Annotated in this window: 45 protein-coding genes and 1 pseudogene; 20 read left to right on the top strand and 26 right to left on the bottom strand. The window is 64.7% G+C overall.

The window, feature by feature from the left end; genetic code table 11:
* Positions 1-214, top strand: a 214-nt coding sequence (locus ACFO3A_RS14805; protein WP_377727953.1) for a hypothetical protein, incomplete at its 5' end; no start/stop codon positions are given.
* 197 nt (positions 215-411) lie between these two features.
* Here the strand turns inward: ACFO3A_RS14805 and gshB are convergent.
* From gshB to ACFO3A_RS14775, 6 genes are all read right to left on the bottom strand, one after another.
* Positions 412-1,368: a glutathione synthase gene (gene gshB / locus ACFO3A_RS14800; RefSeq protein WP_377727951.1), complete on the bottom strand. Its 957-nt coding sequence runs from the start codon at positions 1,366-1,368 to the stop codon at positions 412-414.
* Between the two features lie 17 nt (positions 1,369-1,385).
* Entirely contained in the window at positions 1,386-2,567 is a 1,182-nt protein-coding gene (locus ACFO3A_RS14795) for a benzoate/H(+) symporter BenE family transporter (protein ID WP_377727949.1), read from the bottom strand.
* 156 nt (positions 2,568-2,723) lie between these two features.
* Positions 2,724-4,019 (bottom strand): glutamate--cysteine ligase, encoded by a 1,296-nt coding sequence (gene gshA / locus ACFO3A_RS14790; protein ID WP_377727947.1) that lies wholly within the window; start codon positions 4,017-4,019, stop codon positions 2,724-2,726.
* A 92-nt stretch (positions 4,020-4,111) separates the two neighbouring features.
* Entirely contained in the window at positions 4,112-5,578 is a 1,467-nt protein-coding gene (locus ACFO3A_RS14785; protein ID WP_377727945.1) for a TrkH family potassium uptake protein, read from the bottom strand.
* A 29-nt stretch (positions 5,579-5,607) separates the two neighbouring features.
* Complete coding sequence (trkA, locus tag ACFO3A_RS14780; protein WP_377727943.1) at positions 5,608-7,077, bottom strand: Trk system potassium transporter TrkA; 1,470 nt, start codon at positions 7,075-7,077, stop codon at positions 5,608-5,610.
* 1 nt (position 7,078) lies between these two features.
* Positions 7,079-8,374, bottom strand: coding sequence for a glutamate-5-semialdehyde dehydrogenase (locus tag ACFO3A_RS14775; RefSeq protein ID WP_377727940.1), 1,296 nt, complete (start codon positions 8,372-8,374; stop codon positions 7,079-7,081).
* A 98-nt stretch (positions 8,375-8,472) separates the two neighbouring features.
* Between ACFO3A_RS14775 and ACFO3A_RS14770 the strand changes: the two genes are divergently transcribed.
* The gene (locus ACFO3A_RS14770) at positions 8,473-8,772 is read left to right on the top strand and encodes a hypothetical protein (protein ID WP_377727938.1); all 300 of its coding nucleotides are present in this window, start codon (positions 8,473-8,475) and stop codon (positions 8,770-8,772) included.
* Between the two features lie 99 nt (positions 8,773-8,871).
* On the opposite strand, the gene ACFO3A_RS14765 is transcribed toward ACFO3A_RS14770, so the two are convergent.
* Positions 8,872-9,792 (bottom strand): LysR substrate-binding domain-containing protein, encoded by a 921-nt coding sequence (locus tag ACFO3A_RS14765; protein WP_377727935.1) that lies wholly within the window; start codon positions 9,790-9,792, stop codon positions 8,872-8,874.
* Between the two features lie 71 nt (positions 9,793-9,863).
* Here ACFO3A_RS14765 and ACFO3A_RS14760 point away from each other — a divergent pair, with 71 nt between their 5' ends.
* Entirely contained in the window at positions 9,864-10,520 is a 657-nt protein-coding gene (locus ACFO3A_RS14760; protein WP_377727933.1) for a LysE family translocator, read from the top strand.
* On the opposite strand, the pseudogene ACFO3A_RS14755 reads toward ACFO3A_RS14760, so the two are convergent.
* The 5 genes and pseudogenes from ACFO3A_RS14755 to ACFO3A_RS14735 form a co-directional block, all read right to left on the bottom strand.
* Positions 10,504-10,596 (bottom strand): annotated as a pseudogene (locus ACFO3A_RS14755) (aminomethyltransferase beta-barrel domain-containing protein); the annotation flags it as partial. The gene ACFO3A_RS14760 and the pseudogene ACFO3A_RS14755 sit on opposite strands and share 17 nt — an antisense overlap.
* 134 nt (positions 10,597-10,730) lie before the next feature.
* Positions 10,731-11,087 (bottom strand): NirD/YgiW/YdeI family stress tolerance protein, encoded by a 357-nt coding sequence (locus ACFO3A_RS14750; protein ID WP_377727931.1) that lies wholly within the window; start codon positions 11,085-11,087, stop codon positions 10,731-10,733.
* The gene (locus ACFO3A_RS14745) at positions 11,084-11,329 is read right to left on the bottom strand and encodes a DUF1010 domain-containing protein (protein ID WP_377727928.1); all 246 of its coding nucleotides are present in this window, start codon (positions 11,327-11,329) and stop codon (positions 11,084-11,086) included. The genes ACFO3A_RS14750 and ACFO3A_RS14745 overlap by 4 nt, the downstream gene beginning before the upstream one ends.
* A gap of 235 nt (positions 11,330-11,564) precedes the next feature.
* A complete protein-coding gene (gene mnmA / locus ACFO3A_RS14740) occupies positions 11,565-12,677 on the bottom strand; it encodes a tRNA 2-thiouridine(34) synthase MnmA (RefSeq protein ID WP_377727925.1) in 1,113 nt (370 codons plus the stop codon).
* Positions 12,674-13,918, bottom strand: coding sequence for a mechanosensitive ion channel family protein (locus ACFO3A_RS14735; RefSeq protein WP_377727923.1), 1,245 nt, complete (start codon positions 13,916-13,918; stop codon positions 12,674-12,676). Before ACFO3A_RS14735 ends, mnmA begins: the two co-directional genes overlap by 4 nt.
* A gap of 134 nt (positions 13,919-14,052) precedes the next feature.
* Here ACFO3A_RS14735 and leuS point away from each other — a divergent pair, with 134 nt between their 5' ends.
* Genes leuS through holA form a run of 3 tightly spaced genes read left to right on the top strand, consistent with a single transcriptional unit; the run spans position 14,053 to position 18,377 of the window.
* Complete coding sequence (gene leuS / locus ACFO3A_RS14730; protein WP_377727921.1) at positions 14,053-16,758, top strand: leucine--tRNA ligase; 2,706 nt, start codon at positions 14,053-14,055, stop codon at positions 16,756-16,758.
* A gap of 3 nt (positions 16,759-16,761) precedes the next feature.
* Complete coding sequence (locus ACFO3A_RS14725; RefSeq protein WP_377727919.1) at positions 16,762-17,292, top strand: LPS-assembly lipoprotein LptE; 531 nt, start codon at positions 16,762-16,764, stop codon at positions 17,290-17,292.
* Between the two features lie 29 nt (positions 17,293-17,321).
* Positions 17,322-18,377, top strand: coding sequence for a DNA polymerase III subunit delta (gene holA / locus ACFO3A_RS14720; RefSeq protein WP_377727917.1), 1,056 nt, complete (start codon positions 17,322-17,324; stop codon positions 18,375-18,377).
* Between the two features lie 107 nt (positions 18,378-18,484).
* Here the strand turns inward: holA and ACFO3A_RS14715 are convergent, their stop codons facing one another.
* Entirely contained in the window at positions 18,485-19,405 is a 921-nt protein-coding gene (locus ACFO3A_RS14715) for a phosphoribosylaminoimidazolesuccinocarboxamide synthase (protein ID WP_377727915.1), read from the bottom strand.
* Positions 19,406-19,640: 235 nt separating this feature from the next.
* On the opposite strand from ACFO3A_RS14715, the gene ACFO3A_RS14710 reads away from it, so the two are divergent.
* Together ACFO3A_RS14710 and hprK are read left to right on the top strand one after the other, a co-directional pair.
* On the top strand, positions 19,641-20,108 hold the full coding sequence (locus ACFO3A_RS14710; RefSeq protein WP_377727912.1) for a PTS sugar transporter subunit IIA: 468 nt from the start codon (positions 19,641-19,643) through the stop codon (positions 20,106-20,108).
* 15 nt (positions 20,109-20,123) lie between these two features.
* Positions 20,124-21,086, top strand: a complete 963-nt coding sequence (hprK, locus tag ACFO3A_RS14705) for an HPr(Ser) kinase/phosphatase (RefSeq protein WP_377727910.1) — start codon at positions 20,124-20,126, stop codon at positions 21,084-21,086.
* 4 nt (positions 21,087-21,090) lie between these two features.
* Here hprK and fur read toward each other — a convergent pair whose 3' ends face one another.
* Positions 21,091-21,510 carry a ferric iron uptake transcriptional regulator gene (gene fur / locus ACFO3A_RS14700; RefSeq protein WP_377727908.1) on the bottom strand — a complete coding sequence of 140 codons (420 nt, stop codon included), beginning with the start codon at positions 21,508-21,510 and terminating at the stop codon, positions 21,091-21,093.
* A 135-nt stretch (positions 21,511-21,645) separates the two neighbouring features.
* Here fur and ACFO3A_RS14695 point away from each other — a divergent pair, with 135 nt between their 5' ends.
* On the top strand, positions 21,646-22,191 hold the full coding sequence (locus tag ACFO3A_RS14695) for an outer membrane protein assembly factor BamE (RefSeq protein WP_377727905.1): 546 nt from the start codon (positions 21,646-21,648) through the stop codon (positions 22,189-22,191).
* An 18-nt stretch (positions 22,192-22,209) separates the two neighbouring features.
* On the top strand, positions 22,210-23,022 hold the full coding sequence (gene dapB, locus ACFO3A_RS14690; RefSeq protein ID WP_377727902.1) for a 4-hydroxy-tetrahydrodipicolinate reductase: 813 nt from the start codon (positions 22,210-22,212) through the stop codon (positions 23,020-23,022).
* Between the two features lie 325 nt (positions 23,023-23,347).
* Here dapB and ACFO3A_RS14685 read toward each other — a convergent pair whose 3' ends face one another.
* The 4 genes from ACFO3A_RS14685 to ACFO3A_RS14670 all read right to left on the bottom strand — a co-directional run bounded on the left by ACFO3A_RS14685 (position 23,348) and on the right by ACFO3A_RS14670 (position 26,587).
* A complete protein-coding gene (locus ACFO3A_RS14685) occupies positions 23,348-24,031 on the bottom strand; it encodes a hypothetical protein (RefSeq protein ID WP_377727900.1) in 684 nt (227 codons plus the stop codon).
* 473 nt (positions 24,032-24,504) lie between these two features.
* Entirely contained in the window at positions 24,505-24,927 is a 423-nt protein-coding gene (locus ACFO3A_RS14680; protein WP_377727897.1) for a hypothetical protein, read from the bottom strand.
* 125 nt (positions 24,928-25,052) lie between these two features.
* Entirely contained in the window at positions 25,053-25,625 is a 573-nt protein-coding gene (ssb, locus tag ACFO3A_RS14675) for a single-stranded DNA-binding protein (protein WP_377727895.1), read from the bottom strand.
* Between the two features lie 209 nt (positions 25,626-25,834).
* Positions 25,835-26,587, bottom strand: coding sequence for a nucleotidyltransferase family protein (locus ACFO3A_RS14670; RefSeq protein WP_377727892.1), 753 nt, complete (start codon positions 26,585-26,587; stop codon positions 25,835-25,837).
* Between the two features lie 147 nt (positions 26,588-26,734).
* Between ACFO3A_RS14670 and tkt the strand changes: the two genes are divergently transcribed.
* From tkt to ACFO3A_RS14650, 4 genes are all read left to right on the top strand, one after another.
* Positions 26,735-28,756, top strand: a complete 2,022-nt coding sequence (gene tkt, locus ACFO3A_RS14665) for a transketolase (RefSeq protein WP_377727890.1) — start codon at positions 26,735-26,737, stop codon at positions 28,754-28,756.
* Between the two features lie 58 nt (positions 28,757-28,814).
* Positions 28,815-29,816, top strand: coding sequence for a type I glyceraldehyde-3-phosphate dehydrogenase (gap, locus tag ACFO3A_RS14660; RefSeq protein WP_377727888.1), 1,002 nt, complete (start codon positions 28,815-28,817; stop codon positions 29,814-29,816).
* 245 nt (positions 29,817-30,061) lie between these two features.
* Positions 30,062-30,622 (top strand): hypothetical protein, encoded by a 561-nt coding sequence (locus ACFO3A_RS14655; RefSeq protein WP_377727883.1) that lies wholly within the window; start codon positions 30,062-30,064, stop codon positions 30,620-30,622.
* A 580-nt stretch (positions 30,623-31,202) separates the two neighbouring features.
* Positions 31,203-32,603: an aspartate ammonia-lyase gene (locus ACFO3A_RS14650; protein WP_377727879.1), complete on the top strand. Its 1,401-nt coding sequence runs from the start codon at positions 31,203-31,205 to the stop codon at positions 32,601-32,603.
* A 109-nt stretch (positions 32,604-32,712) separates the two neighbouring features.
* Here ACFO3A_RS14650 and ACFO3A_RS14645 read toward each other — a convergent pair whose 3' ends face one another.
* Positions 32,713-33,069 carry an HPF/RaiA family ribosome-associated protein gene (locus ACFO3A_RS14645; protein ID WP_377727877.1) on the bottom strand — a complete coding sequence of 119 codons (357 nt, stop codon included), beginning with the start codon at positions 33,067-33,069 and terminating at the stop codon, positions 32,713-32,715.
* Positions 33,070-33,266: 197 nt separating this feature from the next.
* Here ACFO3A_RS14645 and ACFO3A_RS14640 point away from each other — a divergent pair, with 197 nt between their 5' ends.
* Both ACFO3A_RS14640 and ACFO3A_RS14635 read left to right on the top strand, forming a co-directional pair.
* Positions 33,267-34,139, top strand: coding sequence for a gamma-glutamyl-gamma-aminobutyrate hydrolase family protein (locus tag ACFO3A_RS14640; protein WP_377727874.1), 873 nt, complete (start codon positions 33,267-33,269; stop codon positions 34,137-34,139).
* A 116-nt stretch (positions 34,140-34,255) separates the two neighbouring features.
* Positions 34,256-35,659 carry a sensor histidine kinase gene (locus ACFO3A_RS14635; protein ID WP_377727956.1) on the top strand — a complete coding sequence of 468 codons (1,404 nt, stop codon included), beginning with the start codon at positions 34,256-34,258 and terminating at the stop codon, positions 35,657-35,659.
* 105 nt (positions 35,660-35,764) lie between these two features.
* Here ACFO3A_RS14635 and rsmA read toward each other — a convergent pair whose 3' ends face one another.
* From rsmA to ACFO3A_RS14620, 3 genes are read right to left on the bottom strand one after another with little or no spacing between them, the layout of a single operon-like run.
* Positions 35,765-36,550 carry a 16S rRNA (adenine(1518)-N(6)/adenine(1519)-N(6))-dimethyltransferase RsmA gene (rsmA, locus tag ACFO3A_RS14630; RefSeq protein WP_377727872.1) on the bottom strand — a complete coding sequence of 262 codons (786 nt, stop codon included), beginning with the start codon at positions 36,548-36,550 and terminating at the stop codon, positions 35,765-35,767.
* Entirely contained in the window at positions 36,547-37,950 is a 1,404-nt protein-coding gene (locus tag ACFO3A_RS14625) for a peptidylprolyl isomerase (protein WP_377727869.1), read from the bottom strand. The genes rsmA and ACFO3A_RS14625 overlap by 4 nt, the downstream gene beginning before the upstream one ends.
* A gap of 27 nt (positions 37,951-37,977) precedes the next feature.
* Positions 37,978-40,350: an LPS-assembly protein LptD gene (locus ACFO3A_RS14620; protein ID WP_377727867.1), complete on the bottom strand. Its 2,373-nt coding sequence runs from the start codon at positions 40,348-40,350 to the stop codon at positions 37,978-37,980.
* A gap of 121 nt (positions 40,351-40,471) precedes the next feature.
* On the opposite strand from ACFO3A_RS14620, the gene ACFO3A_RS14615 reads away from it, so the two are divergent.
* Both ACFO3A_RS14615 and ACFO3A_RS14610 read left to right on the top strand, forming a co-directional pair.
* A complete protein-coding gene (locus ACFO3A_RS14615) occupies positions 40,472-41,584 on the top strand; it encodes an aminoglycoside phosphotransferase family protein (RefSeq protein WP_377727865.1) in 1,113 nt (370 codons plus the stop codon).
* 92 nt (positions 41,585-41,676) lie between these two features.
* Positions 41,677-42,414 carry a 16S rRNA (uracil(1498)-N(3))-methyltransferase gene (locus ACFO3A_RS14610; RefSeq protein ID WP_377727862.1) on the top strand — a complete coding sequence of 246 codons (738 nt, stop codon included), beginning with the start codon at positions 41,677-41,679 and terminating at the stop codon, positions 42,412-42,414.
* A gap of 6 nt (positions 42,415-42,420) precedes the next feature.
* On the opposite strand, the gene ACFO3A_RS14605 is transcribed toward ACFO3A_RS14610, so the two are convergent.
* The 3 genes from ACFO3A_RS14605 to ACFO3A_RS14595 all read right to left on the bottom strand — a co-directional run bounded on the left by ACFO3A_RS14605 (position 42,421) and on the right by ACFO3A_RS14595 (position 44,459).
* A complete protein-coding gene (locus ACFO3A_RS14605; RefSeq protein WP_377727860.1) occupies positions 42,421-42,768 on the bottom strand; it encodes a hypothetical protein in 348 nt (115 codons plus the stop codon).
* A gap of 120 nt (positions 42,769-42,888) precedes the next feature.
* Positions 42,889-43,626 carry an SPOR domain-containing protein gene (locus tag ACFO3A_RS14600; protein ID WP_377727857.1) on the bottom strand — a complete coding sequence of 246 codons (738 nt, stop codon included), beginning with the start codon at positions 43,624-43,626 and terminating at the stop codon, positions 42,889-42,891.
* A gap of 20 nt (positions 43,627-43,646) precedes the next feature.
* Complete coding sequence (locus ACFO3A_RS14595) at positions 43,647-44,459, bottom strand: biotin--[acetyl-CoA-carboxylase] ligase (RefSeq protein ID WP_377727854.1); 813 nt, start codon at positions 44,457-44,459, stop codon at positions 43,647-43,649.
* Between the two features lie 148 nt (positions 44,460-44,607).
* Between ACFO3A_RS14595 and ACFO3A_RS14590 the strand changes: the two genes are divergently transcribed.
* Together ACFO3A_RS14590 and ACFO3A_RS14585 are read left to right on the top strand one after the other, a co-directional pair.
* Complete coding sequence (locus ACFO3A_RS14590) at positions 44,608-47,520, top strand: DNA topoisomerase III (RefSeq protein ID WP_377727852.1); 2,913 nt, start codon at positions 44,608-44,610, stop codon at positions 47,518-47,520.
* Positions 47,513-48,280 (top strand): tyrosine-protein phosphatase, encoded by a 768-nt coding sequence (locus ACFO3A_RS14585; RefSeq protein WP_377727850.1) that lies wholly within the window; start codon positions 47,513-47,515, stop codon positions 48,278-48,280. The genes ACFO3A_RS14590 and ACFO3A_RS14585 overlap by 8 nt, the downstream gene beginning before the upstream one ends.
* 22 nt (positions 48,281-48,302) lie before the next feature.
* On the opposite strand, the gene ACFO3A_RS14580 is transcribed toward ACFO3A_RS14585, so the two are convergent.
* On the bottom strand, positions 48,303-48,613 hold a 311-nt coding region (locus ACFO3A_RS14580; RefSeq protein ID WP_377727846.1), incomplete at its 5' end, for an MCP four helix bundle domain-containing protein.

Raw genomic sequence — 48,613 nt, 5'->3', positions numbered from 1 at the left:
AAACGGAATTGAAGTGAACTTCACTTCATATTCACATGAGCATTCAATGGCAAACTTCTATCCACCACCAAATACCCACGCTTATCGGCTGTATCTTGTTAAAGATCACAAACAGAAGTCTTTCAACTTCCAAGCACCGCTGCAATCAGCGAAGCCTTGTATTCTAGCACAGCGTTTTGCTGCTTGTCCGAAAAAACTTAAAAAGATTTTTTAGACCCTTCGCAAACTTCTCCAACACATCGGCCGGTTCGTTTAGCGAAGCCTCGCATTCTACACAGAATTTTGAGTAGCTGGCAAGTGGTGAAGAATTTTTTCTTCCCGGCTGCCGAAGCTTTCGATCCGATCTGCCGGCCACCGCCGTTGCGAGGGAGCGGACTATAGCACCGTTTTTACGGGTTTCCCCGAAGACGCTCAAACTTTGCAGGCCAGCTCCAGCGCATCGATGAACAGGGCGGCAACGTCACAGCCGGTTTGCTGCTGGATTTCCTGGAAGCAGGTGGGGCTGGTGACGTTGATCTCGGTGATGTGTTCACCGATCACGTCCAGGCCGATGAGCAGCAGGCCACGGGGCGCCAGTTGTGCGCCGATGGCTTCGGCCATGGCCTGGTTGGAGGGACTGAGCGGCTGGGCAACGCCTTTGCCGCCAGCGGCGAGGTTGCCCCGCACTTCGTTGCCTTGCGGAATGCGGGCCAGGCAAAAGGGCACGGGCTTGCCGCCGATGATGAGGACACGCTTGTCGCCAGCGCTGATTTCCGGCAGGAATTTTTGCACCATGACGCTGGTGCGTCCGCCCTGGTTGAGGGTTTCGATGATGGAGCCGAGGTTCAGCCCGTCGGCCTTGACCCGGAAGATGCCCATGCCGCCCATGCCGTCCAGGGGCTTCAGGATGATGTCCTGGTGCTGGGCATGGAAGGCACGGATGGCCTGGGCATCCCGAGTGACCAGGGTGGGGCCGAGGAATTGGGGGAACTCCATGACGGCCAGTTTTTCCGGGTGTTCCCGCAAGGCTGCCGGGCTGTTGAAGACTTTGGCGCCTTCCCGCTCGGCCTGGGAGAGCAGGTGGGTGGCGTAGAAGAACTCGCTGTCGAACGGCGGGTCTTTGCGCATCAGGCTGGCGTCGAAGCTGGCGACGCTGCGGGTTTCCGTGTGCAGCACGTCGAACCAGTCGGCACTGCCCGGAGCGGCATCGGTGATGCGGATCTGCCGCACCTGGGCCTGCGCCTGTCCGCCTGCCTGCCATTGCAGGTGCTGCGGCTCGCAGGCGTAGAGGGTGTGCCCCCGGCGCTGGGCCTCGCGCATCATGGCGAAGGTGGTGTCTTTCTTGGTGTTGAAGGCTTCGAGTGGATCGGCGATGAAAAGCAGTTGCATGGCAGTAGAAGAAAAAGTTAAGTCGTGGGGCGCACGGGCAGCTTCTGCACCAGCAGCACGGCGGCACCAGCCACCACGCCCCAGAAGGCCGAGCCTACGCCAGCCAGCGTGACCCCACTGAGGGTAACGAGAAAGGTGACGATGGCCGCTTCCCGGCGGCGCTCATCGGCCAGCGCCACGCTCAGGCCACCGGCGATGCTGCCCAGCAGGGCGAAACCGGCCACGGCCAGCACCAGCGCCTGGGGAAAGGCCAGCAGCAGGCCGGTGACGACGGCGGCGTACAACCCCAATACCAGATACGCCACGCCACACACCACGGCGGCGGTGTAGCGCCGGGCGGGGTCGGGATGCGCCTCGGGGCCGGTACACAGGGCGGCGGTGATGGCGGCAAAGTTGATGGCGTAGCCGCCGAAAGGGGCCAGCACGGCACTGGCCGCCCCGGTCAGGCCGACGATGCCGGACACGGGGACGGCGTAGCCCGCTGACCGCATGACGATCACCCCCGGCAGGTTTTGCGACGCCATGGTGACGACGAACAGAGGAATGCCCAGGCTGACGAAGGCTTGCCAGGTAAAGACCGGCGTCGTCCACTGCGGCACGGCCAGCGCCCACTGCACCTGTTCCCAGTGCATCCGGCCTTGCAGGGCGGCGGCCAGGATGCCGACCAGCAGCGTCCACAGCACCACGTAGCGCGGTTGGTAATGCTTGCCCAGGATGTAGGCGGCCAGCATGGGCAGCACGATGGCCGGGCCGCTGGCGGCGGCGGCAAAGGCGTCCATGCCGAATTTCGCCAGCACCCCGGCCAGCAGGGCCGAGGCCAGCGCCACGGGGATGCGGGCCATCAGGCGCTCGAAAATGCCGGTGGCGCCGCACAGGAAAATCAGCACGGCACTGCCGATGAAGGCACCGATGGCCTGCTCCATGCCGAACTGGCCTGCCGCACCGCCTGCGGCCAATACGGCGGCGCCGGGGGTCGACCACGCCACCATGACCGGCTGGCGCAACCACAGCGAGGGGACGATGCAGCACAACCCCACGCCCAGGCACAGCGCCCAGACCCAGGAGGTGATTTGCGCACTGCTGGCGCCGAAGGATTGCGCGGCCTGAAACACCAGGGCGATGGAGCTGGTGAAGCCCACCAGCACCGCCACCAAGCCCGCCACTACGGTAGAGAGACTGATATCGCGCCAAAACTGCACGGCTGCCGGCCCTTTCCTGCGCTGCATCCCCACCGGGGCAGAAATTAAAACAAGAGCTGCTAGCACTGATGAATAAACGATTTCAACACTAAAAGTATCTGAAATCGTTTGTTTTCAGGCGGTAGCAGCTATCCAAATAAAGAAACACGCCTCGGATTATTCGTACACCTCGGCGTCCGGGTCGGTCGCTTCCAGTTCGTAGCTGGCGGCCAGCATGGCCAGGCGGCCGATCACGCCATACATATAGAAGCGGTTCGGTGCGCTGGCGCCGGGGTGCAGGCCGGGCTGGGGCATTTGCGCACTGTGGGCAAAGGCCAGCGGCACGTAGCTGGAGCCGGGGGCGTTGAGATTTTCATCCACGCCGCGCTCGGGGTGCATGCGGTAGAAGCCGCCGACCACGTAACGGTCCATGGTGTAGACGACCGGTTCGGCCACGGCATCGTGCATCCGTTCGGAGGTCTGCACGCCTTCCTGCACGATCACGTCGTGTACCGAGACGCCATCGCGCACGAAGCCCAGCTTCTCGCCCGCCGTGGCCAGCAGGCCGGGCAGTTCCTTGGCGTCGCGCACGGTCATGATGCCCTGGCCGTAGGTGCCGTTGTCGGCCTTGACCATGACGAAGGGCTTTTCCTTGATGCCGTATTCCTTGTATTTGCGCCGGATTTTGGCCAGCAGCGCATCGACCTGGGTGGTCAGGTTCTCCATCCCGCTGCCCTGGCCGAAGTCCAGCCCCTCGGCCTTGGCGAACAGCGGGTGGATCAGCCAGTGGTCGATGCCCAGCATCTTGCCGAAGCGCTTGGCCACTTCCTCGTAGCTTTGGAAGTGGCGCGATTTGCGCCGCACGCTCCAGCTGGCGTGCAGGGGCGGCAGCAGGTATTGCTCGTAGATTTCTTCCAGGATGCCCGGCACCCCGGCGGACAGGTCGTTGTTCAGCAGGATGGTGCAGGGGTCGAAGTGCTTGACGCCCAGGCGGCGCTTGGTGCGCACCACGGGCTCCAGCACCACGCTCTGGCCGGTCGGCAGGTTGATTTCCACCGGCTTTTTCACCTCGGGGCTGATCGAGCCGAAGCGCACGTTCAGTCCGGACATCTTGAAAATGCGCTGCAGCTGCGCCAGGCTGGCCAGGTAGGAGGGCGAACGGTTGTTGTTCTCGGGGATGATGAGCAGGTTGCGGGCCTCGGGGCAGATTTTCTCGATCGAGGCCATCGTCGCCTGCACCGCCAGGGGCAGCATCGGCTCGGTCAGGTTGTTCCAGCCGCTGGGAAACAGGTTGGTGTCCACCGGCGCCAGCTTGAAGCCCGAGTTGCGCAGATCGATGGAGGCGTAGAACGGCGGCGTATGCTCCATCCACTCCAGGCGGAACCAGCGTTCGATCGCCGGGGTGGAGTCGATGATGCGTTGCTCAAGCTCGTTGATGGGGCCGGTCAAGGCCGTAATAAAGTGCGGAACCATGAATGCCCTCTATAGACAATGGAGGCCGATTGTAGGGAGTGCTGACAAACCTGGGCCAGTTTTTGTTCCCCGGTGCCCGGCGGCAGCCCGCATCAGCGGCGCCAGAAAGCGGGCGTGAGCAAGGCCATGAAACTCAGAATCTCCAGCCGGCCCAACAACATACCCAGGGTGCAGACCCAGATCTGAAAATCGCTGAGTACGGCGTAATTGGACGCCGGCCCCAGCGCCCCCAGCCCCGGCCCGGTGCAATGCACGCTGGCGATCACGGCGGAGAAGGCCGTCACCGGGTCGAGGTCGGTCAGCAGCAGCACCATGCTCAGGGTGATGATGGTGGCCCCGTAGACCAGCATGAAGGCCAGCACGGAAAAAATCATCGGGCTGTCGATCACCTTGCCGCCCACCACCACGGGCTGCACGGCACGGGGATGCACCAGGCGCGTCATCTCGCGGCGGGCCTGCTGGAACAGGATCAGCATCCGCATCATCTTGATGCCGCCGCCGGTGGAACCGGCACTGGTCGCCACGCCGGACAGGAACAGCATCAGCACCGGGGCAAACACCGGCCACGTCAGGTAATCGGTGGTGGCAAAGCCGGTGGTCGTCGCCACCGACACGACATGGAACACCCCGTAGCGCAGCGCATCCAGCGGCCCGTACACGCCCTTGGCCCACAGCAGCAGCGCCACCAGCAGGCCGCCGCCCAGCAGCACGCCGATGGTGGCCCGCATCTCCGGGTCATGCCAGAAGCTGCGCCAGTTGCCTTTGCGCAGGGCGATGAAATACAGGGCAAAGTTGCAGCTGGCCAGCAGCATGAAGATAAGGGCAATGAACTCCAGCAGCGGTGACTGGAAGTAGCCAAAGCTGGCGTCGTGCGGGGACAGGCCGCCCAGGCTCACCGTGGTGAACATGTGCATCACCGCATCCAGCGGTGCCATGCCGCCCAGCCAGAAGGCCAGGGCGCAGACGATGGAAAACAGGCTGTATACCCCCCACAGGCCCTTGGCCGTGCCTGCCATGCGCGGGGTGAGCTTGGTGTCCTTGATCGGCCCGGCGGCCTCGGCGCGGAACAGCTGGCTGCCCCCCACGCCCAGCAGCGGCAGCAGCGCCACGGCCAGGATCAGGATGCCCATGCCGCCCATCCACTGCAAAAAGGTGCGCCAGATGTTCAGCGAAACGGGCAGATCGTCCAGCCCCGACAGCACCGTGGCCCCGGTGGTGGTCAGGCCCGACACCGCTTCAAAGTAGGCGTGGGTGAAGGAAATCGGCTGGCCCAGCGCCAGCATCACGCCCCAGATCGGCAGCGCCCCGCACAGGGGCAGGCTGACCCAGGCAAAGGTGACCAGAATCACCCCGTGGCGCGGCTGCAAATCCTGTTTGTACGGAAACAGCCCCCACCACAGTCCCAGCCCGGCCAGGGCCGTCAGCCCCATGGCCAGCGGCCAGACGACGGTCATCCCGTCGCGCTGGTAGTGCGAGATTGCCCAGGGCAGCGCCATGGACAGGGCGAACAGCAGCAGCAGCGTGCCCAGCACGCGCAGAACGGGTAAGACGTCACGCATAGCGGCTTGAAACCTGTGTGAACCAGTGCCTAGAAAAACGTCGCGCCGACGCGAAACAGCCGCTCCACATCGGCCACCAGCCGCTTGTGCGGCAGGAAGAACACCACGTGGTCGTTGCTTTGCAGCACGGTATTGCTGCGCGGGAAGATGACCTGCGGCTCGGCCTGCGCCGCTGCCGCATCCGGTGCCGGCGTGCCCAGGGATTCATCGGGCAGGCCACGCACGATCAGGCCGATATGCACATCTTCCGGCAGGCGCAGGTCGCCCACTTCGCGCCCCACCACGCGGGAGGTTTTGCGGTCGCCGCGCACCACGATCTCCAGCGCCTCGGCCACGCCCCGGCGCAGGCTGTGTACGGCCTGCACGTCGCCCTTGCGCACGTGGGCCAGCAGCTCGCCCAGCATGGCCTGCGAAGGGGTCAGGGCAATGTCGATCTGCGTGCCGTGCATCAGGTCGGCGTAGCTGCGCTGGTTGATGAGCGACAGCACGCGCCGCGCCCCCAGGCGCTTGGCCAGCAGGCTGGCCATGATGTTGTTCTCGTCGTCGTCGGTCAGGGCCAGGAAGAAATCGACGTCCTCGATATGCTCCTCCATCAGCAGGTCTTCGTCGGCAGAACTGCCGTGCAGCACCAGCACTTCCTCGGGCAGTTGCGCGGCCAGGGCCTGGCAGCGTGCGGCGTTGGCCTCCAGCAGCTTGATGTTGAAGCGCCCGGGTTCGCCGGCCAGTTCCTGCGCCAGACGCTGGCCGACGCGGCTGCCCCCGGCAATCATGATGCGCCGCACCACACGCGGCGGCATCCCCGGTGCGCTGTAGAACAGTTGCAGGATTTCCTTCAGATGCTCGCGCCCGGCGATGACGAAAATCTCGTCCCCCGGCTCGATGCGCGTGCCCCCGTCGCAGCGCACGAAACGGTCGGGGCCGTCGGCAAAGCGCCGGTAAATCGCCACCACGCGCAAGGGCAGCGCCGGCGTGTGCGTCCGCAGCCCCTCGATGGTCAGCCCCGTGGCCTGCGCCCCCAGCCGCGCCCGCACCGAGGCCAGGCAGGCCCGCCCCCCGGCAAAGCTGCGCACCTGCAGCGAGGCCGGGAACTCGATCAGCTTGCTGATGTAGCGGGTCAGCGACGCTTCCGGGCAGATGATGGCGTCCACCGCAAAGCCCTCCGGCCCCATCAGCGGCTGCTCCACCTCGAAGCCCGAGGAGCGCACCCGCGCAATGCGCGTCGGGATGTTGTAGAGCATGTGCGCGATCTTGCAGCACACCAGATTGGTTTCGTCCTGGGCCGCACAGGCGATGAGCAGGTCGGTATCCCGCGCCCCGGCCTCGCCCAGCACCTTGGCGTCGATGCCGTCGCCTTCCACGCAGCGCAGGTCGAAGCGGTCTTGCAGCTCGCGCAGGCGCTGGCCGTTGGTGTCGATGACGGTGATGTCGTTGCGCTCGGACACCAGGCTCTCGGCCACGCTGTAGCCAACCCGGCCTGCGCCCAGAATGATGATTTTCATATCAGCGGCGCACTTGCCCCTCGCCCAGCACCACGTATTTGAGCGAGGTCAGCCCCTCGATGCCCACCGGCCCACGGGCGTGGAATTTGTCGGTGCTGATGCCGATCTCCGCGCCCAGACCGTACTCGAAGCCATCGGCAAAGCGCGTGCTGGCATTGACCATGACGCTGGACGAATCCACCTCGCGCAGAAACCGCTGCGCGTGCAAGTGGTCGCGCGTCAGGATGGCCTCGGTATGGCCGCTGGAATAGCGGTTGATATGCGCAATCGCCGCCTCCAGCCCGTCCACCACCTTGATGCTGATGATGGGAGCCAGGTACTCGGCGCTCCAGTCGTCTTCGGTGGCATCGGCCAAAGTGGCGCCCGGCACCGATGCCAGCAGCGCCTTGCTGGCGGGGCAGACGCGCATTTCCACGCCCTTGGCGGCAAACACGGCGCCGATGCGCGGCAGGAAATCCGCCGCCACGCCACGGGCCACCAGCAGGCTTTCGCTGGCGTTGCAGGGGCTGTATTTCTGCGTTTTGGCGTTGTCCGTCACGGTCACGGCCATGTCCAGATCGCAGGGATCGTCCACGTAGGTGTGGCAATTGCCGTCCAGGTGCTTGATGACGGGCACCTTGGCCTCAGCGCTGATGCGCTCGATCAGCCCCTTGCCGCCGCGCGGAATGATCACGTCCACGAACTGCGGCATGGTGATCAGCGCCCCGACGGCAGCGCGGTCGGTAGTCGGCACCAGCTGCACGCCGTGCGCGGGCAGGCCCGCTTCCTCCAGCGCCTGCACCACCAGCGCGGCCAGCGCCTGGTTGGAGGCCAGGGCCTCGGAACCGCCGCGCAGGATGCAGGCATTGCCGCTTTTGATCGACAGGCTGGCCGCCTCGATGGTCACGTTCGGGCGGCTTTCGTAAATCATGCCGAACACGCCGATGGGCACGCGCATCTGCCCCACGCGGATGCCGCTGGGCTGCTGCTTCATGCCCATGATCTCGCCAATGATGTCGGGCATGACGGCCAGCTGCTCGCAGCCCTGGGCGCAGGTTTCCAGCACTTGCGGCGTCAGGCGCAGGCGATCGACCATGGGGGCGGCCAGACCCGCCGCCTGGGCGCGTTCGATGTCCTGCGCGTTGTGTACGGCCAGTGCATCGACATTGCTGCGCAGCAAGCGGGCCAGACTGCGCAGCGCCTGGTTTTTCTGCGCGGCGCTGGCCTGCGCCATCTGCGCTGCCGCCGTTTTGGCCTGGGCGCCCAGGCGCAGCATGAGTTCGGGGGTGGAATCCGGGGAATGGGTGGCGGTAGTCATGTGCGGATTTTCACCGAGAACGCCCCATCAGCGTCGTCACAACCAACGCACACGGCCTACACTGCCGGGAATCCCCCTCAACCACCAGGAGAAGCACCATGACCACCGGCCACGCCCTGATGCAATTGCAAGCCCTGCACGACAACCTGCTGCGCTACGAGGAATGCGCCGTCAGCGCCAGCGCACTGAGCGAGCAGGCCCGCGCCTCCACCGATCTGCTGTCCAGCCTGCCGCCGCGCTACGGCGAGGTACTGCTGCAACTGCTGGATCGCCTGGAAGCCAGCACCCTGGCCGCCGAGGAAAGCTGCACCTTCAACCAGCAGGAGCTGCGCGACAACCTGTACGGCTGGGTGGACAAGGCCCGGGAACAGCTGGACAGCGCCGACCAGCGTTCCTAAAAACATAGCTTTTACCGCACGTATTCATTAAATTTCAAGATAAAAAATATCTGAAATCATTGAAAAACAAGCGGTACAAGCTATCTTTTCAACATCCAATCACGCCACATAACGAATCTCCGGGTAATCCGTCCGGGGCAAACGGTCACGCAAAAAGGCCAGCAGCCGCTCGATCAAGGGCAGCTTGCCCGCCTCGTCCGGCCACACCAGGTAATAGCCGTCGCCGGTGCCCACGGCGGTTTTCCAGGGCAGCACCAGTTGCCCGGCGGCCAGCGCGTCCTGGCACAGCGCCAGATCGCCCACCGCAATGCCGTGCCCGGCCATGGCCGCGGTATTGCCCTGCTCCAGCGTGTCGAACACCTGGCCGTGACGCAAATCCAGCGCTTGCGGGTGGCCGGACTTTTCCAGCCAGCGCCGCCAGTCGCGCCGGTCGGGCGAGGGGTGCAGCAGCGCCTGCCCGATCAGCGATGGCGGTTGCGGGCCAGCGCCGTCCACCAGCGCGGGCGCACAAATCGGAATCAGCCACTCGTCGAACAGCAGGGCGCTGCGCGTGCCCGCGCCAAAGTGCCCTGTGCCCAGCAAGATGGCGCAGTCGTACGGCTCGGTGGCGAAATCGACGGCGTCGATGTCCATCCAGATGCTGCTGGCCTGCACCTCGAACCCCGGTGCGGTATCTCTGAAAGCGTGCAGGCCGCCCAGCAGCCAGCGCATGGTCAGGGTGGACGGGGCCTTGAGCCGCAAGGTATTGCGCTGGCCGTGAAACAGGGCACAGGCCGCCTCGATGCGCTGAAAACCCTGGCGCAACTGCACGGCCAGCATCTCGCCCTGCGGCGTCAGCGCCAGCCGGGGGCCGGTGCGCAGGAACAGCTTGCAGCCAAAGTGCGTCTCTAGCGTTTTCAGGTGTTTGCTGATCGTGCTTTGCGTCACGTGCAGCGCCTGCCCGGCCAGCGTGACCGACCCCATGCGGGCCACGCACTCGAACGCCCGCAGCGCATACAGCGGCGGCAATGTGGGAACCATGCGTTTCACTCCTCGAAGGCCACAGTTTTTTCCATTATTCAAAGCGGGGGCAGGCTTGCAGAATCCGGCCCATGAACTACCCGCTGCTGCTCGCCTACACGCTGTCCATTGTCTTGCTGATCGCCACCCCCGGCCCGGTGGTGGCGCTGGTGCTGAACACCGCCGCCAGCGCCGGACGGCGGCAGGCTTTTTGCACGATTTTGGGCACCAATGGCGCTTCGCTGCTGCTCATCGGCCTGTCCAGCCTGGTCATTTCCGGCCTGTTGCTGGTGCGCGATGGCTGGCTCGTCGGCCTGAGCCTGCTCGGCAGCCTGGTGCTGCTGTGGTACGCGGCCACTGCACTGCGCAGCGCCTGGGGTAGCGCGGCAACCGTGGATACCCCCCATGCCACGCCCCTGCCCCGTGCCCGGTCGGGCAACGCTGCCGCCATCGTGCAGGGGCTGCTGGTGGGCCTGTCCAACCCCAAGGACATCGTGTTCTTTGTCGCCTTCTTCCCGCAATTCATCGCCATCACCACCCGGCCATCCACCAGTCTGGCCGTGCTGACGGCCCTGTGGGTGGCGGCAGATTTTCTGATTCTGCTGGGCTACGCCACGCTGCTGCGCACGGCGTTTTTCCAGCGACACCGGCACTGGGTGGCGCGGCTTTCGGCCCTGTTCCTGCTGGCGGTGGCCGTGGGCGGGTTGGGGTACGCCGTCCACGGCCTGCTGTTTACGCCATCGCCGTGATGATGCCACCGCCCATGCAGACCTCGCCGTCATACAGCACAGCTGTCTGGCCGGGCGTCACCGCCCACTGCGGCTGCGCCGTGCAGTACCTGGGTGAAGTACCCCGCCTGCACTTGGACGGACAGCAGGCCAAGGCACCTTAACGCCAGAGTTCAGCGGCGGCCCATCAGGGCCGTCCGCTGCAACGGATCGTTGGGCGACGCACCAAGACTAGTTAAGGACATCCACAGCCTTTACATCGATCTCGGGGCTTTCCATGAAGTCCTTTTCAACTTCGCCTCTGATGCGAACTCGGGTTTTTTCGTTGATGGCGGGGCCAAGAAAAATATCGCTGTCTATCTCTACCCGTATCTGGTCTTTTCCGTCGGAGAAAATGTACTTTTCAGTGGTGAGTTGCTTGACGATGTGGCCGCTAATATCCACCGGGGAGTCGTCTTTGGCGGATAGAGCAGCCGCCACGGATTGAATGGGTGCTTGAGCGCCAGGCCCTGTGTACTGTGCTGCGGCATTGATTGAAGAAAGCACCAGCACAGGAAAAGCCAACAATGCAGTTTTCGAAGCTTTCATGAATATCTCCTATTGAGGTTGAAAATGGCAACTATTGAAGCACGCGGCGGCACCCAACGGCCAAGGTAAGCGGCTGGCCGAAGGCCAGTCCGCTTGACCACAGAGTTAGACCCGCAGGCCAAAAGGGAGCGCCCAGCCTTGGAGACGGACGCGACCCACGAAAAAGCGCTGCACCACCGAGGCGGCGTAGCAAATGAAAAATAATAGCTGTCTGTGCATACTATACAAGGGCTAAAAACCAAAAAAGCTTAAAATTTGCGCAATGCAACCAGGCGAAACCCAGCAGAGCGCCCAAACCCACAATCCCAACCGCTTGAAAACCTGAATGCAGTTTGAAAAAGCATGGTTTGAATATAGCGGGTTTTAAAAAAGACTAACGCCTGAATTAAGCCGCATGGCGAAGCAACGTCGGCTTGAATGAATTGTTAGGTGCTAAATTTGGTGCCCGCCAACATACTGGTTTGCGTTTAATGGAGACTACTCCACCCCGGTAATAATCCCGCCCCCCAAACACACGTCCCCGTCATACAACACCGCACTTTGCCCCGGTGTGGCGGCCCATTGGGGCTGGGCGCGGCAGTCCAGGGTAAAGGTGCTGCCATCAGCCTGCACCAGCTCGGTGGCCGCATCCGGCTGGCGGTAGCGGGTTTTGCTGCCGTAGGCGCCCGGCGCCGGGGCGTGGCCGGCCACCCAGCTGACCTGATCGGCCTGCACCTGGGTGGACAGTAGCCAGGGATGGTCATGACCTTGCACCACGACCAGGGTGTTTTTCGCTACGTCCTTGCGGGCGACAAACCACGGCGCATGGTCGCCTGCGCCCCGGGCGGCACCTTTTTCCTTCACGCCGCCGATGCCCAGGCCGGAGCGCTGGCCCAGGGTGTAGAACGACAGGCCGACGTGCTGGCCCAGCTTGCGGCCCCGGTCATCGACGATGGGGCCGGGTTCCTTGCTGATGTAGCGGTTGAGAAATTCGCGGAAGGGTCGCTCGCCGATAAAGCAGATGCCGGTGGAATCCTTTTTCTTGGCGTTGGGCAGGGCTAGTTCCTGGGCGATGCGGCGCACCTCGGTCTTGCACAGGTGGCCGATGGGGAACAGTGCCTTGGAGAGCTGCGCCTGGTTCAGCCGGTGCAGGAAGTAGCTTTGGTCCTTGCTCGCGTCCACGCCCTTCAGTAGCTCGAACAGGCCGGTGGCGGCGTTCTGGCGCACGCGGGCGTAGTGGCCGGTGGCGATTTTTTCGGCGCCCAGGCGCATGGCGTGGTCGAGGAAGGCCTTGAACTTGATCTCGGCATTGCACAGCACGTCCGGGTTGGGCGTGCGGCCTGCCTGGTATTCGCGCAGGAACTCGGCAAACACGCGGTCTTTGTAGTCGGCCGCGAAATTCACATGCTCGATCTCGATGCCCAGCACGTCGGCCACGCTGGCGGCATCCAGGAAGTCCTGGCGGCTGGAGCAGAACTCCGAGTCGTCATCGTCTTCCCAGTTTTTCATGAAGATGCCCACCACCTCATGGCCCTGCTGCTTCAGGACATGGGCGGTAACGGCGGAATCCACGCCGCCGGACAGGCCGACGACTACACGTTGTTTTTTCATGGGGCGCAATTATCGGTTTTTGCCGCCATCGCCGGCTGGCCGTGGCCTTCTTCCCCGCTGAGCGCATCCACGATCTGCCGATTGCTGTAATCCGACGAGCGCTGGTACAGCGCCAGACCGAACTGCGGCAGCATGGCGATCAGATGGTCGATGACTTCGCCCTGCGTGGCCTCGTAGTCCACCCAGGCGGTGGCCACGGTAAAGGCATACACCTGCAGCGGGATGCCCAGGGCGGTCGGCTCCTGCACGCGCACCATCAGAATCATGCCGGGGGCGGTGTTGATGCCGGGGTGCGCCTGCAGATACGCCAGGGCATAGGCGCGGAAGGCCGCCAGATTGGTGTGGCCGGGCGGCGCGGCCTGAAAAAATTTTTCCATCAGCGGCCATTGCGCCAGGCGGCTGCGCTGGGCGGGCGTGAGGGGGGCCACCGTGGCCGCATCGATGGGCAGCGCCCGCATGATGCGCCGCCCGCCACCGGCGAACATGCTGCGCCAGTTCTTGAAACTTTCACTCATCAGCTTCCAGGTGGGAATGCTGGTGATGGTCTTGTCCCAGTTCTGCACCTTGACGGTGTTCAGGTTGATTTCGACCACCGCGCCGTCGGCGTTTTCCTTGGGCATCTCGATCCAGTCGCCCACGCGCAGCATATCGTTGCTGGCCAGTTGCACCCCGGCGACGAAGGACAGAATGGTGTCCTTGAACACCAGCATCAGCACCGCCGACATCGCGCCCAGGCCCGACAGCAGCAGCAGCGGGGAGCGGTCGAGCAGCGTGGCCGCGATCAGCAGCAGCGCGACGATGGCCACCACCAGCTTGCCCAGCTGCACATAGCTCTTGATGGTGCGCGTTTGCGAGGCGCGGGGGCCGTCGTACGCCTCGTAGGCATCGTTGAGTGCATCGAGCAGCGCCGCCACGGCCCGCGCGACGTGGTAGACGGTGAAGGCCGCCGCCAGGTTGTGCAGCGTGTTGGCCGCCGGTGCGGCCAGATGGGGCACGCCGTACACGCCTTGCTGCATGACGATGGAGGGCACGGCCTTGGCAACGCGGCGCAGCACGTCGTCGTGCAAAACGATGTGCAGCCAGCCGCGCCCCCACTGCTCGCGCCCGTGGCGCACCACGCGCAGCAACACCACGCGGGCGATCACGCCGGCCACCGTGGCCAGCACGGCCAACACCACCAGACCCACGGCGGCCTTGGCCCAGGGCTGTAAATCTGCAAAAGCTGCGCTGAAGAACTCCACGCATCCTCCTTTTTCTGGAAAAACGTTCTCAATCCGCCCCCAGGAGTGGGGGCACCTAAAATGCCAGGGTTTGGCAGCGTCCGGCTGCTGTTTTCTTTACCGCGCCCCACGCCCTCTTCCCTGACTCCCTGACCATGCAAGACAAATACAACCACCTCGAAGTCGAATCCGCCGCGCAGACGCACTGGCAAATGCACGATGCCTACCGTGTCACGGAAGACAAAGACCGGAAAAAGTTCTACGCCTGCTCCATGCTGCCCTACCCCAGCGGCAAGCTGCACATGGGGCACGTGCGCAACTACACCATCAACGACATGCTCACGCGCCAGTTGCGCATGCAGGGCTGGAACGTGCTGATGCCCATGGGCTGGGATGCCTTTGGCCTGCCCGCCGAAAACGCGGCGCTGAAGAACAAGGTGCCGCCCGCCCGGTGGACGTACGACAACATTGCCTACATGAAGAAGCAGATGCAGGCGATGGGCCTGGCCATCGACTGGAGCCGCGAGGTGGCCACCTGCGACCCCGAGTATTACAAATGGAACCAGTGGCTGTTTCTGAAAATGCTGGAAAAAGGCATTGCCTACCGCAAAACCCAGGTGGTGAACTGGGACCCGGTCGACCAGACCGTGCTGGCCAACGAGCAGGTGATCGACGGGCGCGGCTGGCGCACCGGCGCCCTGGTGGAAAAGCGCGAAATCCCCGGCTACTACCTGAAGATCACCGACTACGCGCAGGAGCTGCTCGACCACGTGCAGGTCGGCGGCGACAAGGCCACGCTGACCGGCTGGCCCGACAAGGTGCGGCTGATGCAGGAGAACTGGATCGGCAAGTCCAGCGGCGTGCGCTTTGCCTTCACGCACGACATCCAGGACAGCAGCGGCCAGCTGATTCAAGACGGCAGGATGTACGTCTTCACCACCCGCGCCGACACCATCATGGGCGTGACCTTCTGCGCCGTCGCGCCCGAACACCCGCTGGCCCAGCACGCAGCGGCCGGCAATGAAAAACTTGCCGCCTTCATCGAGGAATGCAAAAAGGGCGGCACGACCGAGGCCGAACTGGCGCTGAAAGAAAAAGAGGGCATGGCCACCGGCCTGTTCGTCACCCACCCGCTGACGGGCCAGCAAGTCGAAGTATGGGTCGGCAACTACGTGCTGATGAGCTACGGCGACGGCGCCGTGATGGGCGTGCCCGCCCACGACGAACGCGACTTTGCCTTTGCGCTGAAATACCGGTTGCCCATTGCGCAGGTGGTGGCCGTGGAAGGCGAAACCTTCAGCACCGCCGCCTGGGCCGAGTGGTACGGCGACAAGCAGAAATGCGTGTGCGTGAACTCCGGCGTGCTGGACGGCCTGAACCACGCGCAGGCCGTCGACAAGGTCGCCGCCCTGCTGGCCGACAAAGGCCTGGGCGAGAAAAAAACCACCTGGCGCCTGCGCGACTGGGGCGTGAGCCGCCAGCGCTACTGGGGCACACCGATTCCCATCATCCACTGCGCCGATTGCGGCCCGCAGCCCGTGCCCGAGCAGGATTTGCCCGTGGTGCTGCCGCCCGATCTGGTGCCGGACGGCAGCGGCAACCCGCTGGTCAAGTCCGAAGTCTTCCACGCTGGCGTGACCTGCCCCTGCTGCGGCAAGCCCGCGCGGCGCGAGACGGACACCATGGACACCTTCGTCGATTCGTCCTGGTACTTCATGCGCTATTGCGACGCGCACAACCACGATGCCATGGTGGGAGCAGGTTCGGACTACTGGATGCCGATGGATCAGTACATCGGCGGCATCGAACACGCCATCCTGCACCTGCTGTACGCCCGTTTCTGGACCAAGGTCATGCGTGACCTGGGGCTGGTGAAGGTGGACGAGCCGTTCACCAAGCTGCTGACGCAGGGCATGGTGCTGAACCACATCTACAGCCGCAAGAGCGCCAAGGGCGCCAAGGACTACTTCTGGCCGCACGACGTGGAACATGTGCTGGACGACAGCGGCAAGGTCGTCGGCGCCAAGCTGAAAAACGCTGCCGAGAGCAGCGACGGCCTGCTGCCGGTGGGCACCGCCATCGACTACGAGGGCGTGGGCACCATGTCCAAATCGAAGAACAACGGCGTCGATCCCCAGCACCTGATCGAGAAATACGGTGCCGACACCGCGCGGCTGTACACCATGTTCACCGCCCCGCCCGAGCTGACGCTGGAGTGGAACGACGCCGCCGTCGAAGGCAGCTACCGCTTTCTGCGCCGCGTCTACAACTTCGGCCACAAGCTGCTGGGCATCAACTACGTGCCCGCCATTGCCCTGGCGCTGTCTGCCGACAGCCTGGACGACATCACCTTCGATGCGCCCGCCAAGGCGCTGCGCCTGGAAGTCCACACCGTGCTGAAGCAGGTGGATTACGACTACCAGCGGATGCAATACAACACCGTCGTCTCCGGCGCGATGAAGATGCTCAACGCGCTAGAAGGCTTCAAGGGCCTGGACAGCGCCGAAGGCCAGATTGCCGCCATCGAAAGCTTCGGCATCCTGCTGCGCGTGCTGTACCCGGCCACGCCGCACCTGACCCATGTGCTGTGGCAGGAACTGGGCTACGCCAAAAAGCAAGGCGACCTGCTGGACGCCGCCTGGCCCCAGGTCGACCCCAAGGCACTGGAGCAGGACGAGCTGGAGCTGGTGCTGCAAGTCAACGGCAAGCTGCGCGGCAGCGTGCGCGTGCCCGCCAGCGCCGACAAGGCCGAAATCGAACGCCTGGCCCTGGCCAGCGCCGATGCGCAAAAGCACATGCAGGGCGCCGCGCCGAAAAAAGTGGTGGTCGTGCCAGGCCGCCTGATCAACATCGTGGTGTAGGCCATGCAAGCATCCAAACGCCGCCTCCTGACGCTGCTGGCCAGCGCCCCCTTGCTGGGCCTGACCGGCTGCGGCTTTGCCCTGCGCGGGCGGGCGCAGTACGCCTTCGGCTCGCTCTACCTGCAGGCGCCCGAAGGCTCCGAACTGGGCCGGGCGCTGCTGCGCCAGCTCGCCGCCTCCAGCCACGACCTGCAACTGCTGCTGCCCCCGCAGGCCAGCCAGGATGCCGACGTCACCCTGCGCCTGCTGGGCGAACGCCAGCAGCGCGTGGTGCTGGCCAAAACCGTGGCCGGGCAGGTGCGCGAGCTGCAACTGCGCCTGTACGTGCGCTTCAGCCTGATCGGCAAGGATGGCCGGGTCTGGATCGAAGACAGCGAGATCGAACAGACCCGCGACATGAGCTACAGCGAAACCCTGACCCTGGCCAAGGACGAGGAAGAAGCCAGCCTGGTGCGCGACATGCGCCAGGACATCGCCCAGCAGTTGCTGCGCCGCCTGGCGCTGGTGCAGCCCCCGCCGCCAGCGGCCCAATGACCGCCCAGTAACCATCGTATGACCTGCGTATGCAACTGGCGCTGAACCAACTGGCGGGCCATCTGGCCAAGGGCCTGCGCCCGCTCTACACCCTGCACGGCGACGAGCCGCTGCAATTGCAGGAAGCCGCCGACGCCATCCGCAGCGCCGCCCGCGCTGCCGGGTATGCCGAGCGCAGCGTGTTCACCGTGCAGGGCGCCCACTTCGACTGGAGCAGCGTGCTGGCCGCCGGCAGTGCCCTGAGCCTGTTTGCCGACCGGCAGATCATCGAACTGCGCATCCCCAGCGGCAAACCCGGCGGCAAGGACGGCAGCGCCGCCCTGGCGCAACTGGCCCAGCAGGCCGGGCAGGCACAGGACGTGCTGACCCTCGTCCACCTGCCGCGCCTGGACGCCGCCAGCAAGAAAACCGCCTGGTTCACCGCGCTGGACACGCACGGCGTCCACATCCCCGTCCACCCGATCGAGCGCGAACAGCTGCCCGGCTGGATTGCCCAGCGCCTCAAGGCCCAGGGCCAGCACGTCGCCAGCGGCGAGGCCGGGCAGCGCAGCCTGGCGTTTTTTGCCGATCAGGTCGAAGGCAACCTGCTGGCCGCGCACCAGGAGGTGCAAAAGCTCGGCCTGCTCTACCCCGCCGGGGAATTGACGCAGGAACACATCGCGCAGGCCGTCGCCAACGTGGCCCGCTACGACGTGTTCAAACTCTCCGAAGCCGTGCTGGGCGGCGACCTGGAGCGCACCACGCGCATGCTGGACGGCCTGCAGGCCGAGGGCGTGGCCGAAGTGCTGGTGCATTGGACGCTGGCCGAAGACATCCGCAACCTGCAACGCGCCCGCACGGCGCTGGACGCGGGCGAACCGCTGCCGCTGGTGCTGCGCCAACTGCGCGTCTGGGGCAAGAAGGAACAGCTCTTCGCCCAGCTGCTGCCCCGGCTGCGCCCGGCCACCCTGGCCAAGCTGCTGCTGGCGGCGCACCAGGTGGACGGCATCGTCAAGGGCCTGCGCCTGCCCGGCTGGCCGCAGGACGGCTGGCAGGCGCTGCACCGGCTGGCCTTCGAACTGGCCCAGGCGGCGCGGGCGCGATAAACAAAAAAAGGAGCTTCTTCCGCTTTATTCACCTGGATTTCAGCATTAAAAATACCTGAAATCCTTTGGTAATCAGCGGAAGCAGCTCCTTTTTCTAACTTTTGCTTTTACGCAGTGAGCCGTTGCAGCGCTTCGCGGTACTTGGCCGCCGTTTTCTCGATCACGTCCTGCGACAGGCGCGGCGCCGGGGCCTTCTTGTCCCACAGCTTGCCGTTCACCTTGGCCTGCTCCAGCCAGTCGCGCACGAACTGCTTGTCGTAGCTGGGCGGGTTCTCGCCGGCGGCCAGCGCGGCTTCGTAGCCCTCCACCGGCCAGTAGCGCGAGCTGTCGGGGGTCAGCACCTCGTCCATCAGCACCAGGGTGCCGTCTTCGGTCAGGCCGAACTCGAACTTGGTGTCGGCAATGATCATGCCCTTGGCCAGGGCGATTTCGGCGGCCTCCTGGTAGATGCGGATGGCCGTGTCACGAATTTGCGCCGCCAGTTTCTCGCCCACCATCTCCACCGTGCGCTCGTACGTGATGTTCTCGTCGTGGTCGCCCATTTCGGCCTTGGCGGCCGGGGTGTAGATGGGCTGGGGCAGCTTGGCCGCATTCGTCAGCCCGGCAGGCAGGGGCACGCCGCAGACGGACTGCGATTCCTGGTACTCCTTCCAGCCGCTGCCGGCCAGATAGCCGCGCACCACCGCCTCGATCAGCACGGGTTTCAGGCGCTTGACCAGCATGGCGCGGCCCTGCACCTGGGGCACTTCGGCCGGCGTGACGACGCTCTCGGGCGCTTCGCCGGTAAGGTGGTTGGGGCAGATATGGCCCAGCTTGTCGAACCAGAACAGCGCCATCTGCGTGAGCAGCTCGCCCTTGCCGGGAATCGGCTCGCCCATGATGACGTCGAAGGCCGACAGGCGATCGCTGGCCACCATGAGAATGCGGTCGTCCCCCACGGCGTAGTTGTCACGCACCTTGCCACGCGCCAGCAGCGGCAGGGAGGTGATGTTCGAGGTGTGCAAGGCAGGGGTGCTAGGCGTAGTCATAATGCGCAAACGTTGAAAACAAAAAATGGCCGGACAGCCAACCGTTCATTCTAATTGCCCCTCCGCCGCACCACCGGCGCAGCGTAGAAACCACAGTCTCTGGGCATATGTTGGGGGAAATCCCTCTTGCAGTTGCAATCAGCCGCAAATAGGTACATCCTTAACACTTGGGCCATCGCTTCGGTGAAGTGGCCCAACATTTTTTTGTCGCGTGCAGCACCCAATGACGTAATCCATGAATCGCCTTGCCTCCATCCTGCCATCCGCCCAAGTCCTTGTCGGCGTGGATGCCACCAGCAAAAAACGCGCTTTTGAAGAAGCTGGACTGTTGTTTGAAGGCTTGCACGGCCTGTCGCGTGCCTTGATTACCGATAGCCTGTTCGCCCGCGAACGCCTGGGCTCGACCGGCCTGGGCCACGGCGTGGCCATCCCGCATGGCCGCATCAAGGGCTTGAAAGCCCCCATGGCCGCCGTCTTCCAGCTGGCCGGCCCGATCGGCTTCGACGCGCCGGACGAGCAACCCGTCAGCCTGCTGATCTTCCTGCTCGTGCCCGAAGCGGCCACGCAGCAGCACCTGGAAGTGCTGTCGGAAATCGCCGAACTGCTCAGCAACAGCCAATTGCGCGAAGCGCTGAAAACCACGCAAAACGCCACCGAGCTGCACCAGATCATCGCCAACTGGCAGGCAACGACCAGCGCCTGAGGCGCCTTTTCAGCCATGCGCCATAAAGCGATCAATGCCGACAAGCTGTTCGACGCCTTCCGCCAGTCGCTGGGCTGGCGCTGGGCCGCCGGCCACGGCAATCCGGAGCGGCGCTTCGACGAAATGGCCGTGCGCTCGGCCCGTTCCGGCGCCGATCTGGTCGGCTACCTGAACTACATCCACCCCTATCGCCTGCAGGTACTGGGCGAGCGTGAAATCGCTTACCTGACCAACGCCACCGACGCCGATTGCGAACGCCGCGTGCAGCGCATCACCAGTCTGGAACCGCCCGTGCTGGTGCTGGCCGACGGGCAGACCGCACCGGCGCAACTCATCGCCATGTGCGAACGGGCGCACATTCCGCTGTTCGCCACCCAGGAGGCCGCCGCCTTCGTCATCGACGTGCTGCGGGCCTACCTGTCCAAACACTTTGCCGACCGCACCACGGTGCATGGCGTGTTCATGGACATTCTGGGCATGGGGGTACTCATCACCGGCGAATCCGGCCTGGGCAAAAGCGAGCTGGGACTGGAGCTGATCACCCGGGGCCACGGTCTGGTGGCCGACGACGCGGTGGATCTGTACCGCATCAACCAGGCCACGATCGAGGGCAAATGCCCCGAACTGCTGCGCAACCTGCTGGAAGTGCGCGGCATCGGCCTGCTGGACATCCGCGCCATCTTTGGCGAAACCGCCGTGCGCCGCAAGATGCGCCTGAAACTCATCGTCCACCTGGTGCGCAAGGAAACCATGGAGCGCGACTACGAACGCCTGCCGCAGGAGCCACTCACGCAGGACGTGCTGGGCGTGGCCGTGCGCAAGGTGGTCGTGCCCGTGGTGGCCGGGCGCAACATGTCGGTGCTGGTCGAAGCCGCCGTGCGCAACTCCATCCTGCAGCTGCGCGGCATCGACACCTACGAAGAGTTCGTCGAACGCCACCGCCGCGCCATGGAGCGCGACATGGGCGGCAACGCCTGATTCTTTACTTTTTCTTGCGGCAGTCGGCGCACACGCCGTACAGCGACATGGAGTGGTCCTGAATCGCCCAGCCCAGGCGATCGGCCACCTGGAGCTGGCGCTTCTCGATCTCGGGGTCGTAAAACTCCTCGACCTTGCCGCAGTGCGTGCAGACCAGGTGGTCGTGGTGCTGGCCTTCGTTCAGCTCGTACACCGCCTTGCCGCTTTCAAAATTGCTGCGCAGCAAAATGCCCGCCTGCTCGAACTGCGTCAGCACCCGGTACACCGTGGCCAGACCGATGTCGGAGCGGTCGTCCAACAGCACCCGGAAGACATCCTCGGCAGTCATGTGGCGCTGCTTGCCCGTCTGGAAAATTTCCAGGATTTTCAAACGGGGCAAAGTGGCCTTCAGACCGGTGCTTTTCAAGTTTTCAATATTGTTCATCGCGTAACCGTAAACGAAAGACAACAGACCCGGCAACCTGTGCCGCGCTGTAAAACCAGAGGGGGTAACGCCGCAGCCGCCCAGCCAGGGCGGCTGCCACTACAATCTGCGCATCATATCCGGCCCTCATTACCTATGTCCGCTCAAGCCCGTTGTCGCGCCGCTCTGGCCCTGATTCTGCCCTTTGCCCTGGCTGCCTGCGGCAACATGGGCGACGCCTCCCGTTCCGCCATGCACAAGATCACCCCGTACAAGGTGGATGTGGTGCAGGGCAATTTCGTCTCCAAGGAGCAGGTGCAGGCACTGCAGCCGGGCATGAGCCGCCAGCAGGTGCGCGAGATCCTGGGCTCGCCGCTGCTGACCAGCGTCTTTCACGCCGACCGTTGGGAATACGTTTTCACCATGAAGCGCAAGGGCGTGCCGGAGCAGACGCGCAAGCTGGCCGTCTTCTTCCACGGCGATGCCTTCGACCGCGCAGAAGGCGATGAAATGCCTTCAGAAGAAGAATTCATTGCCTCCCTGAGCAAGCCCAAAGGCAAGCTCAAAATCCCGCAGCTCGAAGCCACACCCGAGCAGCTGGCCAAATACCCCGCCCGCCACGACACCCAGGACGCGGCCGGCAGCACGGTCACATCGGCCCCTGCCGTCCAGCGCAGCTACCCGCCGCTTGAGCGCGACTGATTGTTTTCCCGACCGACCATGAGCAGCACTTCTCCCCTTCGCATCGCCGTTGCCGGCGCCAGTGGCCGCATGGGCCACATGTTGATCGAGGCCATCCAGGCCAGCGCCGACTGTCGGCTGACCGCCGCCCTTGACCAGCCCGCCAGCCCCAGCCTGGGCCAGGACGCCGCCGCCTTCCTGGGCCAGACCAGCGGCGTGGCCATCGAAGCCGACCTGCGCAGCGCCCTGTCCAAGGCCGATTTTTTGATCGATTTCACCCGCCCCGAAGGCACGCTGGCCCACTTGCAGGTGTGCGCCGAACTGGGCGTGAAAGCCGTGATCGGCACCACCGGCTTCGACGACGCGGGCAAGGCGGCCATTGCCGCAGCGGCGCAAAAAACCGCCGTCGTCTTTGCCCCGAACATGAGCGTGGGCGTGAACGTCACGCTGAAATTGCTGGAACTGGCCGCGCAGGCCCTGCCCGGCTACGACATCGAAATCGTCGAGGCGCACCACAAACACAAGGTGGATGCCCCCTCGGGCACGGCCTTGAAGATGGGCGAGGTCATTGCCGCCGCACAAAACACCGCCCTGGCGGATCGCGCGGTGTACGAGCGCTACGGCCACACCGGCGCCCGCACGCCCGGCAGCATCGGCTTTGCCACCATTCGCGGCGGCGACATCGTGGGCGACCACACCGTGCTGTTTGCCGGCACGGGCGAGCGCATCGAGATCAGCCACAAATCCTCCAGCCGCGCCGGTTACGCCGAGGGCAGCGTGCAGGCGGTGCGCTTTCTGGCGCAGCAAGCCACGGGGCTGTTCGATATGTTTGACGTGCTCAGGCTGCGCTAAACGCTCCCATCCATAAAAAAATCCCGCCTGGGCAACCAAGGCGGGATTTTTGTTGTGGGCTGGTGCGGCTTAGAACGGTTATGCCCACTAAAAAATGTTGTGATCTCAACCACGTTACCGGCAAGCGCGACACCAAGGCTGAACAGAAAAGGTTGTGAATGTCCTATTTGAGGTAACTCCGAACCTCACGCACAAGTCGTAAGCCCGCCTGGGAGACTGGAAACGGCTCCTGAATTTAGCGAATACCACCCACAAGCGTTCACGTCGACGTCCACCCATGGCCATGTTGGACAAAGTATAGGTAGCAAACTTTTCTGCAGACTTGTCATCGACTGCGCTTGCCCAATGAGGGAAGTCCTCCGTTCACGCCCCAACCAGAAAGGCCTCCCCAGTTCATAGTCTTGAGCCCACCGCGGAATACGCCGCTGTATTTTGAGTACAGCACTCGTTGCCTAGGCTCCCGAGGCTGGTGCCTCATGCCGCTGATGTATGGCAATGGCTGCCCAAGCTTAAGCGTAATTACCGGCGGGCGGTTGTTCTGCGCCTTCTGCTTGACGACAGGCACAGGCTTTTTGTAGACCTGCTTTGGCTCCAAGGTGAAGGCAACGAAAAAGTTCTTTCCCTCTTCAAACAAGGTGAATGGCGCTTTGAAGAGTCTGTCTTTCCTCTGTCCTAGCAACTGCATGGGGTCAGCCACCTCCACGCCTCGAAGGCCATCCAAGGGCAGGTAGACCTTCTGCTCAGGCGTCAACGATACGTCGTCGAAGTCAATTCCGATGGAGTCTGGAGGGCTCCCTGACCACTGGAGCAGCAACTCCGTCAGCAGGTCCACGGCACGCGCCCGAGCGTCTGGATTGATGTAGGCATCAAGCTCCTTGCGATTACTCAGCAAAAATACCGACGCATCGGAGGGTGTGACAAGCCTTTGTGGATAGGCGCTGAGCAGTGCAGCCAGCGCGTTGGGCGCACTGAAAAGGGCCTCCAGACGAGCGCTTTGCTTTTCATTCAAAACGAGTTGATGCTTGACTCTAATGGCCTCAAGCGGTTCAGGTCGTTTACTCACGGGAGGGCAGATTTGCCCGGCTTCTTGCTGATTGGTTTTTGATGTCTATTTGAATTGGCTGGAGAGACCGTTAGGTTATTTGCGGCCACGTGCCTCTCCGAGCGTTTTCCTTCATCTCTGCAAACACGTGATTCAGGCTTAGGAGCTAATCTCGCTTTGGGCGACTTGGATTTACGATGGGGCAGGTTTTTCGACTTCTTTACCCCTTTGTCATCCGCCCTAAAAACACGAATTTTCCCCGGACCAATCGACATAACTGTCCTCCAAAATTTCAGTCTACATATCAGCTCATAGTATCGCTATACCGCTGCAACTTCTCGACCGCCCGCTCGGCGTCCTCCAGGCTGAGCTTGCCCGAAATCAGGCGAGGCAGCAGGTGATCACGAACCCGAGATGTAGGAGAGGAAGTCTGCCATGTATCAAAGCCGAGATGCGTAAATCTGAGCGTCCAATGGCTGGCGCTCTGCTGAATTCTGGCTTCGGCGAACACCTATGCGACGGATGTCGATGACATTCGTCTTAGCCTCAACCGACTCATCTTCAAGGTCTTCGGACCGATAGCGTGCAGCAGTGACAAGGCGGTCTAATTTTTGAGTAGTTAGAAATTGTCCCGTCGAAAGTCTTTCAAGCAGGTCTACGCACGCCTCTTGCAACTCACGATACAGAATCGTCAAGCAACTACAAACAAAGTGAATCGAGTTCGCTGCACGTCCTTTGTTGCGAAATTTCCCAAGGTAAAGCGTGACCTCATGAACCGGAAGTCCACCAACTTTCAGGAACAGGGAGTGTCTTTCACTGTTTCGAAACTCAATTCTCTGAGCAACAAATTTTTCGTCTATCAACAAATTTCTTTTTTGTATGGTTTAGTTCTCAGGACGCTACTACAAAAATAAAATGTGAGCAAATAAAAACCCGCCACTCAAAGTAGAGGACGGGTCTAAATCAACATAATTTACCTAGGTAGGAACTAGAACGGAATATCGTCGTCACCAAAGTCGTCAAAGCCCGCCGTGGGGCGCTGCGCTGCCGGTTGTGCGGGCGGCGGCGGGGCGATCGGGGCGGCAGCGGGGGCCGGGCGCGGGGCAGGTTGCTGTTGCTGGGACTGCTGGTATTGCGGCGCGGACTGTTGGCGCTGCGGGGCAGCGTAGTTGCTGTTGCCGTAGCCTTCGTTGCTGCCGTAGCCGCCGTCGTTTTGCTGCTGGCTGCGGCCACCGAGCATTTGCAGGGTGTCGGCGCGGATTTCGGTGGCGTAGCGCTCCTGGCCGGTTTGCTGGTCCATCCATTTGCGGGTGCGGATCGCGCCTTCGACGTAGACCTGCGAGCCTTTGCGCAGGTACTGCCCGGCGATTTCAGCGAGTCGGCCATTGAAGACGACGCGGTGCCATTCGGTGGCTTCGCGGTTTTCGCCAGTGTTCTTGTCGCGCCATTTGTCGGTGGTGGCGATGGTGACGTTGGCGACTTGATCGCCGCTGGGGAAGGTGCGCACTTCGGGGTCGCGCCCGAGGTTGCCGACCAGGATGACTTTATTGACGGATGCCATGATGAGCTTTTCCTTTTGCAGCCCAGGTGTTCAAGGGGAGGAGCCTGGGCCAAATCGTTGAAACGGCCCCTCCGGCAGGCCGCAGGTGCGCAGCATAACGCAAGGCGCTTATTTTAAATATATGAGCTGTTTCCGATTCATATATAACGATTTCAGATGATTTTAATATTGAAATCGTTACTTTATCAGCGGAAACAGCTATGGTTTATCTAGCATTGGCGTGTAGGCGATCCATGGCGGTATTGCCAGGCGTGACCAAGCTCTGCCAGCCGTTCGGGCGTACCCACGTCCGTCCAGCGCCCGGCGTACAGGCTGGCGCCGACGCGCCCGGCGTCCATGGCGCGGCGCAGCAGGGGGCCGAGGGGCGCAGATTCGCCGGCGGGATTGCCCGGCGCCATCGGGCACCAGGGCGGCGCAAACAGTTCGGCTTTCAATAGCGCGATGGTGCTGTAGGTGTAGCGCGGCGCGGTGCTGTCTTCGGGCAGGTTCAGGGCGCGGCCAGCGTGCAGGCCGAAGTCGCCCTGCGGGTGGTGCGCCGGGTTGGGCACCAGCCATACATGGGCCAGATCGCTGCTGGCGGCAAAGGCGGCGTGGGCCGCGGCGCTGAAAACGAAGTCCGGTACAAACACGTCGCCCGCTGCCAGCCAGAACACCGGCGGCAGTTGCGGCAGGGCGCGGGCAATGCCGCCCGCCGTCTCCAGCGCGTGGCCGAAGTCCTGCTGCTCGTGCGAGTAGCGCAGGCGCAGCGGGGTGCCGTGCCAGGCCGCATTCAGGTGTTGCGGAATCTGCTCGCCCAGCCAGGCGGTATTCACCAGCACCTGCTGCACGCCGTCGCGCAGCAGGGCGGCAATGTGCCAGTCGAGCAGGGGGCGGCCCTGCACGGGCAGCAGCGGCTTGGGGGTGTGGTCGGTCAGCGGGCGCATCCGCTCGCCGCGTCCGGCGGCCAGCAGCATGGCCGCCATGTCAGTGTGTGCAGAGTGTGGAGCAGGCATAGCCCGCCACTGTAGTACCTCGGCCTGCCGGGACTAATGTAACCACGTGGAAACCCGAACGATCGGGGCCGTTAAAATCCGAGGTTTTTCCATTCACCCACTCGGAGCTTCTCTCCCATGGCAAACACCCAGACGATGGCCAACGCAATCCGCGCCCTGGCCATGGACGCTGTTCAACAAGCCAAGTCCGGCCATCCCGGCGCCCCCATGGGCATGGCCGACATGGCCGTGGCGCTGTGGGGCCAGCATCTGCAGCACAACCCGGCCAACCCGCACTGGGCCAACCGCGACCGCTTCGTGCTGTCCAACGGCCACGGCTCGATGCTGATCTACGCGCTCTTGCACCTGACGGGCTACGCCCTGCCGATCGAGGAGCTGAAAAACTTCCGCCAGCTGGGCAGCAAGACCGCCGGCCACCCCGAAGTGGGACATACCCCCGGCGTGGAAACCACCACCGGCCCGCTGGGCCAGGGCATCACCAACGCCGTGGGCATGGCGCTGGCCGAGAAGCTGCTGGCGGCCGAATTCAACCGCGACGGCCATGAAATCGTCGATCACCACACCTACGTTTTCCTGGGCGACGGCTGCCTGATGGAAGGCGTGAGCCACGAAGCCTGCGCCCTGGCCGGTGCCTGGAAACTGAACAAGCTGATCGCCCTGTGGGACGACAACGGCATCAGCATCGACGGGCAGGTCACCCCCTGGTTCGGCGACGACACCCCCGCCCGTTTTGCTGCCTATGGCTGGAACGTGATCCGCGCCGTGGACGGCCACGATGCCGAGGCCGTCAGCGCCGCCCTCACCCTGGCGAAAAAGAGCCTGGACAAGCCCACGCTGATCTGCTGCAAGACCAGCATCGGCTTTGGCTCGCCCAACCGCGCGGGCACGGCCAAGGCGCACGGCGAGCCGCTGGGTGCCGAAGAAATCGCCCTGACCCGCGCCGCCCTGGGCTGGAACCACGGCCCATTTGAAATCCCCGCCGACGTGTACGCCGCCTGGGATGCCAAGGCCGCCGGTGCCAAGGCCGAAGCCGCCTGGAACGAGCGCTTTGCCGCCTACGCCGCCGCCTACCCCGCGCAGGCCGCCGCCTTCACCCGCCGCATGCAGGGCGAACTGCCCGCCAACTTTGCCGAAATCGCCGCGCAAATCGCCTCGCAGGCGCACGACGAAGCCGCCACCGTGGCCACGCGCAAGGCCAGCCAATTGGCGCTGGAAGGCTTGACCGCCGCCCTGCCCGAACTGCTGGGCGGCAGCGCCGACCTGACCGGTTCCAACCTCACCAACACCAAAAGCACCCCCGCCCTGCGCGTGGATGCCAGCGGCAACGTGGTCAAGACCGAAGACGGCCGGATCGGCCGCCACATCAACTACGGCGTGCGCGAGTTCGGCATGGCCGCCATCATGAACGGCATCGCCCTGCACGGCGGCTACATCCCCTACGGCGGCACCTTCATGACGTTCAGCGACTACAGCCGCAACGCCATCCGCATGGCCGCGCTGATGCGCCAGCGCGTGGTGCATGTGCTGACGCACGACTCCATCGGCCTGGGCGAAGACGGCCCCACGCACCAGCCCATCGAACACGCCGCCAGCCTGCGCCTGATTCCCGGCCTGGACGTGTGGCGCCCCGCCGACACCGCCGAAACCGCCGTGGCCTGGACGCTGGCCCTGGCCCAGGCCGACCGCCCCACCGCACTGCTGCTGTCGCGCCAGAACCTGCCCTATCTGGCCAAGAGCGAAGCGGCGCTCGACCAGATCGCCAACGGCGCCTACGTGCTGAGCGAAGCGCAAGGCGGCGCGGCGCAGGCCGTGATCATCGCCACCGGCTCGGAAGTGCAGCTGGCGCTACAGGCGCAGCAGCTGCTGGCAGCCGAGAATATCCCCGTGCGCGTGGTTTCCATGCCCAGCACCAGCGTCTTCGACCGCCAGAGCGACGAAGTGCAGGCCGCCGTGCTGCCCGACGACGTGCCGCGCATCGCCGTGGAAATGGGCAGCAGCGATGGCTGGTGGAAGTACGGCGTCAGCGCCGTGGTCGGCATCGACCGCTTTGGCGACTCGGCCCCCGCGCCGGTGCTGTTCGAGCATTTCGGCTTCACCGCCGCCAACGTGGCCGCCACCGTCAAGCAGGTGCTGGCGTAACGGCTGCCCCCGGTTTCGTTTTTTTCTTTCGCCATTTATCCAGAAAGTAGAGGCAACTATGGCTATCAAGATTGGTATCAACGGTTTTGGCCGCATTGGCCGCATGGTGTTCCGCGCGTGCGTGCAGAACTTCTCGGACATCGAAGTGGTCGGCATCAACGACCTGCTGGAACCGGACTACCTGGCCTACATGCTCAAGTACGACAGCGTGCATGGCCGCTTCAAGGGCGACGTGGCGGTGCAGGACGGCAACCTGATCGTCAATGGCAAGACCATCCGCCTGACGCAGGAGCGCGACCCCGCCAACCTGAAGTGGAACGAAGTCGGCGCCGACGTGGTGATCGAAGCCACCGGCCTGTTCCTGGACGATGCCAGCGCCCGCAAGCACATCGCTGCCGGCGCCAAGAAGGTGCTGATGTCCGCCCCGTCCAAGGACAGCACCCCCATGTTCGTCTTCGGCGTGAACCACGCCACCTACGCCGGCCAGGACATCGTCTCCAACGCCAGCTGCACCACCAACTGCCTGGCCCCCGTGGCCAAGGTGCTGAACGACAAATGGGGCATCAAGCGCGGCCTGATGACCACCGTCCATGCCGCCACCGCCACGCAGAAAACCGTGGACGGCCCCAGCAACAAAGACTGGCGCGGTGGCCGTGGCATTCTGGAAAACATCATCCCCAGCAGCACCGGCGCGGCCAAGGCGGTGGGCGTGGTCATCCCCGAGCTGAACAAAAAGCTCACCGGCATGAGCTTCCGCGTGCCCACGTCGGACGTGTCCGTGGTCGACCTGACCGTGGAGCTGGAAAAAGAAGCCGATTACGCCGAAATCTGCGCCGAAATGAAGGCCCAGTCCGAAGGCGCCCTGAAAGGCGTGCTGGCCTACACCCAGGACAAGGTGGTGGCCACCGACTTCCGTGGCGAGAGCTGCACCAGCGTGTTCGACGCCGAAGCCGGCATCGCCCTGGACAAGACCTTCCTGAAGGTCGTTGCCTGGTACGACAACGAATGGGGCTACTCCAACAAGTGCCTGGAAATGGTGCGCGTCGTCGCTGCCAAATAAGACCAGTGCCGATGCCAGGTCAGAGCCGGTGAGACGGTAAGACAGTCTGAGTCGGCAGCAATCGAAAAGCCAGTGCTTGCAAGAGCGCTGGCTTTTTTCATGCCGTGACGACGGCCTGCGGCGGGAGGATTTTTCTGTAAACGGTGTTGTCAATATGGAAAAATTTGTTACTTTTTTATAGCAAAGACCGCTGGTATAGTGGTGCCGCTTATTTGTAACAAAAATGTCAAGAGAGGGAAAACACCATGAATTTCATTCTGGGCTATGCACGCCACGTACTGCTGATCGGCCTGATCCTGCTGGGGGTGGGCGGCTACCTGCTCTACCAGAGCGCCACCGGCGGCGGCATCCCCAAGCAGGCGGCGCTCACCGTGGTCAGCGGCGAGGTGCAGCAAGCCCGCCAGGTCACGGTCACCAAGAAACGCCGCCGTGGCGGTGAAACCCAGTCTTATTACTACGAGGTCGACCTCCAGCCGCAAAACGGCGAGCCGTTGACCATCAAGCTGCCCTCGCTGGTGCCCGAAGCCGCCGTGCAGGCCATGGCCAATGCCGAGGTGATCGAGGTCGGCTACGACGCCGCCAGCGACGACAACATGGCGTATTCGGTGAGCGGCGACGGCGAGCCCCTGCTGCCCTACGCCCAGATGGCCGAATACATGCAGCAGGACGCCGACCGCAGCAGCGCCGAGGCACCGCTGATGATGGGCGCAGGCCTGCTGCTGGCCGTACTCGGCGGTCTGGGGATGCGCTGGCGCAAGCAGCGCCTCCAGCGCCAGGAAGCGCAGGAAGAACAGGCAACGGCCTGATCGCCCTTCCCTTACCCGTCTGCAAAAACCGCTGCCTTTTTGGCAGCGGTTTTTTTATTGCGCAGGGTGCCCCGACAGATGATTTTTCTGCAGGGACGCAACGGGCACGGCAAAAAACAAGAACCGGATTTCATTAAAAAAAAGGAGCTTATTCCGCTCTTCAATCAACAATTCCATTGCCTTTTATTTTGAAAAATATTGAAAACAGATCGGAGAAAGCTATTGAAAAAATAGCGTTGCAAGCTGTTTTTGCAGCCAGGGCTAATCGCACTGAAGTCTGCGGATATGTAGAAAAAACAACTTTTTATAGATTTTTTTCATGAATATGCCTTTAATTTAAGCAATTTCAACAAATTCCCCGGTTTTTACCCTCTTTCATACCAACGTTATGCAAAAAAGTAGGGGGTGTAGACCATAAAAAAACCAATAATTGCGGGGACGCCTTGTTCCCCCGGGCCTTCGGTCACGCGCCGAGCCATGACCCAGCGGAACAAGGCGCTGCTGCCTGGGCGCTGACAAAAAAGCGCCCTGGCGGCGCTGCACCCAGAACACCGTTTTATTTTTCAGCGAGAGTGTGACCATGCGTCAAGAAAGCGACTTCCTCGGTTCCAAGGACCTGCCCGATACCGCCTACTGGGGCGTCCATGCCGCCCGTGCGGTGGAGAACTTCCCCATCACCGGCCACAGCGTGGCGCAGATGCCCAACCTGATCCGCGCTTTTGCCTATGTGAAAAAAGCCGCCGCCGCCGCCAACCTGGCCATGGGCGTGATCGACGCCCGGCAGGCCGAAGCCATCGCCAAAGCCTGTGATGACGTGGCCGCCGGTCAATTCGACGAGCATTTCGTCGTGGACGTGCTGCAAGGCGGTGCGGGCACTTCGACCAACATGAACGCCAACGAAGTGATCGCCAACCGTGCGCTGGAAATCATTGGCCAGCCCAAGGGCGCTTACGCGGCCATCCACCCCAACGACCATGTGAACGCCTCGCAATCGACCAACGACACCTACCCCACGGCGGTGAAGCTGGCCACCTACTTCGGCATTCAGGACCTGCTGGCCGCCCTGGCCGCGCTGCGCGGCGCTTTCCAGGCCAAGTCGGAAGAGTTCAAGGACATCCTGAAAATCGGCCGCACCCAGTTGCAGGACGCCGTGCCGATGACCCTGGGGCAGGAATTTGCCGCCTTTGTCTCGATGGTCGCCGCCGACGAAAAACGCCTGCGCGAATCGGCCAGCCTGCTGTGCGAAGTGAACATGGGCGGCACGGCCATCGGCACCGGCATCAACGCCCCGGTGGGCTACGCCGATGTCGTCACGGCCAAGCTGGCCGAGTTCTCGGGCGTGCCGGTGGTGAAAGCCGCAGACATGATTGCCGGTACCGCCGATACCGGCGTGTTTGCCGACATTTCGGGCATCCTGAAGCGCATTGCCGTCAAACTCTCCAAGATCAGCAACGACCTGCGCCTGCTGTCCTCGGGCCCGCAAGCCGGCGTCGGCGACATCAAGCTGCCGGCCCGCCAGGCCGGCTCGTCCATCATGCCCGGCAAGGTCAATCCGGTGATTCCGGAAGTGATGAACATCGCCTGCTTTGAAGTCATCGGCAACGATGCGGCGATCACCATGGCCGTGGAAGCCGGGCAGTTGCAGCTCAATGCCTTCGAGCCGCTGATGGCCTGGGCGCTGCACAAAAGCCTGCGCCACCTGGCGGCGGCCTGCCGCACGCTGCAGGTCAACTGCGTCGAAGGCATCGAGGCCAACACCTCCCTGCTGGATGCGCGTATCAACGAGTCGGTCACGCTGGTGACGGCGCTGAACCCGCTGATCGGCTACGAAAAAGCCGCCAAGATCGCCAAGACCGCGATTGCCAACGGCAAGCCCATCGCCCAGGTGGCCGAAGACCTGGGCATCATGAACCAGGAAAAGATGCAGTCGCTGCTGGTGGCCGACAAGCTCACCACCCCGGGGGCGCTGACTGCAGCCTGAGCGCCTGTCCGGCTGCCGCAGCAGCCGGTACAGCTGACGGCATAAAAAAACAGGCCCTCGCAAGAGGGCCTGCCTGTTTTACCCGTCAGATGCCGGGTTTATAGCGGGCTTATACCGTGTCTTCCACCCCACGGACGCTTTCGCGACCGTTCTTGTCTTTGACTTTGTCGAGGTCGGTTTCCACGGCACGGCGCAGTTTTTCCAGTGCGGCGGAGAAGGCATCCTTGACCTTTTCGGCCTCGGCGTTCACCGCAATCGGCGGACGGCCATTGGCACGGGTCTCCAGTACGCACTTCTTGCCGGGGCCGCCGGTGCTTTTGAGGGCATCGACTTCGGAGAGGAAGACCTCCACGCGCACCACGTATTCTTTCAGGCGCGAGAGTTTGGCATTCACCTCTTCCTGGGCCCATTGCGCCAGGGAATCACCGCCCTGGATGGAATCGTCGGCATGAACTTGTACTTGCATCCATATCCTCCTTTTTCACGCTCACTGCAGGTGAGTGCAGTGCAAAATCCGGTGGTGCCAGCGGCATTTTTCCACCGACCTGGGTACATCCTAAACCCAAAATGCCCCCGGAAAAACATTCGTCCCCAAGAATCGGCCCTAGGTGACAAAACCCCCACCAGGGGTTACAACCAGGGGCGTCACGCTGGTTTCATTCCATGTCTTTACCCGCTTCCCACCGCTTGAAAATCGGCCTTTCGGCCTGCTTCTCCCACGCCGATCCCTCGCGGCCGCTGTTTACCGGCAAGACGCTGCAATACGTCGAGCAGTCCATCGCCCACTGGATCATGTCCGCCGGGGCGATGGTGGTGATGGTGCCCTGCCCGACGGGCGAGACGGCTAAGGGCGATGTCACCCTGGCGCATTACGCCGACTGGCTCGACGGCGTGGTCATGCACGGCGGCGCCGACGTCTGGCCCGGCAGCTATGGCGAAGAACCTTTGCGCCCCGAATGGCTGGGCGACCGGGTGCGCGACCTGTACGACCTGGCCGTGGTCGAGGCCTTCAGCCAGGCCGGCAAGCCGATTTTTGGTGTTTGCCGGGGTTTGCAGCTGATCAACGTGGCCTTTGGCGGCACGCTTTACCAGGACATCCTGACCCAGGTGCCCGGCGCCCAGGTGCATCGCAATGCCCATGCCTATGACCGCCACCAGCACGATATCGAGGTGATCGAAGGCTCGCACCTGGCGCAGCTCTACCCCGGCGTGCGCACGGCGCGGGTCAACAGCATCCACCACCAGGCGATCAAGCAGGTGGCCCCCGGCTTTGCCGTGGAGGCCTGGAGCCTGCCCGACGGCATTGCCGAAGCCATTTACCGGCAAAGCCGGGGCAAGAGCTATGTGGCGGCAACGCAGTGGCACCCGGAATTTCATATTCCCGAATGCCCGACGCTGGAAAGCCGCCCGCTGCTCGACGATTTTCTGGCGGCCTGTGCCCTGGCCAAGCAGCGTCCGGCCCGCAGCCACAGCCCCTTCCAGATCCGCGACCGGGCGGCGCGGCTGCTGCGCCGGGCGCTGTTGCGCTCACGCTAAAATCGTAGCTCGCAACGCTTGTCCCTTCTGTGCAAAAGCGCAAAAACACTCATAAATCGGTACTCAAGATTTTCCAGCGGGAGCATCGCTCCCTGTTTGGCGAAATCCTGGACTGGATGCTCACGCCCCTGCTGCTGCTGTGGCCGCTGAGTCTGGCGCTGACCTGGCTGGTCGCGCAGTCGCTGGCCAACAAGCCGTTCGACCGGGCGCTGGAATACAACGCCCATGCGCTGGCGCAGCAGGTGGAGATCGAGTCCGATGGCCGCATCGGTTTCAACCAGGCACTGGCCGCCTACGAGGTGCTGCGCACCGACGAGGCCGACCTGATGTACTACCAGGTGCGCACCCAGGGCGGGCAGTGGATTGCCGGGGAGCACGATTTTCCGGTTTTGCACGACACCCCGACCCCGCCGCTGGGACAGGTCGTGCTGCGTGACGATGAGCTGCGCGGCATCGCCATCCGGGTGGCGGCGCTGTGGATTCAACTGCCCCTGCCTTCCGGGGGGCCGGTGCTGATCCAGGTGGCCGAGACACGGGAGAAGCGCAGCATGCTGGCCGCCGAAATCATCAAGGGCGTGATGCTGCCGCAGTTCGCCATCCTGCCGCTGGCGGTGCTGCTGGTCTGGCTGGCGCTGGCCCGGGGCATCCAGCCGCTGCACCGTCTGGAGGAGCGCATCCGCGCCCGCAAGCCCGAAGACCTCTCGCCCCTGAACCTGCGCTCCGTCCCCCAGGAGGTGCTGCCCCTGGTCGATGCGGTGAATGACCTGCTGCAGCGCCTCAATGAATCGCTGGCCACGCAAAAGCGTTTTCTGGCCGATGCCGCGCACCAGTTGAAAACCCCGCTGGCCGGCCTGCGGATGCAGGCCGACCTGGCCCTGCGCCTGGACGTCAGCGCCGAGGAACTGAAGCGCTCGCTGCAGCTGATCAGCCGCTCCAGCATCCGCGCCACGCACACGGTCAACCAATTGCTGGCGCTGGCCCGGGCCGAGGGCGGCAGCGCCAGCCTGCAGCGCCAGCCGTGCAATCTGGTGGCGTTGATGGTGGCGGTGGTGCAGGACGTGCTGCCCCTGGCCCTGGCGAAAAATACCGATCTGGGCTACGAGGGAGCCGACGAGGAGGACGCCGGGGTCTGGGTACTCGGCAGCCCGACCCTGCTGCAGGAGCTGATGAGCAATCTGATTACCAATGCCATCCACTACAGCCCCTCGACGCCCGAGCGCCCGGCCGTGGTCACGGCGCGGGTGCTGCCCGACCCTTTCAGCGGCCATGTCGTGTTGCAGGTGGAGGACAACGGCCCCGGTATTGCCGACGAGGAAAAGAGCCTGGTACTCCAGCCCTTTTACCGCGTCCTGGGCAACGAGGCCGACGGCTCCGGGCTGGGGCTGCCCATCGTCCAGGAAATTGCCATCCAGCACGGCGGCACGCTGTTTGTGCAGGATGCCCACCCGGGGCGCAAGCCGCCGGGCGCCTGTATGAGCGTGCGCCTGCCGGTCTGCGATGCGCCTGCGGATGCGTATTAAAAAGGAGCTGCTACCGCTGGTATTCAAAGGATTTCAGGGTTGAAACCATCTGAAATCCAATGAGCACCAGCGGTAGCAGCTCCTTTTTTATGAATAAAGACGTTCTTAAGTCGGCGGCGCGGACACGGCAGCGGCCAGGGTTTCGTACTCGGCCACGCTGACTTCTTCGGCGCGGCGTTGCAGGTCGAAGTCGCCGGCAAACCCTTTGCCTTCCAGCCAGCGCCCCAGGGTGTTGCGCAAAATCTTGCGCCGCTGGCTGAAGGCCACCTGCACCAGTTCCTCCAGCACGGCCCGCTCCAGCCGGGCCGGGGCGCTGCGCGGCAGCATCCGCACCACGGCGCTGTTGACCCTGGGCGGCGGGGAAAAGCTCTCGGGCGGCACGAACAGCACGTTTTCCATGGCATAGCGCCATTGCAGCATCACCGTCAGGCGGCCATAGTCCGCCGTGGCCGGTTGCGCCACCATGCGGTCGATCACCTCTTTTTGCAGCATGAAGTGCTGATCCTGCACCGCATCGACGTGATCGAGCAGGTGAAACAGGATGGGGCTGGAGATGTTGTACGGCAGGTTGCCCACCACGCGCAGCCGGGGCACGCCCAGTTCGGCCGCCAGGGCGGTGAAATCGACCTTCAGCACATCGCTTTCCACCACCTTCAGCCCCTGGCGGCCCCGCAGCCGGGCGGCCAGATCGCGGTCCAGTTCGATCACCGTGAGCTGGCCCAGGCGTTCGAGCAGCGGCTGGGTCAGCGCCATCAGGCCCGGGCCGATCTCCACCACGGGCTGGCCGGGCTGGGGGCCGATGGCCCGCACGATGTTGTCGATGATGCCGTCATCGACCAGGAAGTTCTGGCCGAAGCGCTTGCGGGCGATGTGCTGGGCGGGTGGCTTCACTGGCCGTTCGCCTCGGTGTTGCGGTATTCCACGTAGGCCTGGCCGCGCAGCTCCTGCAGCCAGTTGGCATAGGCCTTTTCCAGCTTTTCCTCGCGCACCACGTTGCGCAGCATTTCGCGCTGCTGGCGCGGGTTGAGGGTGACCTGGCGGCGGTCTTCCAGCTGAATCAGGTGCACGCCAAAGCGCGAGACGATGGGCTGGCTGATCTCGCCCGGCTGCAGGCGGTCGAGTGCCTGCTCGAACTCCGGCACGAACTGGCCTGGGCTGGACCAGCCCAGGTCGCCGCCTTCGGGGGCGCTGCCGTCCTGCGAATACTGCTGGGCCAACTGGGCAAAGCTGGCCTGGCCGCGCTCGATGCGCTGGCGCAGCTCTTGCAGCTGCGCGGCGGCCTGCTCTTCGCTCATCTGGGCCGAGGGGCGCAGCAGGATGTGGCGGGCGTGGTTCTGCGTGACGACGCTGGGCACGCCGGTGGCGCTTTTATCCAGCACCACCAGAATGTGGAATCCGGCGGGCGAGCGCAGCGGCCCGATCAGGCCGCCCACGGGGGTCGTGCCCACGGCCTGCACGAAAGCCTGGGGATAGCGGTCGGCCGGGCGCAGGCCCATTTCAGGCTCGCCCGCATCCGAGTAGCGCTTGGCCACGGTCTGCAGGTCGACGCCGCTGCGCAGCGCCTGCACGGCCTGCTGGGCGCGTTGCTCCAGCTCGTGCGTCTGGGCGGCGGGGGCGTTTTCCGGCACGGCGATCAGGATGTGGCCCAGGTTGAGCGCCTGGGCCGGGCCCTGGTCGCCGCGCTGCTTCTGCTCGGCCAGGTATTGGTCGATGTCCTGGTCGGTGACTTTGACGCGGCCGTTCACGTCGCGCTCGCGCAGGCGCTGCATCATCAGCTGGTCGCGGATTTCCTGGCGGAAGCGCGTTTCGCTGATGCCCTGGCGGCGCAACTCGGCCTGCAGGTCGGCCAGGGTGCCGCCGCTTTGCGCGGCCACGTTCAGCACGGCCTGCTGCACGGCAAAGTCGTCCACGCGGATGCCGGTTTCGCGGGCCTGCTGCACCTGGGCTTTTTCGGCGATCAGGCGTTCGAGTACCTCGGGCGCCAGTTGCGCCAGCGTGGGCAGGGACTGGCTGCCTTGCTGGGCCATGGCCTGCAACACGCGCTGGCTGCGCACTTGCACCTCGTTGCGGGTGATCGGCTCGGAATTGACGATGGCGACGATGAAGTCCGCCGTCCGGGGGCCGGCCACCGGGGTGGGGGTGGCCGACTGGGTCAGGGCTTTTTCCAGGCTGGTCTGGGCCGGCTGGCCTGGGGCATCCTGGGCCGTGGGGGCTGCGTTGCTGGCGCAAGCCAGAACCAGGCAGGTCAGGCCGAGGGTGAACGGGTGGGACAGAGTGTTCAGGCGAAGCATCGTGGCAGGCTGGGGAAAGAAAAGGGATTAATCGTAATTGCTGAAGCGGCTGGGCGCAGCCGGGGCCTGGCTGCGCAGGCTTTGGTAGCCGGGGACATGCTCCTGCAGGCTGGACAGCGGGTCGGCGCCCAGGCTCAGGCGCGAGAAGCCGACGAATTCGAGCTGGAACAGCAGCCGGGTATTGGCCCGGGTGACGCTGTTCTGCAGGCGTTCGACCACCACGCGGCCAATCCAGCAGCAGCTGTCGTATTCGAAGCCGATGACGGTATCGACCAGCTTCTTGTCGGACAGGCTGTAGTTCAGGCGCCCGACACTGTACCAGCGGCCCTTGGCAGCGGGGCCGTTGCCCGGGGTCTGCGCCCTGGCGGCGGCGTTCAGCGGCCATTGCCAGCCCAGGTCGATCTGCTCGCTGCCCTGGTTGGCGATCTGGGTGCTGTTTTCGCGCTGGTAGCGGTAGGCGGCACTGACCACCTTGAACGGCCCGGGGCTATAGCGCCCGGTAACGGCCGAGCGCGTGGTGCGCTGGATGTCGCGGTTGTACTGCACCAGGGCGTCGGTGGCCCAGCGGGTGCCCCACTTGACGCCGGCGCCGACCAGGATGTCCGACCAGCCCTTGGTCCCCGGCGCGTCGTAGCCCAGGGTGGCACGCTGGTCGGCCAGACGCAGGCGCTGGGCCACGCCGAAGCGGGCAACCTCGGCGCCGGTGTCGGCATTCAGGTAGCGGGTGGTCAGGCCCAGGGTGACCATGTGGTTGTCGGCAATGCGGTCGTGGCCGGTGTAGCTGTTTTCGCTGTAGATGCTGGTCAGGTTGAAGTCCGACAGCGCCGTGTCGTACAGCGGCAGCATGGACTGGTCGCGGTAGGGCGTATAGGTGTAGAAGGCACGCGGCTCCAGCGTTTGCACGTAGCTGCGCCCGCGCACCTGGGTGGGGCGCTCGAAGATCAGGCCGCTGTCCAGGCTGGCGGTGGGCACGGCCAGCGAGTGGCTGCTGGCGCGGCCGGGCCGGTCGTTTTCAAAGCGGTAGTTGGCCGTGTGCAGTTGCAGTTTGGGCGTGACGAAGCTGCCCGGGCGCAGGAAGGGCCGGGCCACCTGGGCGGCAAAGTAGCTGCGCTGGCCGTTGTCGATGTGCTGGCGCCCGTCCACGGTGCGGGCGCGGTAGCGGGTGGTGTCGGCTTCCAGGCTCCAGTCCAGCCCCAGCGGGTTGTGCAGCGCCAGCGGGGTGTAGCGCCATTGCAGTTGCGGCAGGCGGTCGAACGGCGGGGTGATGGGAGCGTCCACGTCCTGCAGGGTCTGCCATTTCTGCGCCCGCGCCAGCAGGCTGTGGCCGTCCCGCGCCCAGGACAGGGCGCCGTGGCTTTCGATCAGGCGCTCGTTGGTCAGGCCGCCGCTGCCGGGCAGGGAGAAGTCGCGCCAGTAGTCGTTGTCGCTGACGCGGTGGATTTTCCAGTCGGCCCGCAGCCCGGCCAGCAGCGGGGACAGGTCGGCCTGGTTGCGCCAGGCGTAGGACCAGCGGTCGCGCTCGCGCAGGCGGTCGTCGGGCATGTAGTTGAGGGTCAGATCGCCGCTGAACTGCCGCTCCAGGTAGCGAAATTCGGTGCCCAGGTTCACGCCGCGCTTGCTCATCAGCGTGGGGGTGATGGTGGCGTCGCGGTTCGGGGCGATGTTCCAGTAGTACGGTTGGGCGTACTCCACGCCGCTGACACTGTCGATGCCGATGGTCGGCGGCAGCAGGCCGGACTTGCGCTTGTCCGACAGCGGAAAGCTCACCGCCGGCACGGGCAGGATGGGCACGCCCTTGAATTTCAGCACGCCGCCGTAGGCCACGCCGGTGTCGGTGGCGCGGTCCAGCTCCATGCGCCGGGCCTGCAGAACCCAGTCCGGCGCCCAGCCCTCGCTGTCGTCGCGCTGGCAGGTGGTGTACGAGGCCTGATGCACGGTGGTGCGATCACGGCTCAGAAATTCGACGCGCTGGGCGTCGCCGTGGCCCTGGGTGTCCAGGAAGCGGTACGACGCCTCGGTGAAGTCGCCCTGGAAGGCATCGACCTGGAGCTTGAGCCGGGTGCCCCGGTAGATGTTGCCGCCCCGGTTGATATGCACGTTGCCCTGGGCGATCACGGTATCGTCGGCCAGGGTGTAGTCGGCCTGGTCGGCGCGGATCACGGTGTCGCCCCGGCGCAGCTGGACGTGGCCTTGCAGGCGGGCGCGGATGTCGGTCTGGCCTTCGAAGCGATCGGCTTCAATATAAGTCGGCAGCTGGCTGTGCGTTTGCGCGGGCAGCGCTTCCTGCAGGCGGGGGCTGGCTTTCAGGGCGGGGGGCGGCAGGGGTGCGTCCCAGGTGCTGGCCTGGGCGGCAACGGCTACCGGGAAGGCGCAGGCCAGGGCCAAGGGACGCAGGCGCACTGTACGTACAGTAGGCAGAGGGCGTGGACGGACAAGCACAGTGGGCAGACAGAGAATCGAGGACGGCGGCGCCCCCAGGGTGCGGGGCGGTTGGTACGGGTTTGTAGAATGCGGATTATCCATGAGCGCTACCACCTCTCCCCCCCTAAATCCCTCTGCCGCCGTCGTTTGGGCGGATTCGCAACGTGCCCAGGCCTTCCGCGCCTGGCTCGACACCCTGGTGCCGACGCACGGCCTGCGCCCGGCAACGGTACGGCCCGCCTCGGCCGATGCCAGCTTCCGGCGCTACCTGCGGGTCGATACGCAGGCGGGCGTCAGCCGCATCATCATGGATGCGCCGCCGGACAAGGAAGACTGCCGCCCCTTCGTGCAGGTGCAGGCGCTGCTGCACGCCGCCGGGCTGCGCGTGCCGGAAATCCTGGACTGGGATGCCGAGCATGGCTTCATGCTGCTGTCCGACGTGGGCACGCAGACGCTGATCGACATCCTGGATGCCGACCGCCCCGAGGACGCCCAGGCCTGGTACCGCCACGCCAGCGACCTGCTGCTGCCCTGGCAGCAGGCATCGCGCCCCGGCGTGCTGCCCGCGTACGACGCCGCGCTGCTGCGCCGCGAGCTGCAACTGTTCCCGGACTGGTACCTGGGCCAGCACCGCCAGGCCGTGCTGGACGACCGGCAACGGGCCACGCTGGAGCAGGCGTTCGAGCGCATCGTGGCGGAAAACCTGACCGCGCCCAGCGTGTTCGTGCACCGCGACTTCATGCCGCGCAACCTGATGGTGCCTGCCGACCCGCGCACCCAGCCGCTGGCGGTGCTGGACTTTCAGGACGCCGTGTACGGCCCCGTCACCTACGACATCGCCAGCCTGCTGCGCGATGCCTTCATCAGCTGGGACGAGGATTTCGTCATCGACATCACCGTGCGTTACTGGGAAAAGGCCCGCAAGGCCGGACTGGTCGGCGCGGCCAGCCAAAGCGGCTGGGGCGCGGACTTCGGCGAGTTCTACCGCGCCGTCGAATGGATGGGCCTGCAACGCCACCTGAAAGTGGCCGGCATCTTCGCGCGGCTGACGCTGCGCGACGGCAAGCCCAAATACCTGGCCGACGCGCCGCGCTTCATCCACTACATCCGCAGCACCTGCAGCCGCTACCGCGAGCTGGCGCCGCTGCTGCGCCTGGTCGATCAGGTGGAAAACATCCAGCCGCAGTTCGGCTTTGCCTACGGACGAGTGTAACCATAGCTGTTATCGCTGATATAGCAAGGATTTCAGCCATGAAACAGCCTGAAACTCAATGAATACCAGCGGTAAAAGCTCCTTTTTTCGATATGCCCCGCTTTTACTGTCCCCTGCCCATTCAAGCCCAGGCCACATTCGACCTGCCCGCCGGGGCGGCCCGCCACGTCCAGGTGCTGCGCCTGCAGCCGGGCGCCGTCATCACACTGTTCACCGGGGAGGCCGGCCAGGGCCAGTGGCAGGCCGAGGTGCTGGAAATGGGCCGCAGCCATGTGCGCGTGCGGGTGCTGGCGCACGAAGCCATCGACTGCGAACACCGCCGCCCGGTGCATCTGCTGGCCGGCATCACGGCCAACGAGCGCATGGACTGGCTGGTGGAAAAAGCCACCGAACTGGGCGCGGCCAGCCTCACCCCGCTGCTGGCCGAGCGCAGCGTCCTCAAGCTCAAGGGCGAACGCGGCGAGAAAAAGCGCGAACACTGGCAGGCCGTGGCCGTGGCCGCGTGCGAGCAGTGCGGGCGCAACCAGGTGCCGCTGCTGCACCCCGCCGTCACGCTGGCGCAGTGGCTGGCCGCGCAGCCCCGGCCTTCTCGGCCAGCGGATGAAAGCCGCGTCGTCCTGTCCCTGGCCCCGGGCAGCCGGCCCTTGCTGCAGGCCGTGCCCCCCGGCACGGGGCCGGTGGTGCTGCTCTCCGGCCCCGAAGGCGGTTTGAGTCCGGCCGAAGAAGAGGCCGCCCTGGCCGCCGGTTTTGCCCCCGTCACGCTCGGCCCCCGGGTGCTGCGGGCCGAAACCGCCCCGCTGGCGGCGCTGGCGCTGCTGGATGCCGGGTAAACACGTTCAAGCGGTCGCGTTCAGGATCAGCCCGGTGATATCGCCGCTGGGGCTGGTAAAGGTTGGCGGTTCGGGTTGCAGGCGCAGCACATCCAGCGATTGCCGGGCGCGGGCGCTATCGACGGCGCTGCGGGCGCTGTCCGAACGGCTGTCCGCCGCATGGGATTTGCGCTGCACGTCGTCGGCCTGGGCCTGTTCCCGGTCGGCGCTGCGTTGCGCTGCATCGGCCTGGCGGCGCAGGCGCTGGGCGGCTTGCTCGGCGTGTTGCGCTTCGCGCTGGGCTTCCTGCACCGCAGTCTGGCTGCGGGCCATGCTGGCGTTGCCAGCGACAACGGGAGTCAGGGCGGTGGTCATGGGGATGCCTCCTTTCGCGTTTCCAGGCTGCTGATCTGCCAGGGTATTACCGTCAGATATAGAGGGCTTGCGCAAAAAAAGCAAGGCCATCCACCGGGCCGGGCGCTTTGCTTTATTCAGTCACTCCGCACAAGCTTCCAGGGCCTTGCCGCCCAGCGCCGGGGCCAGGGCGGCCAGCTTGGCTTGCTGCGCGGCAGTGACGGCGGGCAGGCGCAGGGTAAAGACCTGGGTCGTGGCCCGTTCCTGCACCACGCGGGCGCCACGCACGCCGCTGCGCAGCAGGCGGGTCAGCTCGCGGGTGGCGGCTTCTTCGGAGGAGAAGCGGCCCAGCGACAGGCCCGGCTCCAGGTTGCCGCCGGCGCGGTCGGTGTCGATGCCCTGCGCCCGCAGCGAGGCGCGTTGCCGGGCCAGCAGTTCCGGGCTGGGGAATTTGCCCAGGTAGACCATCCAGCGTCCGGCCACTTCCTGGGTGCGCAGCTCGTAGCTGTCCCAGGGCAGCTCCTGGGCCCGCAGGGCGCTGCGCAGGGTTTTGGTTTCTTCCTGGGTGAAGGGGCCGGCCTCCAGGCACTGCGTGGCGATCTCGGTTGCGGCGGTGGCCGGGGCCGGCGTTTCCGTTTCCAGAGGGGCCGGTTCGGTGGCGTCGGTTGCTGACGCAGCGATGGGGGCCGCATCTGCGACGGGCGTGGGGCTGGCGGTGCCGTTCAGGAGCTGCACGGCCTCGGGGCGCATCTGCTTTTCCAGCCGCCAGGGTTCGCTGGTCTGGCCTGGCCCCCAGCCGACCGCCGTCAGCCAGCCCTGGCCCCAGGCGGCATAGCCCAGGTTGGCGGCAAACAGGATCAGCAAGACGAAACGCAACATGGCAGTGGAAGATTAGCGGTTTAGCGGGGCAAAGGCATATTGTGCGGGCGCACGCTGACTTCGGCGCTGTGGATGGCCTGCACGCCGTGGGCGGTTTCAATGTGCAGAGCGCCGTCCGGGCCGACGCCCAGGGCCAGGCCCGCCAGCCCGTCGCTGGTGTGGACGGGGCGGCCACGCAGCACGTCCAGGGCGGCGAACTGGGTCACGCAGGGGGCAAAGCCGCTTTCGGCAAATTCCAGCAGCTGGCGCACCAGCATGGGCAGCAACTGGGCCAGGGCCAGCGGGGCCGTCCAGCGCGGGTCGAGTTCCTGGAGGCAGGCGGGGGGCGTCGTCCAGGCGCCGGTCTGGGCCGGGGGCAGGATGTTCAGGCCGATGCCGACGATGACGTAGCGCCCGCCCTGTCCTCCTTGGTGGGCGTGCGGCAGGTTGGCCGTTTCGATCAGGATGCCGCCGAGCTTGCGGTCGTCCGTCAGCCACAGGTCGTTGGGCCATTTCAGGCCGATGCGCAGCGGCGCGTGCGGCGCGGTGGGTTGCAGCGCCTGCGCCACGGCCAGGCCGACGGCCAGCGACAGGCCCGACCAGTCGTGCGGCGCCAGCACCAGGCCCAGCGAACACATCAGGCTGCTGCCCGGGGCGTTGCTCCAGGGACGGCCCTGGCGGCCTTTGCCGGCAGTCTGTTCCTCGGTGACGAGCAGCACCGGGTCGGTGTGCCCGGCGCGGGCGCGGCGCATGAGTTCGGTGTTGGTCGAGTCGATGCTGGGCAGCACCTCGACGGTGAAACCGGGCAGCAGGGCGGCAGTGTGCTGCCACAGGTCTTCAGCGTGCCAGAGCATGGGGGGCCTTGAATCGAAAAATTGCGCGGGCGGTGCCGGACATGAAAAACTCTGATAACTTGAACAGGTATGCGTGCGTGCGCACGCGTGAGACACCAACTTTACAAAACCGACCCATTGTAGAAGGCCTTCCCGGCCCAGCATGAGCATGAGCAAAACCCTCGTCATCGCAGAAAAGCCCTCGGTGGCCCAAGACATCGTTCGGGCGCTAACCCCGGTTGCGGGCAAATTCGACAAGCACGACGACTATTTCGAAAACGAACGCTACGTCGTCACCAGCGCCGTCGGCCACCTGGTGGAAATCCAGGCGCCGGAAGAATTCGACGTCAAACGCGGCAAGTGGAGCTTTGCCCACCTGCCCGTCATCCCGCCGCGCTTCGACCTCAAACCCGTCGACAAGACCAAAAGCCGCCTGGCCGCCGTCGTCAAGCAGGCCAAGCGCAAGGACGTGACGCAACTCATCAACGCCTGCGACGCGGGCCGCGAGGGGGAGCTGATCTTTCGCCTGATCGAGCAGTACGCCGGTGGCGCCAAAGGCGGCCTGGGCAAGCCCGTGAGCCGGCTGTGGCTGCAGTCGATGACGCCGCAGGCCATCCGCGACGGTTTCAACCACCTGCGCACCGATGCGCAGATGCACGGTCTGGCCGACGCGGCCCGCAGCCGCTCCGAGGCGGACTGGCTGGTCGGCATCAACGGCACGCGGGCGATGACGGCGTTCAACTCGCGCGACGGCGGCTTCTTCCTGACCACCGTGGGCCGGGTGCAGACGCCGACGCTGTCGCTCATCGTCTCGCGCGAGGAAAAAATCCGTGCCTTCAAAAGCCGGGAGTATTTCGAGATCCACGCCAACTTCGCCGCCCAGGCCGGGCAGTACCTGGGCAAGTGGTTCGACCCCAATTTCAAGAAATCCGACGACCCCGAAGCCCGCGCCGACCGCCTGTGGAGCCAGGAAGCCGCCCAGGCCATCGCCAGCGCCGTGCAGGGGCAAAGCGCCACGGTCACGGAAGAATCCAAGCCCAGCACCCAGGCCAGCCCCCTGCTGTTCGACCTGACCAGCCTGCAGCGCGAGGCCAACGGCAAATTCGGCTTTTCCGCCAAAACCACGCTGGCGCTGGCGCAGGCGCTGTACGAAAAGCACAAGGCGCTGACCTACCCGCGTACCGATTCGCGCCATCTGCCCGAGGACTACCTGCCCACCACGCGCCAGACGCTGGAGATGCTGGCCGCCTCGCACCACACCCATCTGGCCCCGTTTGCCCGCCAGGCGCTCGACCACAACTACCTGCGCCCGACCAAGCGCGTGTTCGACAACAGCCAGGTAAGCGATCACTTCGCCATCATCCCCACCACGCAGGCGCCCAGCGGCCTGTCCGAAGCCGAGCAAAAGCTCTACGACCTGGTGGTGCGCCGCTTCATGGCCGTGTTCTTCCCCGCCGCGCAGTACCAGGTGACGACGCGCATCAGCCAGGTCATGCAGCACCAGTTCAAGACCGAGGGCAAGGTACTCATCCACCCCGGCTGGCTGGCCATTTACGGCAAGGAAGCGGCCAGCGAAGCGAAGGACGGGGCCAAGGATGGCGACAAGGGCCAGCCCCTGGTGGCGGTGCAGCCCGGCGAACACCCCCGCGTGGCGCTGGCCCAGGCCAAGCCGCTGCACACCAAGCCGCCCGCCCGCTATTCGGAAGCCACCCTGCTGGGCGCAATGGAAAGCGCGGGCAAGCAGGTCGAGGATGAAGAGCTGCGCAGCGCCATGCAGGAAAAAGGCCTGGGCACCCCGGCCACCCGCGCCGCCATCATCGAAGGGCTGCTGACCGAAAAATACCTGCTGCGCGAGGGCCGCGAGCTGCTGCCCACGGCCAAGGCCTTCCAGCTCATGACCCTGCTGCGCGGCCTGGACGTGCAGGAGCTGTGCAAGCCCGAGCTGACCGGCGAATGGGAATACAAGCTGGCGCAGATGGAGCGCGGCGAGCTGCCCCGCGCCCAGTTCATGCAGCAGATCGCCCAGATGACCGAGCGCCTGGTGCAGAAAGCCAAGGAATACGACCGCGACACCATCCCCGGCAACTACGCCACGCTGACCTCGCCGTGCCCGCAGTGCGACGGCGTCGTCAAGGAGAACTACCGCCGCTACGCCTGCACCGGGGCCAATGGCGAGGGCGAGGGCTGCGGCTTCTCCTTCACCAAATCGCCTGCCGGGCGCACCTTTGAAACGCACGAGGCCGAAACCCTGCTGCGCGAACGGCGCATCGGCCCGCTGGAGGGCTTCCGCTCCAAGGCGGGCTGGCCGTTTGCCTCGGAGCTGGCCATCGTCACCGACAAGGAAACCGGCCAGTTCAAGCTGGAGTTCGACTTCGGCGACGACAAGGCGGGCGAGGCCAGCGGCGAGATCGTCGATTTCAGCGGCCAGACCAGCCTGGGCGCGTGCCCGGCGTGCGGCGCCCCGGTGTTCGCCCACGGCAGCAACTACGTGTGCAGCAAGGCCGTGCCCACCGCCGCGCAGCCCGCGCCCAATTGCAGCTTCAAATCCGGCCAGGTCATCCTGCAACAGCCCATCGCCCCCGAGCAGATGCAGAAACTGCTGGCCACCGGCAAGACCGACCTGCTGGACAAATTCGTCTCCAACCGCACGCGCCGCACCTTCAAGGCGCATCTGGTATGGGACAAGGCGGGCAGCAAGGTCGGCTTCGAGTTCGAGCAGCGCGAAAGCAAATACCCCGCCCGTGCAGCAAAAACGGTAGCTTCTACCGCTGGAAAAACAAGCACTTCATCCACAAAAGCAGCTAAAACCAGCACCAGCAAAGCGGCACCAGCTCGTAAAACCGCAGCGGCCAACTACCGCCCCGATGCCGCCCTGGCCGCCGTCATCGGCAGCGATGCCGTGGCCCGTACCGAGGCGCTGAAAAAGCTCTGGGACTACATCAAGGCGCACAACCTGCAAGACCCGCAGGACAAGCGCACCATCGTCGCCGACGACAAACTGCGGGCCGTGCTGGGCAAGGACCGCGCCGGCATGTTCGAACTCACCGGCCTGATCGGCCCGCATCTGGTCGCCAATGCCTGAACCCCGACGCCACATCCGCCTGCACGGCTGCACCAACTTCCGCGACCTGGGCGGCTACACCGGCCACCAGGGGCGGGCGCTGCGCTGGGGGCAGGTGTACCGCTCCGACCACCTGGCCGATCTGACCGAGGGCGACCTGCACCAGCTGGACGCTTTGGGCGTGGCCCGCGCCGTCGATTTTCGCGGTGCGCAGGAACGCGCCCACCACGGCTACGCCTGGCCGCAGTTGCAGCAGCACAGCCTGGCCATCGAACCCACCGTGGTGCAGGAAGCCCTGCAACTGCTCAAAGCCGGCGGCAGCCTGAGCGTGCCCGACACCGTCGCGTTGATGCAGGACACCTACCGCGCCCTGGTGCTGGAAGCCGCCCCGGTGTACGCCCGCTGGTTCGCCCTGCTGCTGGAGGACGAGCGCCCCCTGGTCTTTCACTGCACCGCCGGCAAAGACCGCACCGGCTGGGCCGCCGCCCTGCTGCTGCACGCCCTGGGCGTCGCGCCCGAGGCCATCGCACAGGACTATCTGCTCACCAACCAGCTCTACCACCGCCCGGCGATGCTGGCTGCGCAAGCGGCCCGGCACATTCCGCAGGAAGTGCTGCAAGTGCTGTGGACGGTGCAGCCCGCCTTCCTGGACAGCGCCTACGCCGCCGTGGCGCAAAGCTGGGGCAGCATGGAGCGCTACCTGCACGAAGCCATCGGTCTGACGCCCGACGCCCTGGCCGAACTGCACGGGCGGTATCTGGAGCTGCCCTCGGGGCGGTAACCCGGTTCGGCCCGCCTTTCTTTCACGCGCCGGGCCGCGACAATGCCACAGGCGTGGCCGAGGCAGCCACGGTGGCGCTGGCGGCGGGGACGTGGCGCGTGCCGCTGCCCAGGGCTGCCAAAGTCTTTTTCAGGTGGTCGTAGGCGGGCCGCACCTGCTTGGGAATCAGTTGCCGGATGGCGTCGAAATCGCCTTGTTGCGCCAGTTGCAACATCTGCGCCCGCACCTGCCGGTAATGCGCCAGCGCAGCGCTGAAAGTGTCCGCCGGCCCTGTCCCGGTCAACACCCCCAGCTTGCCCCAGGCCTGGTCCAGCAGAGCATCCAGCTCGCCAA

The organism is Comamonas nitrativorans (assembly GCF_042654765.1).
GTDB lineage: Bacteria > Pseudomonadota > Gammaproteobacteria > Burkholderiales > Burkholderiaceae_C > Comamonas > Comamonas nitrativorans.
Note: the sequence above shows the minus strand (reverse complement) of the source record. Positions and strands in the feature narration are given on the sequence as shown.

Coding starts and splice junctions, on each gene's coding strand:
- hprK (WP_377727910.1), top strand. CDS start 20,124: ATGCGCCATAAAGCGATCAATGCCGACAAGCTGTTCGACGCCTTCCGC.
- tkt (WP_377727890.1), top strand. CDS start 26,735: ATGGCAAACACCCAGACGATGGCCAACGCAATCCGCGCCCTGGCCATG.
- holA (WP_377727917.1), top strand. CDS start 17,322: ATGCAACTGGCGCTGAACCAACTGGCGGGCCATCTGGCCAAGGGCCTG.
- ACFO3A_RS14760 (WP_377727933.1), top strand. CDS start 9,864: ATGAACTACCCGCTGCTGCTCGCCTACACGCTGTCCATTGTCTTGCTG.
- ACFO3A_RS14610 (WP_377727862.1), top strand. CDS start 41,677: ATGCCCCGCTTTTACTGTCCCCTGCCCATTCAAGCCCAGGCCACATTC.
- ACFO3A_RS14615 (WP_377727865.1), top strand. CDS start 40,472: ATGAGCGCTACCACCTCTCCCCCCCTAAATCCCTCTGCCGCCGTCGTT.
- ACFO3A_RS14695 (WP_377727905.1), top strand. CDS start 21,646: ATGTCCGCTCAAGCCCGTTGTCGCGCCGCTCTGGCCCTGATTCTGCCC.
- ACFO3A_RS14585 (WP_377727850.1), top strand. CDS start 47,513: ATGCCTGAACCCCGACGCCACATCCGCCTGCACGGCTGCACCAACTTC.
- ACFO3A_RS14725 (WP_377727919.1), top strand. CDS start 16,762: ATGCAAGCATCCAAACGCCGCCTCCTGACGCTGCTGGCCAGCGCCCCC.
- ACFO3A_RS14645 (WP_377727877.1), bottom strand. CDS start 33,069: ATGCAAGTACAAGTTCATGCCGACGATTCCATCCAGGGCGGTGATTCC.
- ACFO3A_RS14785 (WP_377727945.1), bottom strand. CDS start 5,578: ATGCGTGACGTCTTACCCGTTCTGCGCGTGCTGGGCACGCTGCTGCTG.
- gshA (WP_377727947.1), bottom strand. CDS start 4,019: ATGGTTCCGCACTTTATTACGGCCTTGACCGGCCCCATCAACGAGCTT.
- ACFO3A_RS14600 (WP_377727857.1), bottom strand. CDS start 43,626: ATGTTGCGTTTCGTCTTGCTGATCCTGTTTGCCGCCAACCTGGGCTAT.
- ACFO3A_RS14635 (WP_377727956.1), top strand. CDS start 34,256: ATGCTCACGCCCCTGCTGCTGCTGTGGCCGCTGAGTCTGGCGCTGACC.
- ACFO3A_RS14655 (WP_377727883.1), top strand. CDS start 30,062: ATGAATTTCATTCTGGGCTATGCACGCCACGTACTGCTGATCGGCCTG.
- ACFO3A_RS14670 (WP_377727892.1), bottom strand. CDS start 26,587: ATGGCGGCCATGCTGCTGGCCGCCGGACGCGGCGAGCGGATGCGCCCG.
- leuS (WP_377727921.1), top strand. CDS start 14,053: ATGCAAGACAAATACAACCACCTCGAAGTCGAATCCGCCGCGCAGACG.
- ACFO3A_RS14640 (WP_377727874.1), top strand. CDS start 33,267: ATGTCTTTACCCGCTTCCCACCGCTTGAAAATCGGCCTTTCGGCCTGC.
- ACFO3A_RS14710 (WP_377727912.1), top strand. CDS start 19,641: ATGAATCGCCTTGCCTCCATCCTGCCATCCGCCCAAGTCCTTGTCGGC.
- mnmA (WP_377727925.1), bottom strand. CDS start 12,677: ATGAAAAAACAACGTGTAGTCGTCGGCCTGTCCGGCGGCGTGGATTCC.
- gshB (WP_377727951.1), bottom strand. CDS start 1,368: ATGCAACTGCTTTTCATCGCCGATCCACTCGAAGCCTTCAACACCAAG.
- ACFO3A_RS14765 (WP_377727935.1), bottom strand. CDS start 9,792: ATGGTTCCCACATTGCCGCCGCTGTATGCGCTGCGGGCGTTCGAGTGC.
- fur (WP_377727908.1), bottom strand. CDS start 21,510: ATGAACAATATTGAAAACTTGAAAAGCACCGGTCTGAAGGCCACTTTG.
- ssb (WP_377727895.1), bottom strand. CDS start 25,625: ATGGCATCCGTCAATAAAGTCATCCTGGTCGGCAACCTCGGGCGCGAC.
- ACFO3A_RS14605 (WP_377727860.1), bottom strand. CDS start 42,768: ATGACCACCGCCCTGACTCCCGTTGTCGCTGGCAACGCCAGCATGGCC.
- trkA (WP_377727943.1), bottom strand. CDS start 7,077: ATGAAAATCATCATTCTGGGCGCAGGCCGGGTTGGCTACAGCGTGGCC.
- ACFO3A_RS14650 (WP_377727879.1), top strand. CDS start 31,203: ATGCGTCAAGAAAGCGACTTCCTCGGTTCCAAGGACCTGCCCGATACC.
- ACFO3A_RS14590 (WP_377727852.1), top strand. CDS start 44,608: ATGAGCAAAACCCTCGTCATCGCAGAAAAGCCCTCGGTGGCCCAAGAC.
- ACFO3A_RS14715 (WP_377727915.1), bottom strand. CDS start 19,405: ATGACTACGCCTAGCACCCCTGCCTTGCACACCTCGAACATCACCTCC.
- ACFO3A_RS14750 (WP_377727931.1), bottom strand. CDS start 11,087: ATGAAAGCTTCGAAAACTGCATTGTTGGCTTTTCCTGTGCTGGTGCTT.
- ACFO3A_RS14770 (WP_377727938.1), top strand. CDS start 8,473: ATGACCACCGGCCACGCCCTGATGCAATTGCAAGCCCTGCACGACAAC.
- ACFO3A_RS14775 (WP_377727940.1), bottom strand. CDS start 8,374: ATGACTACCGCCACCCATTCCCCGGATTCCACCCCCGAACTCATGCTG.
- dapB (WP_377727902.1), top strand. CDS start 22,210: ATGAGCAGCACTTCTCCCCTTCGCATCGCCGTTGCCGGCGCCAGTGGC.
- ACFO3A_RS14625 (WP_377727869.1), bottom strand. CDS start 37,950: ATGCTTCGCCTGAACACTCTGTCCCACCCGTTCACCCTCGGCCTGACC.
- ACFO3A_RS14595 (WP_377727854.1), bottom strand. CDS start 44,459: ATGCTCTGGCACGCTGAAGACCTGTGGCAGCACACTGCCGCCCTGCTG.
- gap (WP_377727888.1), top strand. CDS start 28,815: ATGGCTATCAAGATTGGTATCAACGGTTTTGGCCGCATTGGCCGCATG.